This is a genomic window from Thioalkalivibrio sp. ALJ12 (assembly GCF_000378305.1).
In the GTDB taxonomy this organism is placed as follows: domain Bacteria; phylum Pseudomonadota; class Gammaproteobacteria; order Ectothiorhodospirales; family Ectothiorhodospiraceae; genus Thioalkalivibrio.
Map to the genome: position 1 here is coordinate 845,454 of NZ_KB899538.1, position 49,547 is coordinate 895,000.

The window sequence follows — 49,547 nt, forward strand, 5'->3', positions numbered from 1 at the left end:
CCGCGCCTGATCCTGCCGCTGGCGCTGTCCTACGATCACCGGGTGATCGATGGCGCGCTGGGCGCCCGTTTTGCCACCACGCTGAGCGCATTGCTGTCCGACATGCGCCGCATGCTGCTGTAACGACCGGAGCTTTGTCATGAGCCAGACCAAGACCATCGAGGTCCCGGATATCGGGGATTTCAAGGACGTCGAGATCATCGAGGTCCTGGTACAGCCGGGCAGCGAGATCGCACCGGAGGACCCGCTGATCACGCTGGAGTCCGACAAGGCGACCATCGACGTGCCCGCCCCAGAGGCCGGCACCGTGAAGAAGCTGCATGTGAAGGTCGGGGACAAGGTCTCCCAGGGCAGCAAGCTCCTCGATCTCGAGGCCAGTGGCGAGGCTGCGGGCGGAAGCGATGACGCCCCCGCATCCGGTGGCGAGAAGACCGAATCCGCCAAGGTGGAATCGGGCGCCGCGAGTGAGCCGCAGAAGGCGGCACCCAAGGCGGCCGCCGACCTGAATACCGACAGCCAGTGCCAGGTCCTGGTGCTGGGCTCCGGCCCCGGCGGCTATACCGCCGCCTTCCGCGCCGCGGACCTGGGGCTCGACGTGGTGATGGTCGAGCGCTACCCGCAGATCGGCGGGGTCTGCCTGAACGTCGGCTGTATCCCGTCCAAGGCGCTGCTGCACGCCGGCGAGGTGCTGCACGAGGCTGAGCGCTTTGCCGCGCTGGGCATCAAGTTCGGCGAGCCGGAGATCGATCTCGACGGCCTGCGGGGCTACAAGGACAAGACGGTCAAGAAGCTGACCGGCGGGCTCAAGCAGCTGTGCAAGCAGCGCAAGGTGCGCGTGGTGCAGGGTGTGGGCGAGTTTGTCGGCGCCAACAGCATCGCGGTCGAGGGCGACGGCGGCCGCGAGGTGATTGGCTTCGAGCACGCGATCATCGCGGTCGGTTCGCAGGCGATCAAGCTGCCCGGTTTCCCCTGGGACGACGAACGGGTGATGGACTCCACCGGCGCCCTCGATCTGGCCGACATCCCCGAGCGCATGCTGGTGGTCGGCGGCGGCATCATCGGCCTGGAGATGGCCTGCGTGTACGAGTCGCTGGGCGCGAAGGTCACGGTGGTCGAGCTGTCCGATACCCTGATGCCGGGCGCGGACCGCGACATCGTGCGCCCGTTCGAGAAGCGTGCGAAGAAGCGCTTCGAGAATATTTTCCTCAAGAGCAAGGTGTCCGGGGCCAAGGCCACCAAGGCCGGGATCGTCTGCCAGTTCGAGGGCGAGGCCAAGGGCCTGCCGGAAGAAGACACCTTTGACCGTGTGCTGGTCGCCGTGGGGCGCAGCCCGAACGGGGCGAAGATCAAGGCCGAGGCGGCGGGCGTGCAGGTGACCGAGCGCGGCTTTATCGAGGTCGACAGCCAGCAGCGCACCAACGTCGAGCACATCTTCGCCATCGGCGACGTCGTCGGTCAGCCGATGCTGGCGCACAAGGCCACCCACGAGGGCAAGGTCGCGGCCGAGGTGATCGCCGGGCACAAGGTGCACTTCGACGCCCGCGCGATCCCGTCGGTGGCCTACACCCATCCGGAGGTCGCCTGGATGGGCGTGACCGAGGAGCAGGCCAAGGCCGACGGCATCGAGTACACCAAGGGCGTGTTCCCCTGGGCCGCCTCCGGCCGCGCAATTGCGCTGGGTGCCGAGGACGGCATGACCAAGCTGCTGTTCGACGCCGATGGCCGGGTGATCGGTGCGGGCCTGGTGGGCCCGTCCGCCGGCGACCTGATCGGCGAGGCGATGCTGGCGCTGGAGATGGGGGCGGAGATGGAAGACATTGGTCTGACCGTGCATCCGCACCCGACCCTGAGCGAGACGGTGGCCTTCGCCGCCGAGGTCGCGCACGGTTCGATCACCGATATCCTGCCGCCCAAGAGTCGCTAGTTTCGTGTCCGTGCTGCGCCGTCTTGCTCTCCTGGTTTTCGGGGGACTGTGGCTGGCGCACGGGGTGGCTCAGGCGGGGGTCGTGCCTCACCGTGAATCGCTGGAGCGCAGCGACTGGCAGGTGATCGAACTGGACGATGCCTGCCGCATCGAGCAGGGCGTTCGCCACGGCGGTACGCTGCGCTTCGAGACCCGGCCAGGCCTGGCGCTTCGCGCCTTCTGGCTTGCCCCCTACGCAATGCCCGAGGGCGCCACCGCGCGATTGCGCACCGGGGCCCCGGAGTGGCTTGGGGCGAGTCCGAAGTCGCCCCTGGATCTCGAGTTGCGGGCCGAACGACCCGATCGTTTCCGGGTTCCGGACGCGCATGTTCAGGCGCTCCAGGCCCGCCTTCTGGTGGGGCATGACGTGCGGATCGATTTCCCCGGTGCCGAGGACGCGGTGCATTTTCGCGGCATTCGTTTTGCCCAGCGTGCCGGGGCCTTCGAGGCCTGCTACACCGGGGCCGAGGGCCCGGATGTCGGGGCGCTGGATCGCTGGTCGGTGTACTTCGCAACCGGCAGCCGCGAACTGGATTCCAGGGGGCGCGAGACCGTCGCCCGTGCGGCCGAGACCCTGCGCACCGTAGAACGCCCGCGCGTGCGCCTGGTCGGCCTGACCGACGCCGAAGGCCCGCGCGAGGTTAACGAGCGTCTGAGTCGCCAGCGCGCAGAGGCGGTGCGCGCGGCGCTGGTGGAGGCGGGTGTGCCGGGCGATGGATTGACGGTCGAGGCCGGTGGTGTCGACCCGGACGCGGACGGCGAGCGCGAGGGTTCGCGCCGGGTGGATATCTGGTGGCTGGGTGGCGCGGACGCCGCAGCCAGACCGTCTTCCGTTGCGGAAACCGCTGTTGACGCCGGCCGCGAGCTGCCCCCGGCCGAGCCGCGGGCGGCGCCGGAGTCTCCCCGGGGCGCCCCGGCCTCCGCGGGCTGGTAGTGAAGCCCGTCACAAAAACGACTATAACTCTCAAGAAGAAAGAAGGATTGGTATTCCCATGAGTTCGAAGATTTCCCGTGTCGTGCTGGCCTATTCCGGTGGCCTGGATACCTCCGTGATCCTCAAGTGGCTGGAGGATCAGTACGGCTGCGAGGTGATCACCTTCACCGCCGATCTGGGCCAGGGCGAGGAGGTCGAGCCGGCCCGCGCCAAGGCCGAGGCCCTGGGGGTCAAGCAGATCTACATCGAGGATCTGCGCGAGACCTTCGTGCGGGACTACGTGTTCCCGATGTTCCGCGCGAACACGATCTACGAGGGCGAGTACCTGCTGGGCACCTCGATTGCGCGGCCGCTGATCGCGCGCCGGATGGTGGAGATCGCCGAGGAGACCGGCGCCGACGCCATCGCCCATGGCGCGACCGGCAAGGGCAACGACCAGGTCCGCTTCGAGCTCGGGGCCTATGCGCTGAAGCCGGGCATCCAGGTGATCGCCCCCTGGCGCGAGTGGGACCTGAACTCGCGCGAACGCCTGATGGCCTACGCCGAGCAGCACAACATCCCGGTGGACTACGCCAAGAAGGGCACGAAGTCGCCGTACTCCATGGATGCCAACCTGCTGCACATCTCCTACGAGGGCGGCCCGCTGGAAGACCCGTGGACCGAGGCCGAGGAAGACATGTGGCGCTGGTCGGTCTCCCCGGAGGCGGCACCGGACGAATCCGAGACGCTGACCATCGGTTTCGAGAAGGGCGACCCGGTCTCGATCAATGGCGAGCGTATGAGCGCGGCCGAGCTGCTCGCGAAGCTCAACGAACGCGGCGGGGCCCACGGCGTCGGCCGTCTCGATATCGTCGAGAACCGCTATGTCGGCATGAAGTCGCGCGGCTGCTACGAGACCCCGGGCGGCACCATCCTGCTCAAGGCGCGCCGGGCGCTGGAGTCGATCACCCTGGATCGCGAGGCCGCGCACCTGAAGGACGAGCTGATGCCGCGCTACGCCAGCCTGATCTACAACGGATACTGGTGGAGTCCGGAGCGGCGCATGCTGCAGGCCGCGATCGATGACACCCAGGGTGTGGTCAACGGCGAGGTGCGCCTGCGTCTGTACAAGGGCAACGTGATCGTCGCCGGCCGCCGCTCCGAGGACACCCTGTTCGACGACGCGATTGCTACCTTCGAGGACGATGCCGGCGCCTATGACCAGAAGGACGCCGAGGGTTTCATTCGCCTGAACGCACTGCGCCTGCGCATCGCCGCCAGCCGCAATCGGAAGCCCACATGAGATGAGCCCGCGTGCGTGCCTCCGGCGATCGCCTGGTTTCCTGTCCTGGTTCGGCAGGGGCGGTCTCGGAGGTGTCGTTCTGCTGTGGGGGCTGGTCTTTGGCGCGCTGCTGGCAACGCCGGCCGGTGCGAAGGCCGGGGTGGCCGAGCGCGAGCTGATCCTCGCGGTGCTGGCGCACCGGGGCGAGGATGCCGCGCGCGAACAGTGGACGCCTTTCGCCGAGTACCTGGAGCAGGCGCTGGAGGCCATTCAGGTCCGCCTGGTGCCGGTCGACAATGATGCCCTGCAGGCGGGTGCGGCCGAGGGTCGCTTTGACCTGGTCCTGACCAACCCCGGCTCCTACGTGATGCTGGAGCAGCGTCACGGCATCTCCCGTATCGCGACCATGCTCCCGGCCGAGGTCGGGCGCGAGGAAGACCGTTTTGGGGCTGTGATCATCGCGCGCGAGGACCGCACGGACCTGGTCGAGCTGAGCGACCTGGTCGGGCAGCGGGTCTCCGCGGTCCACCCCGACGGCTTTGGCGGCTGGTGGATGGCCTGGCGGGAACTCGAGGCCGCCGGGCTGGATGTCGAGACCGATCTGGATCGCGTGGTATTCACGGGCTTCCCGGTTTCCCGGGGACTGGATCTGCTGCTGGCGGGCGAGGTGGATGCCGCGACCTTTCGCACCGGGATCCTCGAAGACCTGCGCGAGCAGGGCGACCCACGGGTCGAGCAAGTGCGTCTGATCGGCGAGCGGGCCGTGCCCCGCTTCCCCTACCGGACCTCGACCCGTCTGTACCCGGAGTGGCCGCTGGCGATGCGCGGCGATCTCGATGTGGATATCGCTCAGGCAGTGCTGCGCGCCCTTCTGGCGCTGGATGCCGAGCACCCGGTGAGCCAGGCGGTCGGGATTACGGGCTGGGCCGCGCCGCGTTCCTACGAGGACGTGCAGGGCCTGATGTACGACCTGGGCGTGGGGCTTTACGCCCCCGAGCCGTTCGCCGTGCTGCGATGGGCGCGCGACAACCTGGCGGCGTTACTCGCCGTCCTGGCGGCAGGTATCGCGGCGATCCTCCTGTACGTGCTGCGGGTACATGCCCGTATGCGCATCGCCGGGCACAACCTGCGCCGGGCGATGGGCGCGATCCCGAACGCGGTGATTACGCTGGATGCCCGTGGCGGGATCGTCTATATGAACCCTGCGGCCGAGCAGATGGCGGGGCTGGTCCGTCTGCAGGCACTGGGGTGCAGCCTGGATCAGGTCCTGGACCTGCGCGAGATGGGGACCGATCGGCCGCTGGGTGCAGACCGATCCCAGCCGCTCGCCAAACATCTGGGCGAGCATACCGAGGCACGCTTGGTGACGCCCAGCGGCCACGAACGGATCGTGCGCATCGACCGCACAGCGCTGGATCCGGTGGCGGGCAGTTCGGTGCGCACCCTGCTCGTGCTGGCCGATATCTCCGAGGAACGCGAGTTGGTGGACCGGCTTGTGCATGAAGCGAGCCACGATCCGCTCACCGGTCTCTTGAACCGGCGCGCATTCGAGCGCGAGATGCAGCACGCGATGGACAATGCCCGGGAATACTCGTCGGTGGCGAGCCTGCTGCTGGTGGATCTGGATTATTTCAAGGCGGTAAACGATCGCCATGGCCACCGGGTGGGCGACGAGCTTCTGCGCCGGGTGGCGACGATCCTGCGGCAGCTGACGCGATCGCGCGATGCCGTGTCCCGGATCGGGGGCGACGAGTTTGCGGTGATCGCGTACGAGACCGATGCCGAGCAGGCCCGGGTCCTGGGGCAGCGGATCTGCAGTGCGTTGGGCGACCGGCCGTTGCAGGTCGAGGCGCGGGACGTCACCATTGGGGCCTCGGTGGGTGTGGTGCAACTGGGCGAGACGCTGCCGAGTGTGGATGCGGCCTTCGTGGCCGCCGATCGCGCTTGTTACACCGCCAAGAACGAGGGACGGGGCCAGGTTGGTGTGGCCCGCAAGGCGGATATTCACCCCATTACCGGTTCCTGACGCCTAGGGAAACACAGATTAATGTACACACTCGCGTTGGCACCCCAGGTTTTCCGAGACAAGGCGTGGTGCGTAGCGGGTAGTGGTTCTACCCGCCCGTTTTTGATGAATGCGGGGCGCAACGCAGGATCGGGGCACCTGGGGTGCCAACCCCGCAACTCACTCACTGCAGGGGCTCGGCTGCCCGTTGTTATCAAAAACGGGCGCGCGTACGGCGTTGCGGCTCCCTTGTGCAGAATGACTGCACGGCAGTCACCGCGCCTTGTTCGCACGCAAAAGCGACTCGAGCGCGAGCGTGTACATTGATCCGTGTTTCCCGAGGTCGGGCGCGGCGAAAAAGGAATCGTATGTCGGTTGTTTCCCGTTTACGCATGGGGTTGGCGGCCCTGATGGTACTGACGCTTTCCGGCTGTGCGACCGTGCCCAGCGAAGATCGTCATCCGGACGACCCCTGGGAGTCGTACAACCGGGTGGTGTTCGAGATCAACGACGACTTTGACCAGGCCCTGCTGCGCCCGGCCGCAGTCCAGTATCGGCGGCTGCCGCAGCCCGTCCAGACCGGGGTAGGCAATTTTTTCTCCAACCTCAATGACTTCACGGTCCTGTTCAACAACCTGTTGCAGGGCAACCTGGACAACGCCGCCTCGGATACCGGGCGCATCATGTTCAATACGACCTTCGGTCTGCTCGGCCTGATCGATGTCGCGACTCCCATGGGCCTCGAGAAGAACAACGAGGACTTCGGTCAGACCCTGGGTGCCTGGGGCGTGGCACGTGGCCCGTACCTGCAGCTGCCGCTGCTTGGCCCCAGTACCGCGCGCGATGCCCCGGCGCGTCTGGTTGACGGCTATACAAGCCCCCTCTATCACACAAATCTGCGCACCGATCACACCGGTTGGTGGGTGGGTCTGATCGCGCTGGATGTGGTTGATATGCGCGCCGGATTGATACCGACCGAGCGTATGCTGGCGCAGATCTCCGACGATCGATACATCGCCATGCGCGAGGCCTATCTGCAGCGCCGCGACTTCCTGGTGCGCGGGGCGTCGGACGAGCGCGCAACCGAGATGCTGGATGAACTCGACGAGCTCGAGGCCCTGGAGGCGATGGAAGCCGAGGAGGACATGGATTGAACAGCCTCTGGACGATGCTGGACATCCTGCGTCTGCGCAGTGGCCCGCAGGACCTGCCGCCCGATAACGCTACGCTGATCTTCTGGCTCGGGATTGCCCTGGTCACGGGCATGGCGGTCGGCATCCCGATGTACGGCACGGGCCAGGCCCTGGTCCTGAATGTGCTCGATCTCGCCGTGCTGTATATGTTTATCGTCGTGGTGCTGCGCATGGGGGGTGTGCCTGACCGCTGGCTGCAGACCTTTACCGCAATGGCCGGCACCGGGGCCCTTCTGGGCCTGCTGATGGCCTTGTTGATGCTGATCGATGCCCCGACCGACCCGGAGGAGGTCTCCACCGGGGCCCTGCTGGCCCTGCTGACGCTGGTGGGCTGGCTGCTGCTGGTGTTCGGGCACATCCTGCAACAGGCCCTGGAGCTGGGCAGCCGCTTTGTCGGCATGCTGATTGCGCTGGGGTATGTGGTGGTCTCCAGTGTGATCACCCAGGTGGCCCTGGGAGCGCTGTAGTGAGCACGGGCCAGCTGCATATCCTCGGTATTGGCGGGACCTTTATGGGCGGGCTGGCCCAGCTTGCCCGGGCGCGCGGCTACGAGGTCACCGGATCCGACCAGAAGCTGTACCCGCCGATGAGCGAACAGCTGGAGCAGGCCGGTATCCACTACCACGAGGGGCATGACCCGGCGACCCTGCCGGAGCAAGGGCCGGTCGTGGTCGGCAACGTGATGACCCGCGGTATGCCGGTCATCGAGGCCCTGCTCGATCGCGGCCTGTCCTACACCTCCGGCCCGCAGTGGCTGGCCGAGCATGTGCTGCATGATCGCTGGGTGCTGGCGGTGGCCGGTACCCACGGCAAGACGACGACCGCCAGCCTGCTGGCCTGGATCCTGGAACATGCCGGGCTGAGCCCGGGATTCCTGATCGGGGGCGTGCCCGGAAACTTTGGCGTCAGCGCGCGGATGGGCGAGACCCCGTTCTTCGTGATCGAGGCGGACGAGTACGACTCTGCATTCTTCGACAAGCGTGCCAAGTTCGTCCACTACCGGCCGCGTACCCTGGTACTGAACAACCTCGAGTTCGACCATGCAGACATCTACCCGGACCTGGCCGCGATCGAGCGTCAGTTCCATCACCTGGTTCGTACCATCCCCGGCCAGGGCCTGATCCTGGCGCCCGCAGGTGATGCCGCGCTGGAGCGCGTGCTGGAGATGGGCTGCTGGACGCCGGTGGAGCGCATCACCACCGACCCGGACACCGGGGATACGGTGTCCCTGGTGGCGCGGCCTTTGAATGACGATGCCTCGGAGTTCGAGGTGCTGGCCAACGGGGTGGCCCAGGGGCGCGTGGCCTGGGAGATGACGGGGCAGCACAATCTTTCCAATGCCCTGGCCGCGCTCGGGGCGGCCCGCCATGCCGGGGTACCGCTGGCCGCGGGGATCGCGGCCCTGCCGGCCTTCCGCGGTGTGCGGCGGCGCCAGGAGTTGCGCGCCGAGATCGACGGGATCCGCGTAATCGACGACTTCGCCCATCACCCGACCGCGATCCGCCTGACCCTCGAGGGCCTGCGCGGCCGCGTCGCCCCCGGCGGACGCCTGATCGCGGTGCTGGAGCCGCGTTCCAACACCATGCGCATGGGGGTGCATGCCGACGCACTGGGGGCCGCCCTGGAGCGCGCGGACGCAGTGCATCTTTATCATGCCCCGGAGATCGACTGGTCCACCGAGGGTCTGCAGCGAAAGCTCGGCGGTCGGCTGTCGGTGGCGCGCGAGATCGAATCCCTGTTGCAGGGGATTCTTGCCACGGCGCGCCCCGGCGATACGCTGGTCATTATGAGCAATGGTGGTTTCGATGGCCTGCACCAGCGCCTGATCGCCGGGTTGCAGTCACGTGAACCCTCGGGGACCCCCGCATGAGTGGAAAGCCGCGTTCGATCGCCCTGGCCCTGACCGGTGCCTCCGGCGCGCCCTACGGGCTGCGCCTGCTGGAGTGCCTGGTACAGGCGGGGGTGCAGGTGCATCTGATGCTGTCGAAACCGGCACAAGTGGTGCTGGGGCTGGAGACTGATCTCGACGTACCCGGGCGTCCGGCCGAGATCGCTCGCTTTTTCGCCGAGCGTCATGGGGCTGCCGATGGACAGATCCGCTGCTATGGCCCGGAGCAGTGGACCGCACCGGTGGCCAGCGGCTCGGCGGTGCCTGAGGCGATGGTGGTCTGCCCCTGCACCACGGCGACCGTATCGGCCATCGCGACCGGGGCCTCGCGCGGGCTGATCGAACGCGCGGCGGATGTGGTGCTCAAGGAGCGGCGCAGGCTGGTGCTGGTGGTACGCGAGACGCCGTTCTCCGAGATCCACCTGGAGAACATGCTGCGCCTGGCGCGCATGGGTGCGGTGGTCATGCCGGCCAACCCGGCCTTTTATCATCGGCCGCAATCCATCGACGATCTGGTTGATTTCATGGTGGCGCGAGTACTGGACCATCTGGACATCGAACATGCCCTGGGCCCGCGCTGGGGCGAGGCGTCGTTGCCGCCGGAGGGCCCGGCATGACAACTCTGCCACTGTTCCCGCTGAATACCGTGCTGTTTCCGGAGGGGCTGCTGCCGCTGCGGATCTTCGAGACGCGCTATCTCGACATGGTGCGCCGCTGCCTGCGCGAGGATGACCGCTTCGTGATCGTCGCGATCGAGCCGGACACCGAGTCCGGTGCGCCCCGTCCGGAGGCGGAGACGGACCCGTCCGTCGGCTTCCACCCGATCGGGACCGAGGTCGCGATCGTCGACTGGGACCAGCGGCCGGACGGCCTGCTCGGGATCCTCGTCAAGGGCGAGCGTCGCCACCAGCTTCACAACCCGCGCCGCGCCGAGGACGGCCTCTGGCTGGCGGAGGTCGAGCCTTTGCAGGAGCGCCCCGATGTCAGCCTGCCGGTGGACTATGCCTCACTGGCGGATCTGCTCGAGCGGCTGCTGGACCAGCTCGGCACGCCCTGGTCACACCTGGAGCGTCGTTTTGACGATTCCTCCTGGGTGGTCGGACGGCTGACGGAGCTGCTGCCGATCGATCTCGAGATCAAGCAGCAGCTGCTGGAGGCGGACGACCCGATCGAGCGCCTGGAGCGCCTGCGAGCGGCCATGCTCGCGGCATCGAAATCCTGAAACCCTGCGGCGGGGCTGTTAAGGTTTCGGCACACACTTTCATTGGAGCCCGCCATCATGGCCGTTCAGGAACTCACGCAGGATACGTTCGAATCCACGATCACCGGCAACAACATTGTCATTCTGGACTTCTGGGCCCCCTGGTGCGGCCCGTGTCAGCAGTTCGCCCCGACCTTCGAGGCGGCCTCCGAGCAGCATTCCGACGTCGTCTTCGCCAAGGTGAACACCGACGAGGAGCAGGGGATCGCCGGGGCGTTCCAGATCCGTTCCATCCCGACGCTGATGATCTTCCGCGAGCAGATCATCGTCTTCTCCCAGCCGGGCGTGCTGTCCGCCGGGCAACTGGACGAGGTGCTGGGCAAGGTGCGCGAGCTGGACATGGACCAGGTGCGTGCCGACGTCGAACGCCAGCAGCAGGAGCAGCAGGCTGGCCAGGCCTGATTACCTTCTGACGCGAAACCTATAGTCCTAAACGAGCGCCCCCATGCTGACGGTCATGACCCAGATGGGGGCGCTCATCGTTGCGGGCGTCGTCTGGCGCCTGTTGCGCCCCGGCGGGCTGGACGCCGACACCGCCCGCCGGGTGCTCACCACCCTGGTCTACTACCTGCTGCTGCCCGCGCTGGTGCTGCAGGTGCTGTGGACCGCCCCCCTGGGACTCGACTCGCTGCGCATCGCCCTGGTGGCCGGCACGACCGTGCTGGCGATGGTGGCCGTGACCCTGCTCGCTTGCCGACTTTGCCTGGCAGAACGCGCGGCGGTCGGGGCGATGCTGCTGGCCGCGGCCTGGCCGAATGCCACCTACCTGGGGCTCCCCGTACTCGATAGTCTGTTCGGCGATGCCGGCCGGGCGGTGGCGATCCAGTACGACCTGTTCGCCTGCCTGCCCCTGGTGCTGACGCTGGGGATCCTGCTGGCCAGGCGTTACGGGGACCCGGAGGCGGTCCGGCTGTATGGCGGCGGCGGGGCCATTCGCGGGCTGGTCGCTGTCCCCTCGATCTGGGCGGCGGTCCTGGGCGTGGCGCTGAACCTGGCCGGTCTGCCGCTGGTGACCTGGCTGGATACCTGGCTCGGCTTCCTGGCTGACTCGGTCGCCCCCCTGATGCTGTTCTCGCTGGGGCTGGCGCTGGTGTTCGACCGTTTCCGCGGCCGCGATCTGCGCCCCCTGGTGATGGTGTCCGTCATCCAGTTGCTGATCGCACCGCTGTTCGCGCTCGGCCTGGTCTGGTGGGTCGGGCTGGAGGGTGTGCCCGGGATTGGTTCGGTGCTCGAGGCGGCGATGCCGGCGATGGTCCTGGGGCTCGTGTTCTGTGATCGCTTCCGGCTCGATACCGGCCTGTATGCGGCCGCGGTCACGCTGACGACGGCGCTGTCGCTGGTGACACTCCCGCTGTGGTTCGCCATCGCCGGGTATCTGATCCCTGGGGGGTGACAGTGCGCGCGGGCCGGCCCCGGCGATTGGTTACAGCGATCGGCTACAATTGGCGGGTGAAGAGACACCCCGCTCCACCCACCTCCGGTCCCGGCACTCGCTGATGGTCCTTCCCGTTGCTGCGGTCATCGGCGGTCTGGTACTGCTGACCTGGAGTGCCGACCGCTTCGTGTTCGGTGCCTCGGCGTTCGCGCGTAGCGTGGGCGTGAGTGCCCTGCTGGTCGGGTTGACCATTGTCGCCTTCGGTACCTCGGCCCCGGAGATCGTCGTGTCCGTACTGGCGACGCTGCAGGGCAACCCGGGCCTCGCGGTGGGTAATGCGATCGGCTCGAACATCGCGAATATCGGGCTGGTGCTGGCGATGGCGGCGCTGGTGGCGCCGCTCGTTATCGGGCACGGCCTGGTGCGCCGCGAGCTACCGATCCTGATGGGGGTGAGTCTGGCTGTCCTGTTTCTGCTGCTGGACGGCGAGCTGGGCCGCCTGGAGGGCGGGCTTCTGATTTCGGGGTTGCTGCTGGTGACCGCCTGGGTGATCCATATCGCGCGGCGTGCGCAGGCGCTGGATCCGGCCGAGGCGCCTGAAGAGGTGCGTGGCATGGTCGAGGCCATTCCGGCGGCCACCTCTACCGGTCGCGCCCTGGGCTGGCTGGGCCTTGGTCTGGCGCTGCTGATTGCCAGCAGCCAGCTGGTCGTCTGGGGTGCGGTGGGGATTGCGGAGCAGCTGGGCATCAGTGACCTGGTGATTGGCCTGACCATCGTGGCCATCGGGACTAGCCTGCCGGAACTGGCGACTTCCCTGGTGGCGGCCTTTCGCCGCGAGGCGGGATTGGCGATCGGCAACGTGATCGGTTCCAATCTGTTCAACCTGCTGGCCGTGCTGGCAGTCCCCGCGCTGATTGCGCCGCTGGCGATCGAGCCCGAGGTGCTGGTCCGCGACTACCCGGTGATGCTCGGCATGACCGCCACGCTGTTCGTCTTTGCCCTGGCGCGAGGCAGCCAGCTGCGGCGCTGGCAGGGGGGGCTTCTGCTCGTGGTGTTCGCGGGCTACCTTGTCCATCTCGGAATGACGGCAACCGCATGAATTTCAATCCTGATACCACTCGCAAGCTGGCCCTGGCGGTCCTGAACGATGAGGCCGAGGCCGTGCGTCGACTGGCCGACCGCGTGGACGATGCGTTCCTGGAGGCCTGTCGCCACATCCTCGAGTGCCGCGGCCGGGTCGTGGTGACCGGCATGGGCAAGTCCGGCCATATCGGCTCCAAGCTGGCGGCCACCCTGGCCTCCACCGGGACCCCGGCGTTTTTCGTCCACCCCGGCGAGGCCAGCCACGGCGATCTTGGCATGATTACCCGTGACGACGTGGTGATCGCCCTGTCCAATTCCGGCGAGACCGACGAGCTGCTGACCATCCTGCCGTTGATCCGGCGGCTGGACGTACCGCTGATCGCGCTGACCGGCAATCCCGGGTCGCGGCTGGGGCAGGATGCCACCGTGCACCTGGATGTCTCGGTCGAGCGCGAGGCTTGCCCGCTGGGCCTGGCCCCGACCTCCAGCACCACGGCCGCGCTGGCGATGAGCGATGCCCTGGCGGTCGCGGTGCTGGATGCGCGCGGCTTTACCGCCGACGATTTTGCCCGCTCGCATCCCGGCGGCCGACTGGGGCGGCGGTTGCTGGTCCATGTCGCGGACATCATGCATACCGGTGACGCGATCCCGCGCGTGGGTCCCGAGGCCCCGCTGAAGGACGCCCTGTTCGAGATTACGCGCAAGGGGCTGGGGCTGGTGATCGTCGCCGATCCCGAGGCGCATATCCTCGGCGTGTTTACCGATGGCGACCTCCGACGCACGCTGGATCGTGGCGAAAGCCTGGAGGCGCTGACCATCGGCCAGGTGATGACGCGGGGCGGACATGCCGCCCGCCCGCAGTGGCTGGCCGTGGAGGCCCTGGAGACCATGGAGAGCAAGCGGATCAATGCCCTGCCGGTGGTGGATGACGACCAGAGGCTGGTCGGGGTGCTGAACATGCACGACCTGCTGCGCGCGGGGGTGGCCTGATGGACCGTCACGACGAGGCCCTGCACAGCCGCCAGGCGGCGGTGCGTCTGCTGATCCTGGATGTCGACGGCGTGCTGACCGATGGCAGCCTGTTCATGGGGGATGCCGGCGAGCAGTACAAGGCCTTTCATTCGCGCGACGGGCACGGCATCCGTCTGGCACTGGACGGAGGGCTGGAGGTCGCGATCCTGACCGGACGCACCTCCGGGGTGGTCGAGCACCGCATGCGGGACCTCGGTGTGCAGCATCTGGTGCAGGGGCGGCGCGACAAGGGGGCCGCACTGCACGAGTTGCTGGAGCAGAGCGGCCACGCGCCCGACGAGGCCGCCTTCGTGGGCGACGACATCGTCGATCTGCCGGCGATGCGCCGTGTGGGGCTCGGCATCGCGGTGGCGGATTCCCACCCGTTGGTATTGCAGCATGCACATTGGGTTACGCAGGCCCCCGGCGGTCGCGGCGCGGTGCGCGAGGTCTGCGAGGGCCTGCTGGCGGCCCAGGGGCGGCTGGAGGCCCTGTTCGCGGAGTACGTCGACGGATGAAGTGGGTGGCCGGACCGGTGGCGCTGATCCTGTTGCCAATGGCGGCGCTGGTGGCCGGCGCTGTTGCCAGCGAGCACGAGCCGGAGGGCGAGGTGACGCTGGAGATCGAGGGCTTCACGCTGCACGCGACTGGCGAGGACGGCGAGTTGAGTCACCGCCTGCGCGGGACGCGTCTGCGCGAGTTTGGCCGCGACGGCCCGCAGCTGATCGACGACCCCGACCTGGATATCTTTGACGCTGGCGGCATCGAATGGCACTGGACTGCGCCCGAGGCGCTGCACCGACCGATGGACGAGATCCTGGACCTGATCGGCCCCACGCGGGGGGTGCAGCCCGAGCGTGACGAGCGCGTGCGCACGGTGATTGAATCCGCCGATGTGAAGGTGGCGACCGACACCATGATCGCCACCTCCGATGCCCCGTCGACGCTGGAGCAGCCTGGCCTTTTCCAGCGGGGCACGGGTCTGCGCGTCGACTCGCGAGGGGATACCATAGAGCTGTTCCATGACGTGTACACGCTCTACAGCGAGTCGGGCGAGGAGGAAGCCGCAAATGACTGAACGTGGTGGGTCGTCGCTCGCCCGGGCCGGATGGCCCGTGCTGCTGGGCAGTGCCTTGTTGCTGCTGGCCGCGCCGGTCATTGCCCAGCAGCAGCCCCTGCCGGTGGAGATTACCGCCGATCGTGCGGAGATGGACGACCGGCGGGGCGTAAGCACTTATACCGGTGATGTGGTGGTGATTCGCGGGGACATGACACTGGAGGCCGACAAGGTCTATGTGCGCAGCCGCGACCGACGCCCTTACGAGATGGAGGCCCACGGCGAGCCTGCGCGGCTGGAGTCCCCGGACCCGGAGACGGGCGAGATGCGCATCGCCACCGCGCTGCGCATCGACTACCTGCTGAACGAGGACCGGGTGATCCTGACCGACCAGGCGCATGTGGTCACGGCAGCCGAGGAAGCGCGCGGCAAGCGCATCGTCTACGACCTGGAGACGGATGTGATCGAGGCCGAGCGTGGCGAGGCCGATGACGAGCGTGTACGTATCAGGATCCAGCCCCGCGAAGACGACGAATGAACGAGCTCGACACCAGCGCGCCCGCCGCGGCCGGTGGCGAATCTGCGCCGATGGCCGGCTATCTGACCGGCCGCGAGCTGACCAAGCGCTATGGCAAGCGTACGGTGCTGGATCGTGTCGACGTCGATCTGGCACCAGGGGAGGTCGTGGGCCTGCTGGGACCGAACGGCGCAGGCAAGACCACCTGTTTCTACAGCCTGGTCGGCCTGATCCGGCCCAATCGTGGCCGCATCACGCTGGGTGACCGGGACATCACCCGGGCCCCGATTCATTCGCGGGCCCGAGCCGGGCTGGGCTACCTGCCGCAGGAGGCCTCGATCTTCCGTCGGCTGAGTGTTTGGGACAACCTGCAGGCGGTGCTGGAGCTGCGCTCGGAGCTCGACCGCCACGAGCGACGCCGCATCGGCGATGCCCTGATCGAGGAGTTCCAGCTGGAGACCGTGCGCCACAGCCCTGGGATTGCCCTGTCCGGGGGCGAGCGTCGCCGCGCCGAGATCGCGCGGGCACTGGCCGGTGACCCGCGCTTTATCTGCCTGGACGAACCGTTTGCCGGCGTGGATCCGATTTCCGTGGGTGATATCCAGGCCGTGATTGGGCATCTGGCCCAGCGCGGGATCGGTGTGCTGATTTCCGACCACAACGTGCGCGAGACCCTCGGAATCTGCGACAGGGCCTATATTCTTAGTGAGGGCCGCATCCTGAGCGCCGGGACCCCGCAGGAGCTGCTGGACGACCCCCAGGTGCGCCGCGTGTATCTCGGAGAAAACTTTCGACTGTGAACATTGATCAGTGTTTCCTTAAGATGATCTTGATGGTCACCATGGACCTCAAACCGCGATGCTGAAACCCGGGCTCAATCTGCAGCTGGGGCAGACGCTGACGATGACCCCGCAGCTGCAACAGGCGATCCGTCTGCTGCAGCTTTCCACGCTGGAGTTGCAGGCGGAGATCCAGCAGGCGCTGGAAAGCAACCCCATGCTCGAGCAGGTGGAGGACGAGGGCGAGGAGGCCCCGCCCGAGCGCCCGGAGGAAGGGGGCGAACGGGTCGACGGGGATCGCATGCAGGCCGACACGGCTGGCGATGACGTGATCCCCGAGGAGTTGAGCACCGACAGTCGCTGGGACGACATCTACGAGCCCGCCCCGAGCCCACGCGGCCTGGACGACCGCGACCCGCTGGAGAATACCTCCGACGGCGAGGACGAGGGCCTGCAGGATCACCTGCTCTGGCAGCTGCATCTGAGCCACCTGACCCCACGAGACCAACGGATCGGGGCGGCGCTGATCGACGCGATCAGCCCGGACGGCTATCTGGACAGTGAACTCGAGGCGCTGGCGGAGATGATCAGCCAGGGCGAAGACGAGCCCGTGGGGGTCGACGAGGTCGAGGCGGTGCTGCACTGGATTCAGCAGTGCGACCCGCTGGGCGTCGGTGCGCGGGACCTGCGCGAGTGCCTGGAGATCCAGCTGCGCCATTTGGCGCCGGATGCCCCGGCGCGTGACGCGGCTCGAGCCATCCTGGAAAACGGCATGGAGAGCCTGGCCAAGCGGGACTACCGAGCCCTGCAGCGCCAGTCCGGCGTGCGCGACCCGGACGAGCTGGCGCGGGCGCTGGACCTGATCCGCACCCTGAATCCGCGGCCCGGTGCCCAGATCAGCGAGTCCACTTCGGAATATGTGGTGCCGGATGTCTATGTCCGCCATGACCGCGATGGCTGGCGCGTGGACTTGAACCCGGAGATTGCGCCGCGCATTCGCATCAACGATCTCTATGCGGGCATGGTGCGGCAGGTCTCCGATGCGCGTGATAGCGCGTTTATGCGCGATCAGTTGCAGGAGGCGCGCTGGTTCCTGAAGAGCCTGCACAGCCGGAACGACACCCTGCTGCGGGTCGCCCAGGCCATCGTCGTGCGCCAGCAGGGGTTTCTCGAGCATGGTGAGGTTGCCATGCAACCGCTGATCCTGCGCGATATCGCCGAGACCCTGGAGATGCACGAATCGACCATCTCGAGGGTGACTACACAGAAATACATGCACACCCCGCGTGGGGTATTCGAGTTCAAGTACTTCTTTTCCAGTCATGTTGGCACAGCCGATGGCGGCGAATGCTCGGCGACCGCGATCCGTGCCATGATTCGGGAATTGATTGGTGGCGAGACCCCGAACAAGCCACTGAGTGATGCAAAACTGGCCCAGATCCTGTCGGATCGGGGCATTAATGTGGCCCGACGCACCGTGGCCAAGTACCGCGAGGCTATGCACATACCGTCTTCCAGCGAACGCCGGCAGATGGCGAGTATGCCCAGTGGAACCAAGCAAAAAGGAGCCTGACCATGCAGATCAACCTGACCGGCCATCACGTCGATATCACCGACGCCCTGCGCGACTACGTGAACGAAAAGTTCGCGAAGCTGGAACGCCACTTCGACAAAGTGATCGACGTGCATGTGGTGCTGACCCACGAGAAAAACCAGAACCTGAACAACAAGGCGGAGGCCAATCTCCAGGTCAGCGGCAATCACATCCACGCCGAAGCCAGTCACGAGGATATGTATGCGGCGATTGATGGCCTGATCGACAAGGTGGATCGTCAGCTGATCAAGCACAAGGAAAAGGTCAAGGACCATCACCGCGCCGAGGGTGCCCAGCGCAACCGCGAACAGGCCCTTTAACGCAATGACCATTGCCGAGCTGATCACCCGCGCCCGTATCCGGCTGGAGCCCGAGTGTTCCAGCCAGAAACGGGCGCTCGAGACCCTGGCCGAGTTGCTGGCCGTCGGCGGCGAGGAGTCCGCCGGCCCGGCCAGCGGGGCCATCTTCGAGGCCCTGTCTGCCCGCGAGAAGCTTGGCTCCACCGGTCTGGGGCATGGCGTGGCCATCCCGCATGGGCGTCTGGCCGAGCTCGATGCCCCCCGGGTCGCGGTCCTGCGGCTGGACCAGGGGGTCGACTTCGACGCCATGGATCACGAACCCGTGGACATCCTGATCGCACTGCTGGTGCCCGAGGCGGCGACCAGCGCGCACCTGGACCTGCTGGCGCAGCTGGCGCGCGGTCTCTCGCAGCCCGACAATATCGCCTCGCTGCGCCGTGCCGGCGACGCGGACGCCCTGGAACGCGAACTGACCCGGGCCTTCGGCGACGCCTGAACATGGCTCTCCCGGCAGTACTTTCTCTCTTACGACGCCCCGTGCCAGCACTGCCGGAGATTCGTGCATGAACGAGGCACTGGGAGAGGGCGGCATCGCGCGCGACATCACCGTAGAGGTCCTGATCCAGGCGATGGGCAATCGCCTGGATCTGCGCTACGTACACGGCGAGCAGGTCGCACCGGATCGCAACCTGGTCGGCGGTGACGGCGACGACCTGCCCCTCGCCGGGCACCTCAACCTGATCCGGCCTAACCGTATCCAGGTGATCGGCGATTTCGAGGCGCGCTATATCGCGCGGCTGAGCGATGATCAGCGCGAGCAACTGATCCTGGAGATGGCCCGCACCGGGACGACCGCGGTGATCTTCGCCGAGGACACCTGCCCGTTCTCGGAGATGCCGGACGTCCCCGATGAGCAGCTGCCGCTGATCTTGTGCTCCTCGACCAGCAGCCACGAGATTATCTCCCTGCTGCGCTATTTCCTGCAGCAGCGGCTGGCCCATTTCGAGGTGCGCCATGGCGTGTTCATGGAGATCCTCGGCATTGGCGTGCTGATCAGCGGGGCCTCCAGCGTGGGCAAGAGCGAGGTGGCGCTCGAGCTGATCTCGCGCGGGCACCGGCTGATCGCCGACGACGCACCGGAGTTTGCCCGCATCGCCCCGGATATCGTGCGCGGACACTGCCCGGCCCTGTTGCAGGATCTGCTCGAGGTCCGCGGGCTGGGCGTGCTGAACGTCCGCGCCATGTACGGGGATTCGGCGATCAAGGGCGGCAAGTATCTGCGGCTGATTATCGACCTGCGCGACCACGGCGAGCCCTCGCCGGTGCCGGATGACCGCCTGAATGGCCGCCGCGGGGAGATCGGCATCCTCGGGCTGCGTATCCCGCTGATCAGCCTGCCGGTCGCGCCGGGGCGCAACATCGCGGTGATGATCGAGGCGGCGGTGCGCAACCACATGTTGCACATGCAGGGCTATGTCGCCGGCGACGACCTGCGCGCACGTCAGCGCCGGCAGATGAGCGGCGAGCCCGAGGAGCCGCCGTACCACCGCGCGATCCCTGCAACCACCGTCCCCAACCCGGACCCGGAGGGCTGAATGCGACTCCTGCTGGTCAGTGGTCTGTCGGGCTCCGGCAAGACGGTCGCCCTGCATACGCTGGAGGACGCCGGCTATTTCTGTGTCGACAACCTGCCGCTGCCGCTGCTGCCCGGGCTGATCGAACAGGTCCGCAGTGGCGATTACGACGCGGACGAAGACCGGCATCTGGCGGTCGGGGTGGATGTCCGCAGCGGGCTGACGGCGCTCGAGGGCTTTGCCGACCTCCTGCGCGAGCTCCGGGGCAAGGGGATGCAGGTCGAGGTGATGTTTCTGCAGGCCTCCAGCGAGGTCCTGCTGCGCCGCTATCACCTGACGCGGCGCCGACACCCACTGGCGCGCGACGGCGTGCCACTGGTGGACGCGATCGAGCGCGAACGTGACTGGCTCGGCCATGTTGCGGCCGAGGCGGATCTGACCGTGGACACCTCCCGTCTGTCGATGCACGATCTCGCGCGCACCCTGCGCGACCGCGTCGGGCTGCTGGGCGAGGAGCGCCTGTCCCTGCTTTTTCAGTCATTCGGGTTCAAGCACGGGGCCCCGCTGGACTCCGACTTCGTGTTCGACGTGCGCTGTCTGCCCAACCCGCACTACGAGCGCGATCTGGCGCCATTGACTGGCCGCGATGCGGCTGTTTGCGAGTTTCTTGCGCGCCATGGCGAGGTCGAGGAGATGTATGACGGGATCCAGGGCTTTCTCGAACAGTGGGTCCCGCGGATCCGGCAGGATCACCGCAGCTATGTGACCGTTTCGATCGGGTGCACCGGCGGCCGTCACCGCTCGGTTTATCTTGTGGAGCGGCTGGCGGCTGCCTGGCGGGGGCGCGAACATGTTACTGTTAGCACCCGTCACCGCGAGCTATCCCTGCCCCTCGAATCGGAGTGAGTCCATGGGCGTTGGTCTGATCCTGATCACGCATCAAAACCTCGGCGACACCCTGCTGCAGACGGCCCAGAGCATGCTGGGCGACCTGCCCGAGGATTGCGAGTCCATGGCGATGTCGCAGAATGACGACCCCGACGAGGTGCTGGCGCGCGCGAGGGCGCGCCTGGGCGAGCTGGATTCCGGCTCCGGCGTGCTGATCCTGACCGACATGTTTGGCTCCACCCCATCCAATGTGGCCAGTCGCGTGGCCCGGGGCGCGAACGCCCGCGTCATTGCCGGGATCAACCTGCCGATGCTGATCCGTGTGCTGAACTACCGCCATCTGCCGCTGACGGAGCTGGTCAACAAGGCCCTGTCCGGCGGGCACGATGGCATCCTTCTTTGTGACCAGGAGTGTTCGGATGCCGCAGCGCGAAGTCCCCATCGTTAATCGTCTGGGGATGCATGCGCGTGCGGCGGCCAAGTTCGTGAGCCTGGCCAGCCAGTACGCGTCCGATGTGACCGTCTCCCGGAACGCCCAGGAGGTCAACGGCAAGAGCATCATGGGGGTGATGATGCTGGCAGCGGCGCAGGGCTCCGAGGTTACCATCACCACCGACGGCGAGGACGCCGAAGAGGCCCTCGACGCCCTCACCGAACTCGTCGCCAACCGCTTCGGCGAGGACGCCTAGCCCCTCTCCTGCCGCCATGCCTTTACGAGGCTGTGTCTAGTTCGATCTCGGGTGTTTACGGTGGCTTCGGTCCGCCGCCTGCCTGCGCTGTCTCGCCAGCGCGCCGCGCCCGTTTTTGATCAACAACGGGCTTTCTTGCTTGCCCAAGAAAGTACCCGTCGAGGCGCACCCGGATTCCGCCCGGGGACCTTGCTCCAGGGCCCTCGGGCCGGCGGCGCTGAAACTCGCTGCGCCTTCGGCTCCGCTGAGACAGTCAGCGCCCCCGTTTTTATTTTGAATCGTCCGTCCCGAGAACCCTTCCGCAAGGGGCTTCATACGGGGGGATGAAGGTCAAAACACAAGCTGTCCCTACGCCTGCAGCCAACTCCAACGCCGTAGGGTGCGGTTGAGCGCAGCGAAACGCACCGTTCCGACGGTCGGGGCAAACCCTGATGCGATTCGCTGCGCTCATCACATCCTACGATGGGGTCTGGCGCCCGCTGGCGGACGCGGCACGCCAAGGCCGAAGGCCGAGCGTGCCGAAGATGTCGGAAGACCCAGCCTCCATCCATGTGCTACGTCGCTGGGGCAGCCGTTTTTTGGACCTTCACCCCCGTTGTCGTCGCGCCGAGTGGAGAGGGTTTTCGCGGGACGATTCAAAATAGAAACGGGGGCGCTGACTGTCTCAGCGAAGCCAAAGGCGCAGCGAGTTTCAGCGCCGCCCGCGAAAAGCCTCGGAGCGAGGGAAAGCCCGGCCCGCACAGCGGGCCGGGGTCGCGGCAGTCGGGCGTGTTTCTTGGGTACTTCTTTGCACGAGCAAAGAAGCCAGTTGTTGATCTAAAACGGGCGCGGCGCGCTGGCGAGTCAGCGCAGGCAGGCGGCCGGACGAAGGCAGCGTAAACACCGAGGGTGAACTAGGCCCAGCCTCGGAAATCAGGGTTCAGCCGGCGAGGGCGTTGCGCAGGGCCGCGAGAAATGCGTCGTTCTCGTCGGAGCGGCCGACGGTGACGCGCAGGCAGTCGGCGAGTAGCGGATGCGCGCGGCCAACATCCTTGATCAGGATGCCGGCGTCGCGCAGGGCCGCGAAGCTCGCGTGCCCCTGCCCCTCGCGCACTCGAAAGAGGATGAAATTCGCCTGGCTCGGGAACACGTGCTCGACGCCGTCGATCGCCGCAAGCGCCTCGGACAGCCGGCCGCGTTCCTCGATGATGCCGCGCGCCTGGTCATCCAGCGCCTCACGGTGATCGAGGGCGAAGGTGACCGAGCGCTGGGTCAGGGTGTTGATGTTGTACGGCAGGCGCAGCCGGTCCAGCGCATCGATCCAGCCCGCGGAGGCGGCCAGATAGCCCAGCCGCGCGCCGGCCAGCCCCAGCTTCGAGACCGTGCGCATCACCATGAGCCCGTCGTGCTGGCCGACCTCCGGCAGGAAGCTGTGGGCGGCGAACGGGGCATAGGCCTCGTCGACCACCGTGACGCCGGGGTTGGCCTCGATGATCGCCTGCACGGCGGCCGGGTCGTCCAGGGTCCCGGTCGGGTTGTTCGGATAGGCCAGGAACACGACCGCCGGGTCGTGTTCGGCCAGGGCGGCGTGCATCGCGGCGAGGTCCAGGGTGAAATCGCGGTGCAGCGGGACGCCGACGAACGGTACGCCCATTGCGCGGGCCAGCACGCCGTACATCACGAAGGTCGGCTCCGGCGCCAGGATCGGGCGGCCGGAGGCGGCGACCGCCATGATCAGGATCTGGATCAGTTCGTCGGACCCGTTGCCGAACAGCAGCCCGGCCGCTTCGGGCACGCCGTGAGCGGCGCGCACATTTTTCTCCAGCTCGCGCGCCCCGGCGTCCGGATAACGGTTTAGCTGCGGGTCGCGCAGGGCCTCCAGCCAGGCGTCTTCCAGACCGCCGGGCCAGGGATGCGGGTTTTCCATCGCGTCCAGCTTGATCAGGCCGGTCGCGTCGGCCACCTGATAGGCCGACTGCGCCAGAACCTCCGGACGCATCAGGGCATCCGGGCTGCGGCTTTCGTGCGGCAGGCTCATTGCCCGCCGCGCAGTTCGGCGGAGCGGGCGTGGGCGGTCAGGCCCTCGCCGTGCGCGAGGGCGGCGGCGGTCTTGCCGAGCTTCGCCGCGCCCTCGGCCGAGCAGTGGATGATGCTCGAGCGCTTCTGGAAGTCGTACACCCCCAGCGGCGAGGAGAAGCGCGCGGTGCGCGAGGTCGGCAGCACGTGGTTGGGCCCGGCGCAGTAGTCGCCCAGGGCCTCGGAGGTGTAGCGGCCCATGAAGATCGCGCCGGCGTGGCGCAGGCCGGCGTCCAGCATCGCCTGCGGGTCGGCCACCGACAGCTCCAGGTGTTCCGGCGCGATGCGGTTGGCGACGGCAACGGCCTCGGCGGAGTCGCGTACCTTCACCAGCGCACCGCGCTTTTCGAGGCTGGTGCGGATGATCTCGGCACGCGGCATCTCCGCCAGCAGGCGATCCATGGCCTTGGCCACGCGATCGAGGAAGGCATCGTCCCAGGACAGCAGGATGGACTGGGCCTGCTCGTCATGCTCGGCCTGCGAGAACAGGTCGGCCGCGATCCAGTCCGGGTCCGTCTCTCCGTCGCAGACCACCAGGATCTCCGAGGGGCCGGCGATCATGTCGATGCCGACCGTCCCGAACACCTCGCGCTTGGCCGCAGCGACAAAGATGTTGCCGGGGCCGACGATCTTGTCTACCGCCGGGATGGTATCGGTGCCATAGGCCAGGGCCGCCACGGCCTGGGCGCCGCCCACGGTGAACACGCGGTCCACCCCGGCCACGGCGGCCGCGGCCAGCACCAGATCGTTCAGTTCGCCGCCCGGGGCGGGCACGACCATTACCAGCAGTTCCACGCCCGCGACCTTGGCCGGCACGGCGTTCATCAGTACGGAGGACGGGTAGGCGGCCTTGCCGCCGGGGACGTACAGGCCGACCGAGTCGAGCGCGGTCACGCGCTGGCCGAGTACCGTGCCGTCGGCATCGGTGAAGTCCCAGTCCTGCATCTTCTGGTGTTCGGCGTACTGGCGGATACGCGCGGTGGCGGTCTCCAGCGCCTGGCGCTGCTCCGCCGGGATCGATTCCAGCGCGGCCTGCAGGCGCTCCCGTGGGATCTCCAGGTCGGCGACCGCGCTGCGATCGAGGCGATCGAACTTGGCGGTGTAGCGCAGCACGGCCGCGTCGCCCTCGGTGCGTACCGCGGCGAGGATCTCGTCCACCGCATCGCGTACGCCGGTGTCGGCGACGGACTCCCAGGACAGCAGGTGCTCCAGGGCCTGATCGAAGTCGGGCTGCTGGGTATCGAGTCGGGCAATGGAGGGCATGGTCGGGATCCTCTGGACGTTTTCCCTAGGCCGGTACGGCGGTCTTGCGGCGCGCGCGCACGGCGTCCGCCAGCAGTTTCAGACTGGTCTCGGTCTCGTCCCAGCCCATGCAGGCATCGGTGATGCTCTGGCCGTAGGTCAGCGACTTGCCGGGCAGGATGTCCTGGCGGCCACCGACCAGATGGCTCTCCAGCATCGCGCCCATGATGCGGCGATCCCCGCCAGCGATCTGTTCGGCCAGCGAGCGGGCCACGTCCACCTGACGCTTCGGGTCCTTGCGGCTGTTGGCATGGCTGCAGTCGACCATTACCAGCTCAGGCAGCTCCGCCATGCGCAGCTCCTTGCAGGCCTGTTCGATGCTCTCGGCATCGTAGTTCGGTTGCTTGCCGCCGCGCAGGATGATGTGGCAGTCGTCGTTGCCGGTGGTGGAGAAGATCGCCGAGCGCCCGGCCTTCGTCACCGACAGGAAGTGGTGCGGTCGCGAGGCGGAGCGGATCGCGTCGATCGCGACCCGCAGGCTGCCATCGGTGGAGTTCTTGAAGCCCACCGGGCAGGACAGGCCGGAGGCCAGCTCGCGGTGCACCTGGCTCTCGGTGGTGCGCGCGCCGATGGCCCCCCAGGCGACCAGGTCCGCGATGTACTGCGGGCTGATCAGGTCGAGGTATTCGGTGGCGGCCGGCATGCCTTTGATCGCCAGATCACGCAGCAGCCCGCGCGCGACGCGCAGACCCTTGTTGATGTGGAAGCTGCCGTCCAGGTCCGGGTCGTTGATCAGGCCCTTCCAGCCGACCGTGGTGCGCGGCTTCTCGAAGTACACCCGCATCACGATGTGCAGGGCGTCGGACAGGTCCTCGCGCAGGCCCTTCAGGCGTTCGGCGTACTCCAGCGCGGCGTCCACGTCGTGAATCGAGCAGGGCCCGACGATCACCTGCATGCGGTCGTCCTCGCCATGCAGGATGCGGTGGCAGGCCTGGCGTGCCGCGAACACGGTCTCGGAGGCCGCGTCGGTGATGGGCAGTTCGTCGCGCAGGGTGTCCGGGGCGGACACCTCCTGGATATCGCGGATTCTCAGGTCGTCGGTATCGGCGGTCATGATGCTCTCGTTACGTCGTCGCGGGCGTGACGGCCTCGCGCAGGCCCTCGATCAGATTTTGAATAGTTCTATGTCGCATCTTCATGGCTGCCTGGTTCACGATCAACCGGGAACTGATGGGGGTAATCAGTTCCAGCGGCTCCAGGCCATTGGCCTTGAGCGTGTTGCCGGTGTCGACCAGGTCCACGATGTAGTCGGCCAGATCGACCAGCGGCGCCAGTTCCATCGAGCCGTAGAGCTTGATGATCTCGACCTGGCGGCCCTGCTGGGCGAAGTAGTTCTGCGTGATGTTCACGAACTTGGTGGCGATGCGCAGGCGCTGCTGCGGGTCCGGCTGCTGGCCCGGGCGTCCGGCCAGCATCAGCCGGCATGCGGCGATGCGCAGATCCAGCGGTTCATAGAGTCCAGCCGCGCCGTGCTCCATCAGTACGTCCTTGCCGGCCACACCGATTGCTGCCGCGCCATGCTGCACATAGGTGGGGACGTCGGTCGCCCGCACCACCACGATCTTCACGTCCTCGCGGTTGGTGTCGAGGATCAGCTTGCGCGTCTTGTCCGGGTCCTCCAGGAGTTCGATCCCGGCGCTGGCCAGCAGCGGCAGGGTGTCCTTGAGGATGCGTCCCTTGGACAGGGCGATGGTCAGGGCGTTGGGATCCATCATGTCGGGTGTCGGTCTGTCTCGCGTTTGTGAGGGAAACACTGATTAATGTACACGCTCGCGCTCGAGTCGCTTTTGCGTGCGAACAAGGCGCGGTGACCGCCGTGCAGTCATTCTGCACCAGGGAACCGCAACGCCGTTCCCGCGCAAAAGCGGCCGAGCCCCCGCATTAAATGGCTTGTGGGGTTGGTACCCCAGGTTCCCCGATCCTGCGTTGCGCCCCGAATCAATCAGAAACGGGCGGGTAGAACCACTACCCGCTGCACGACGCGCCTTGTCTCGGAAAACCTGGGGTACCAACGCGAGTGTGTACATTGATCAGTGTTTCCCTAGGCGTCAGGCCGGCTCGCGGCGGATGCCCGCGCCGATCTGGCTCAGTTTTTCCTCGATGCATTCGTAGCCGCGGTCGATGTGGTAGATGCGATCGACCGCGGTTTCGCCCTCGGCCACCAGGCCGGCGATGATCAGGCTGGCCGAGGCGCGCAGGTCGGTCGCCATCACCGGCGCGCCCACCAGTCGCTCGACGCCCTTGACGATCGCCGTATTGCCCTCGATGGTGATGTCCGCGCCCATGCGCTGCAGTTCCAGCGCATGCATGAAGCGGTTCTCGAAGACCGTCTCCACGACCGACCCGGTGCCCTCGGCGACGGTGTTCAGCACCATCATTTGGGCCTGCATGTCGGTTGGAAAGGCCGGGAAGGGCGCGGTCCGCAGATTGACCGCCTTCGGGCGACGTCCTTCCATGTCCAGTTCGATCCAGTCCGGGCCGGTCTCGATGCGCGCCCCGGCCTCGACCAGCTTGGCCAGCACCGCATCCAGTAGCTCCGGGCGGGTATTGCGGCAGCGTACGCGCCCGCGGGTCACCGCCGCCGCGACCAGGAAGGTGCCGGTCTCGATGCGGTCCGGCATTACGTCGTATTCGCAGGCCTGCAGGTTTTCGACACCCTGCACGCGGATGGTGTCGGTCCCAGCGCCCTGGATCTTCGCACCCATCGCCGTCAGGCAGTCCGCCAGGTCGACCACTTCCGGCTCGCGCGCGGCGTTCTCGATCAGCGTCTCGCCCTCGGCCAGGGTGGCGGCCATCAGCAGGTTCTCGGTGCCGGTGACCGTGACCTGATCGAACACGACGCGAGCACCCTTCAGGCGCTTGGCGCGGGCGTGGATGTAGCCCCCCTCGACGTCGATCTCCGCACCCAGCGCCTCCAGCCCCCGCAGGTGCAGGTTGACCGGGCGCGAACCGATCGCGCAGCCACCCGGCAGCGAGACCTCGGCCTCGCCGAAGCGGGCGAGGAGGGGCCCCAGCACCAGGATGGAGGCGCGCATGGTCTTGACCAGGTCATACGGGGCCACGCACTGGGTCAGGGTGGTCGGATCGACCTCGATGCGCATGCGCTCGTTGACCGTCAGGCTTACGCCCATGCGGCCGAGCAGCTCCATGGTGGTCGTTACGTCCTGCAGGTGCGGGACGTTGCCAATGGTCATCGGCCCGTCCGCCAGCAAGGTGGCGGACAGGATCGGGAGCACCGCGTTCTTGGCCCCGGAGATCCAGACCTGCCCCTCCAGGCGGCGGCCTCCGGTGATGATCAGCTTGTCCATGGAAAGCCCGGGTCGGTCGCAGGGTCCAGCATGGCCCAGCGAAACACGCCATGATAACGAATCTGCCCGCTGCGCGCGCGTTTCCGGTCGCGGGGCGGGCGTCAGGCCGCGTTGGTCTGCGCCGCGGGAACCGAGTCGGCGATCACCGATTGCAGATCGTAGAGTTCAACGAGGGGTGCCAGGCCCTGCGGGATGGAGTGGAAACCCAGTTCGCCACCCTGTTCGTGCACACGGCGCCAGAGGGTGACCAGCAGCGCCACGCCCGCCGAGTCGATGCGGGTCACCTCGCCGAGATCCACCCGCGCGCGAGCGGGCAGCCCGGGGAGCAGGGCGCGAATGCGGGACTCGAGGCCCGGAACCGTGGCCAGCGTCAGCGTGCCGGAGAGGGCGAGCCCCTCCGGTGTTGCGTGCAGGCGGGCGTCAGCCATCGCCGTTGTCGACCTCGTCGGCGATGCCTTCCATCGCGTCATCGACGAGCTCGCGGTCGCCGTCCTCGAGGCGTTCGATCAGCGCGTCGAGGCCATTGCGGTTGATTTCCTCGTTGAAGCGGTTGCGGAAGTTGCCGACAAAGCTGAGGCCTTCGGCCTCGACGTCGAACACTTTCCACTCCCCGTTTACCGGCCGCAGGCGGTAGTTGACCTGCAAGTTCGATTGCCCCGAGCCCATGACGATCTCGGTTGCAACGACGGCCATGCGGTCATCCTGGCGCGAGCGGCGCTCGATTACGCGGATATCCTTGTCCAGGTGGTCCGCCAGCTGCACGCCGTAGGCTTGCAGCAGGGTGTTCTTGAAGGCCTTGGTAAAGCGTTCGCGCTGTTCGCTGGAGGCGTCGCGCCAGTGTCGCGCCAGCACCAGCCGGGACATGCCTTCGACATCCACGCCGGGCAGGATCTTGTCTTCGATCACGCCGATCACGAAATCCGGATCTTCCTGGGCACGGTCCTCGTTCGACCGAAGTTTCTCGTAGACCTCTTCGATGGACTGTTTGATGATCTCGGTGGGGTTCTCCGCCTGCGCGGCACCCGGGAGGGCCAGCAGCAGGAGCAGCCAGAGCGGCGCCGGCAGCGCCAGAAATCGCAATGTCTTCATCGTGTCGTCCCCGGTTCGGGTTTAGTCGCTACCCATATTGGTCATGAAACGGCCAATCAGGTTCTCCAGGACCAGTGCGGATTGGGTGAACATCACCTCATCACCGTCCTGCAAGGTGTCGTAGTCGCCGCCAGGCTCCAGGGCGATGTACTGCTCGCCCAGGAGTCCCGCGGTATGGATCGCGGCCTGCGTGTCCATGGGCAGGTAGTCATGCTCGGCGCGGATCGCCAGCGTGACCTCGGCGCGGAACTGCTCCGGATCATAGCGAATATCCGCGACGCGCCCGATGCGCACGCCCGAGACCGTGACCGGCGCGCGCGTCTTGAGCCCGCCGATGTTGTCGAAGTAGGCCGTCACCGTGTAGGTGTCCCGGTCGTGGTAGTCGGTCACGTTGCTCACCTGAATCGCCAGGTAGAACAGTGCCGCCACACCCAGCAGCACAAACACGCCGACCGCCAGTTCGAAGAAACGTACCTTCATTGTTGCCACCTGCCTAGGAAAACACTGGTTGGTCAGCCCGTGCCGAACATCAGCCCGGTCAGGATGAAATCGAGGCCCAGCACCGCCAGCGAGGAGACCACCACCGTCTGGGTCGTCGCGCGCGAGATGCCCTCGGAGGTCGGCATCGCGTTGAAGCCCTGGAATACCGCGATCCAGGTCACCACGAAGCCGAACACAATGCTCTTGATCACGCCGGAGAGCACATCCTCGTTCCAGTCGGTCACCGACTGCATCTGCGAGAAGTACGCGCCGCTGTCCACGCCCAGCATGCCCACGCCGACGATGTAACCGCCCATCACGCCCACTGCGCTGAAGATCGCGGCCAGCAGCGGCATGGAGAGGAATCCGGCCACGAAGCGCGGGGCGAAGATGCGGCGATAGGGGTTCACCGCCATCATCTCCATCGCCGAGAGCTGCTCGGTGGTCTTCATCAGGCCCAGCTCGGCCGTCAGTGCCGAGCCCGCGCGACCGGCGAATAGCAGTGCGGTCACCACCGGGCCCAGTTCGCGCACCAGCGACAGGGCGACCACGCCGCCCAGGGCCTCTGCGGCACCGAAGTTCACCAGGGTGATGTATCCCTGGTAGCCCAGCACCATGCCGACGAACAGTCCGGAGACGATGATGATCAGCAGCGAGCGCACGCCCACCGAATAGATCTGCACCACTGTCAGCCCGAACCGCCGGATCACGATATCGAGGCTGGCGAGCACCTGGAGCAGAAAGAGGAACGCGCGGCCGAAGACCACAAGGGCATTCAGCGAGCTGCGACCCAGCGAGGCAATTCCGTCAATCATCGCGCCGCTCCCGTACCCCGAGCAGATCCTCGCGGTAGCTGTCGCCGGGATAATGAAACGGAACTGGGCCATCGGGGCGGCCTTCGAGGAACTGTGCGCTCCAGTCGGAGGCGCGGGCACGCAGGTCGTCGGGTGCCCCGGCATCCACTGCCCGGCCATCGGCAATCAGCACCACGTGATCGGAGATGGTCATGGCCTCGGTAACGTCGTGCGAGACCAGTACGCTGGTCAGCCCCAGGCTCTGGTTGGTGCGCCTGATCAGGGTCACGATCTGGCCCATGGTGATCGGGTCCAGGCCGGTAAAGGGTTCGTCGTACATGATCAGGTCCGGGTCCAGCGCGATCGCGCGCGCCAGCGCCACGCGCCGCGCCATGCCGCCGGACAGCGAGGCAGGGTCCAGGTCGCGCGCGGAACGCAGACCCACCGCCTCGAGCTTGAGCAGCACCAGGGTGCGCAGCACGTCCTCGGGGAGGTCGGTGTGCTCGCGCAGAGGGAAGGCGACATTCTCGAACACCGAGAGATCGGTCAACAGGGCCCCGCTCTGGAACAGCATGCCCATGCGTTTGCGCAGGGCGTACAGGCGTCGGGTCGAGAGTCGTGCGACCTCCTGGCCGTCGACCCAGATGCGGCCTTCGTCCGGGCGCAGCTGGCCGCCGATCAGGCGCAGCAGGGTCGTCTTGCCGCTGCCACTCGGGCCCATGACCGTGGTCACCTGCCCGCGCGGGATGCGCATGGACAGGTCCTCGAAGATCACCTTGCGCCCGCGCCGGAAGCGCAGGTTCTCGATGACGATATGCGGACTGTCTTCGGCGACCGGCTCAGCCACGGGCACCTCTTGCCGTACGGCCTATGGGACTCGGGAGTCTGGCGCGGGACCGATGCCCGGTCAAACCGGTTTGGGGGTAGTTCATCCCACCCCCAGCAACTGGGCGATGGTGCGAAACTCGGAAAGTCGATCCGGTCTCGCTCTCAGGAACACGGGTGTTGGAGCCTGGCCGCCGGCCGCGGTCAGGGCCTCCACCAAGGCGCGCCACCCCATCGGGTCCAGGTCCGCCTCCGGTTCGATCTGCCACAGGCCAGCGCCGTCTCGGCCCGGATACCACAGGGCCTCGCGGGTGCCCGGCAGTGTGTGTGCCTCGGCAGGTCCGGTCAGCACGGCGGTTTTCACGTGGCCGGCCTCGAGTGCCGCCTCCACGGCGGCGGCATCCTCGGCACCCATGACACCGAGGGCCACACCCTGCAGCGTCTCACCCAGGTCGTTCTCGATTCGGGCCAGGGCGGCCGCACCCGCCTCCGGCGGAAGACCCCCGGGCCACTCCAGTGTCAGCTGCAGCTTGGCGGGGACCGCCTCGGCCCAGGGCCCGAACGGGCCTTCACCCGGTGCCGCCCAGGCAGTGGCGGGCAGCAACAGACGGCTGTGATAGTGGGTGTAGTACTCCAGCTGCCAGTCGGTCGGGAGGTCGTCCGGGAAAAAGGTCTCCCACCAGGGCTCACCGGGGCCCGCGACCCCGGCAGCCTGCAGCTCCAGCGCTTGTTGATCCTTCGACATCCGCGTGTCCTTCGTTCAACCGTAGTCTGACGGGCTTGCTTGTATCCCCAACGCGCGCGCGGCACAGTTGATGCCATGCGCTTCGACCTCTTTCATGAGCTCTCGGTCCCGGAGTTTCTGCAGACCTCCGAGACCGAGGTGATCGACCGGACCCTGGCCCTGTGGGAGCAGGCCGACCGTCTTGGCTACGGCACGGCCTGGCTGGTGGAACACCACCTGATGCCGGAATTCTCCCACAGCACCGCGCCGGATCTGGTACTGGCCGCGGCCAGCCAGCGCACCGAACGCCTGCGTCTGGGCCTCGGCGTGGTCCCGCTGCCCTACCACCACCCGCTGCGGGTCGCACAGCGGGTCGGCATGCTCGACCAGCTCTCCGGCGGGCGTCTGGACCTGGGCATCGGGCGCGGTTTCTCGCCGCGCGAATATGCCACATTCGGCGCCGAGATGAGCGAGTCCCGCGCGCGGGTCGATGCCGGTCTGGATGCGCTACGCCAGGCCTTCGCCACCGGTCGGATCACCCAGGACGGCCCGTTCCATCACCTGGACGACGTGCCCGTGATGCCGCGCCCGGTGCAGGACCCGCACCCGCCGATCTGGACCGCCGCGGTCAGCCCGGAGTCCTTCACCTGGGCCGCCGAGCAGGGCATTGGCGCGCTGGCGGGTCCGTTCAAGCCCTGGCAGATGATCCGTGAGGACATCCGCCTGTACCACGAAGCCTGGGACACGACGCGCACCGACATCGCCCACCCGCCGCGCGTCGGGATGACCCTCGGGGTGCTGTGCCTGCCCGACGGCAAGCGCGCCCGCCGCGAGGCCAAGCCCGCCTTCGAGTGGTTCTATCGCCACATGTTCCAGCAGACCCTGCCGGTGCTGGAGCGCCTGATCGAGGGCTACGACTACTACCGTTCGCTGGGCCGTTTCCGCCATCTGGTCAAGGCCGGGATCAACCTGAAGATCCTCGACATGCTGGGCATGACGCTGGTCGGCACGCCCGCCGAGTGTCGCGAGCGCATCGAGGGGCTGCGCGAGGCGGGGGTCGACCAGGTCCTGCTGGCCTTCGGGGCCGGGGCCGTGCCCCACGAACTCGCGCTGGAGTCCATGGACTGCTTTGCCGAGGAGGTCATGCCGGCCTTTGCCGAACGCGCCCCGGGCGCCACCGGCACGGCTGGATAGCCGTCCATGCGGGTCGCCGTGACCGGCGCCGCCGGGCGCCTGGGCCAGGTGCTTGTTCCGGCCCTGGCCGCCTCCGAAGGTATCCGGTCTGTTACCGCGATCGACCGCCGCCCGGTTGTGGCGAACGCGCATACGACCCCTTTACAAGCCGATCTCGCGGATCTCGGCGCGGAACACCTGGCCGGGCATGACAGCCTGATACACCTCGCCTTCCAGTTGATGGGTGGGCAGGGCGGGCGCCGGCGCCGCGACCGCGACTGGGTGCGTGCGCAGAATGTCGAGCTGAGCCGCCACGTCTTTCAGGCAGCCGCCGCGGCCGGTGTGCGCCAGATCGTCTTCCTCTCCAGCGCCGCGGTCTACGGGCCGTGGCCGAATTCGCCGCGCCCGCTGACCGAGTGCAGCCCGGCGCGGCCGCGCTTCCCGTACGCCGAGGACAAGGTCGCCACCGAGCAGGCCCTGCTGGCGGTCGGCGTGCAGTACCCCGATCTGACCACCTGCATCCTCCGGCCCCCGGCAATCGTCGGGCCGCATGCCCACCCGCTGCTGCGCCAGGTTGCGCGCAGTCGCGTGTATCCGGGTGGCGCCGAGGTGCCGGTGCAGATCCTGTGGGAGGACGACGCCGCGGACGCCGTGGTACGAGCGGTCACGCGCCAGGCGGAGGGCATCTTCAACCTCGGGGCCGAGCCCGTCTGGTCCATGCGCCGGATGGCGCTACACCGGCGCCGCTGGGGCATTCCGGTGCCCCCGGGCCTGATCCGGGCGATTCACCCGTTGGCCTGGCGATTCACCCGCCATGCCGGCGATCCCGGATGGGTCCAGGGCCTCGACGGCGCCCTCCAGATGGACTGCTCGCGCGCCCGCGAGCACCTCGGCTGGGTAGCCCAGGTCTCCACCCCCGAGTGCCTGGAGCGCCTGCGCCGCTAGCGCCGTCGTTTTCAGGCTGGGCCTGGTTCGGCCTCGGATGTTTACGGTGGCTTCGTCCGGCCGCCTGCCTGCGCTGTTTCGCCAGCGCGCCTCGAGTTACTTCTTTGCTCGTGCAAAGAAGTAACCAAGAAACACGCCCGGGATTCGCCCGGGGACCTTGCTCCGGACGCGCCAGGCCGGCGGCGCTGAAACTCGCTGCGCTGTCGCTTCGCTCAGACAGTCAGCGCCTTCTCCCGGCCTGTCACGCCCTCCACAAGGGGCTCATATCGGGAGGGTAGGTCAAAACAGGCGGTATTCGAGCACCCGCGACAAGCCCGAACTGTAGGGTGCGTTGAGCGCAGCGAAACGCACCGTTCCGGCGTCGGGGCAACCCTGATGCGATTCGCTGCGCTCATCCGCATCCTACATGGGGTCTGGCGCCCGCTCGCGGGCGCGGCACGCCAGGGCCGAAGGCCGCGCGTGCCCAGGATGTCGGGACACCTCGCCTCCATCCACTGGCGCGAACGTCAGAACCGCCGTTGTCTTGACCTTATCCCCCCGTATGAAGCCCCTTGCGGAAGGGTCCTCGGGACGGAAAAGAGGCGCTGACTGTCTGAGCGAAGCCAAAGGCGTAGCGAGTTTCAGCGCCGCCGGCCCGAGGGCCCTGGAGCAAGGTCCCCGGGCGGAATCCGGGTGCCCTTCTTTGGGTACTTTCTTGGGCAAGCAAGAAAGTACCTCGCGGCGCGCTCGCGAGTGAGCGCAGGCAGGCGGCCGGACGAAGCCACCGTAAACATCCGAGGTCGAACCAGACCCAGACACCAACCGGCAAGGCGGAGGCAGAAGGCCGCGGGGCCACGTATGGGAGGCGCAGCGATGCGCTGGACTAGCGCAGGAGCATCAGGATGCCGGCGAGGATCAGCACGCCGGCGAAGCCGCGTCGGAGGACACCCACCGGCAGATAGTGCGCCAGCCAGACACCCGCGCGTACGCTGATGGCCGTGCCGATCACCACGCCGAGGATGGCGGGGAGATAGAGATAGCCCAGCGCCCACTCCGGCGCCTGGTAGGACGGATCGGTCCACTGCGGCAGGGCGAACACCAGGCTCGCGCCGATGGAGATCGGCACGCCGAGGGCCGCGGCCGAGCCGATCGCCCGGCGTAGTTCCAGTCCCTGGCTGACCAGGAACGGCGTGGTCAGCGTGCCGCCGCCGATGCCGATCAGCGCGGAGACGGCCCCGATCACGGTGCCGCCGCCCAGCCAGACGCTGCGCCTCGGCACGGGCGCTTTCGGCGGCTGAACGTTGAGCAGCATCCAGATTCCGATCGCGACCTCGAAGGCGCCGAAGATGCGCCCCAGGTGGTCGGAGTCGATGCGCGTGGCCAGCCAGGCCCCGAGCAGGGCCCCGACGATGATGCCGGGCAGCAGCCGGCGTACGGCCGCGCCGTCCACGCCGCCCCGGCGATGGTGGGCGCGGGCCGACAGGATCGCGGTCGGGATGATGGCGCCCAGCGAGGAGCCGACCGCGAGCTGCACCAGGCTGGCCGAGTCGAAGGCCAGCAGGCTGAAGATCGCGACGAACACCGGCACCAGGATCAGCCCGCCGCCGATGCCGAACATCCCGGCCGGGATGCCGGCGACCAGGCCCAGAAGCACAAATAGCAGCCCCAGCGCCAGCGGTGACTGGGTCAGCGTATCGATCATTCGTGCGTAGCGCCGGGTGGTGGGTCAGGGAACAGTAGGCCGGCAAGCCGCTGGGGTGCCGGCCCACTGTTCAGGGGGGAGGGAGCGCGCTCAGAGCGCCTTGAAGCACTTGCGGGCGGCCTCGATGGTAGCGTCGAGGTCCGCCTCCGAGTGGGCGTTGGACATGAAGCCGGCCTCGAAGGCGCTGGGGGCCAGGTAGATGCCCTCGCCCAGCATTGCGTGGAAGAAGCGGCCGAAGGCGGCGGTGTCGCAGGCGGTGGCGCCGGCGAAGTCGGTGACCTTCTGGTCCGAGAAGAACAGGCCGAACATGCCCGGCACCTGGTTGGTGGTCAGGGCGACTCCGGCCTCGCGCGCGGCGTCCTCGAAGCCCGCGACTACCTTCTTCGTGCGCTGCTCCAGCTCGTCATGGAAGCCCGGGCGGGACAGGATCTCCAGGGTCTTGAGCCCGGCGGTCATCGCGATCGGGTTTCCGGACAGGGTGCCGGCCTGATAGACCGGGCCCAGCGGCGAGAGGTGTTCCATGATCGCGCGCTTGCCGCCGAAGGCCCCCACTGGCATGCCGCCGCCGATAATCTTGCCCAGCGTGGTCAGGTCCGGGGTGACGCCGAGATAGCCCTGGGCGCAGTTCTTCGAGACGCGGAAGCCGGTCATCACCTCGTCGAAGATCAGTACCGCGCCGTGCTGGTCGCAGACCTCGCGCAGGGTCTCGAGAAAGCCCGGTTCCGGCGGGATGCAGTTCATGTTGCCCGCAATCGGCTCGACGATGATGCAGGCGACCTCGTCGCCTTTCTCGGCGAAGAAGGCGCGCACGCCGTCCGGATCGTTGTAGGTGAGGGTGCTGGTCAGTGCGGCCAGTTCCTTAGGCACGCCGGGGGAGCTCGGCTGGCCGAGGGTCAGGGCGCCGGAGCCGGCCTTTACCAGCAGGGAGTCGCCGTGGCCGTGGTAGTTGCCCTCGAACTTCACGATGCGGTCGCGCCCGGTGTAGCCGCGCGCCAGCCGGATCGCGCTCATCGTGGCCTCGGAGCCCGAGTTGGTCATGCGCACCAGGTCCATCGACGGCACCAGTTCGCAGACCTTCGCGGCCATGTCGTTCTCCAGCCGTGTCGGGCAGCCGAAGGACAGGCCGTTGTTGCAGGCCTCGCGCACCGCCTCGATCACCTCGGGGTGGGCGTGGCCGGCGACCATCGGGCCCCAGGAGCCGATGTAGTCGATGTAGCGCTGGCCGTCGGCGTCCCACATGTAGGCGCCATTGGCGCGGTCCATGAAGATCGGGGTGCCGCCCACGCCCTTGAACGCGCGGACCGGGGAGTTCACGCCCCCGGGGATGTGCTGCTTGGCGGCCTCGAACAGACGCTCGGTTTCCTGCATGACGGTGTCCCTGTAGTTCAATGGAATCGGTAGGCCCGGCAACCATAGCGGCGGCCGCCGGGCGGTGCAAAGTGGTCAGCCGAACAGTGTGCTGATGCGTCGGGCGGCGGCCTCCGGGTCGGGCGCGGCGCTGATGCCCTGGATCACGGCGACTAGGTCTGCCCCGGCCGCGACCACCTCGGCCGCGTTGTCTGGGGTGATGCCACCAATGCCGCAGATCGGCAGGTCCAGGGCTGTGCGCGCCTGGCGGATCAGCTCCGGCCGGGCAAAGGCGGCCTCCGGTTTGGTCGGGGAGGCGAACATGGTGCCGAAGGCGACATAGCTGGCGCCAGCCCGGGCGGCGGCTTCGGCGCGCGCCAGTTCGTTGTAACAGGAGACCCCGATGACCGCGTCCGGCCCCAGGAGCGCGCGGGCTGCGGCCGGGTCCGGGTCGTCGCGACCCAGATGCACGCCATCGGCCTGGATGCGCGCGGCCAGCTCGGTGTCGTCGTTGATGATGCAGCGCGCACCGTGCGTGTGGGCAAGGGCGACCAGCTCGCGGGCGATCGCCTCGCGCGCGTCGCCCGCGAGTTGCTTGTCGCGGAACTGGATCAGGCTGGCGCCGCCGCGCAGCGCGGCTGTGGCATGGGCGAGGTGGGTCGCGCGCGGGTCCGCGCCCTCCGGTACCGTAGGGGTAATGAAGTAAAGCCCACGAAGGGTCGGCTTTGGCTCAGTCGTCATGCGGGCACAGGCGGTTGGGGATGTGCTGGCCGTGGCCGGGGGCATAGCCGCGGGCGATGGCATCGTTCATGAAGGCCTGGGCCTCGATCACGGCCGGTTCGATGTCACGGCCACGGGCGAGGAAGGCGGCGATCGCCGCGGCCAGGGTGCAGCCGGAGCCGTGGAAGCCGGCCGGGTGGCGCGGCAACTCGAACGGGCGCATGTGGTCGTCCTCGCGGTAGAGGCGATTGATGATCGGGTCCTGCTCGGCGCCCTCGTGCCCGCCAGTGACCAGCACGTTGCGCGCGCCCAGTTGGCGCAGCTGGTGGCCCCACTGTGTGGGGTCCTCGCTGCGGGCCAGGCGGGCGGCCTCGGGTCCGTTCGGGGTGATCAGCGTGGCCCGCGGCAGCAGGGCCTCGCGCGTGGCGTCGACGACCGCCTCGGTCGCCAGCGCCCCGCCGCCGCCGGCGACCATCACCGGGTCCAGTACCACCGGGATGTGCGGGTGTGCGTTCAGCAGTGCGGAGACGATGGTGACATTTTCCACCGAGCCCAGCATGCCGATCTTGATCGCCGCGACCTCGAGATCGGCCAGGGTGACCTCGATCTGGGCGCGCAGCTGCTCCGGCGGCAGCACGGTGAAATCCACCACGTTGCGGGTGTCCTGCACGGTGATCGCGGTCACCGCCGTGGCCCCGTGTACGCCGAGGCGGGTGAAGGTGGTCAGGTCGGCCTGCAGACCCGCGCCGCCACCGGGGTCGGAGCCGGCAATGGTCAGCGCGATCGGGGGATGATTCATGAATGGGGGCTCCCGTGCTAAGGTTGCGCGCGCCCCGGCACCCCCGGGGCGTTCCTGTTCCGAATCCCGGGAGTGTACGCAGCATGAGCCACGAGTTCGAAGTCGAGACTATCCGTCCCCTGGTCGCCGCCGCCAAGGCCGGCGGTACGCTGAATGCGGAGGTCGACCAGGCCCTGGCCGCGCTGGAGCAGGAGATCAACCGGATCGCCGCCGAGCTGCAGGTGGAGCACGTGGGTCCCGGGGTGGGCATGGCGGACATGAATGCCGAGCATGTCTATCGCCTGGTGATCCGCCAGCACGAGATCGACGTGACGCGGCACGAATGGAGCCTGTGGGTCTGTGATGCGCTCGATAACTGCGACTTCCGCGCGACCTGGCCGGTCACTGGCGCCGGGCGTCTGCGCCGCAAGCAGGTGACGGCCGTGGTGCCGGAGCTCGTGACCGGCTACCGCGATGCGGTTGTGGCCGCCGGCAAGGGGGATACTCCGGCCGGTCAGCGGCTGGAGCAGATGGCCGGTCTGTTCAGCTGACCGAGCCTTCCGGCTCGCGCAGCGAGATCACTGGCCAGCCCCGTTCGCGGGCATGCGCGGCCAGAGTCGGGTCGGGGTCCACGGCCACCGGGCGGCCGACCTGCTCCAGTAGCGGGATGTCGTTGCGCGAGTCACTGTAGAAGCTGGCCTGCGTGATGGTGCCCTCGGGGTCCGGGTGATCCGCGAGGTGCTGACGCAGGCGCTCGATCTTGCCTTCCTGGAAGCAGGGTACGCCCGTCAGCTCACCGGTGAACTCCCGGTCCTCGCGTTCTTCCGCCAGGGTGGCGATCAGGTGATCCACGCCGAGGATGTCGGCGATTGGCTGGGTCACGAACTGGTTGGTCGCGGTGATGATCACCAGCTCGTCACCGGCCTCCCGGTGCCGGGCCAGCAGACGCTTGGCGCCGGGGGCGATCATCGGGCGGATCAGCGTCTCGATGAACTGCTCCCGCCATTGTTCCAGCTGTGCGCGCGGGTGCTCGGCCAGCGGGCTGAACGCGAAGCGGCAGAACTCGTGGATGTCGAGGGTCCCCGCGACATACTCCTGATAGAAGCGGTCATTGGTCTCGGCGTGACAGGTCGGGTGCACGGCACCCACCTCGGCCAGGAACTGGTTCCAGGCGTGATCGCTGTCGCCGGCGAGCAGGGTATTGTCGAGGTCGAACAGGGCCAGGTTCATGGATCGCTCCGCGGATTAGGGGTCGCGCTGGGAAGACGGCGGGAGTTTACCGGGGCATGACTTCGCACGCAGCTTTGCCCGTCCTGCCACGGGGGATGCGTGGGAAACGGTGATGGATGTACACGCTCGCGCTCAAGTCGCTTTTGCTTGCGAACAAGGCGCGGCGACTGCCGTGCAGTCATTCTGCACAAGGGAGCCGCAACGCCGTGCGCATGCAAAAGCGGCCGAGCCCCGGCATTCAATCGCTTGCGGGGTTGGTACCTCAGGTTCCCCGATCCTGCGTTGCGCCGCTTGTGGGTAGAACCACTACCCGCTGCACGGCGCGCCTTGTCTCGGAAAACCTGGGGTACCAACGCGAGTGTGTACATTCATCAGCGTTTCCCAAGGTCTTTGCCGCGGGGCCTCGGGCTGTGGAACAATGCAATCAGTGAAGAAAGCGTCTGGTTGATGCAAGTGATTGATTGTGAGGGGTATAGAGCCAACGTAGGCATCATCCTGTGCAATCGGGAGCGCCAGCTGTTCTGGGGCAAACGCGTGGGCCAGGACGCCTGGCAGTTTCCCCAGGGCGGTATCCGCGCGGAAGAGACGCCGGAGCAGGCGATGTACCGCGAGTTGCGCGAGGAGACGGGCCTGCTGCCCGAGCATGTCGATGTGCTCGGCAATACCCAGCACTGGCTGCGCTACCGCCTGCCGGAGCGCATGGTGCGACGTCACCGTCGTCCGGTCTGCATCGGCCAGAAACAGCGCTGGTTCCTGTTACGGATGATGGGCAACGAGAGCGACGTGATCCTGGATGCGATGGGTACCCCCGAATTCGACGACTGGCGCTGGATCGATTACTGGCGCCCGGCACGCGAGGTCGTGCATTTCAAGCGCCAGGTCTATCGCCGTGCGCTGTGCGAGCTGGTGCCGCTGATGTTCCCGGAACTGGAAGCCCGGCGCCCGCGCAATGCCCACGGACGTGACGCCAGCGATCAGGCCCCGTCACAGGTCTCCCCGGTGTCGCCACGTTGACGAACCCGAATCCCCCCTCGATGCTGGAGGTCCTGCGCCGCGTGGTGCAGGAGGTGAATGGCGCTGCCGATTTCTTCGAAGCGCTGCATATCATTGTGACCCGCGTGAAGGCCGCGCTGGATATCGACGTCTGCTCGATCTACCTGAAGTCGCCGCAGTCGGGCCGCCTGGTGCTGATGGCATCGGAGGGTCTGCGCGAGGAATCCATCGGACATGTCGAGATGGACCCCTCCGAGGGCCTGGTGGGCCTGGTCGCCTCGCGCGCCGAGCCGGTCAACCTGGACAGTGCCCAGGATCACCCGCGCTTTCGCTATTTCCCGGAGACCGGCGAGGAGCACTTCCTGGCCTTTCTCGGGGTGCCGATCATCCACCAGCGCAGCCTGCTGGGGGTGTTGGTCGTGCAGCAGCACCAGGCGCGCAAGTTCGATGACGAGCACGTCTCCTTTCTGATTACCCTGGCCGCGCAGTTGGCCGGTGCGATTGCCTACGCGGAATTCAACGACGAGATCTCCTCCGAGACCCCGCTGATTGGGCACGTCAATGTCGAGGCGACCGGGATCGCCGGGTCTCCCGGGGTTGCGATTGGCCGGGCCGTGGTCGCCTATCGGCTGGCGGATCTCGACTCCATCCCGGACCGCGAGGGGGTCGGGGTCGACGAGGAACTCGAACGCCTTGCCAAGGCGGTGGCCGAGACGCGCACCGAAATCGAGGATCTCAAGCAGCGCATGGGCGAGGCCCTTGGCGCGGACGAGCAGGTGCTGTTCGACGCCTATCTGATGCTGCTGGGCTCGGACTCGCTGGTGCAAAAGACGGAGGCGCGCATTCGCAACGGCCAGTGGGCCCCCGCCGCCCTGCGTGACACCGTGCGTGAGAGCGTTCGCGTGTTTAACGACATGGAGGACCCGTACCTGCGCGAGCGCGCGTCCGATGTGCGAGACCTGGGTCGGCGGGTGCTGTCGCACCTGTTGCCGGCCGAGCGCAGCCAGGAGGAATTCCCGGATGGCGGCATCCTGGTGGGTGATGACCTGACCGCATCCCACCTGGCCGAGGTGCCGATCGAGCGGCTGGGAGCGATGGTCTCGGCCAAGGGCACGGGCTCCTCGCACATCGCGATCCTGGCGCGGGCGCTCAACATCCCGGCGGTGATGGGGGTTTCTGAGCTGCCGGTGGGCCGACTGGAGAACCGCGAGATCCTGGTCGACGGCTATCGTGGCCGGTTGTTCGTGAACCCCAATGCGGAGTTGCGCACCGAGTTTGAGCGTCTGGTGCGCGAGGAACGCGAGCTGGCCGAGGACCTGCGGGCCCTGGCCAAGGACCCGGCGGCCACCCGTGACGGTGTGGCGGTCCCGGTGCTGGCGAACTCCGGGTTGCTGGCCGATATCAAGCCGTCGCTGGAGTCCGGGGCCGAAGGCGTGGGGCTTTATCGCACCGAGGTCCCGTTCATGATTCGCGACCGCTTCCCCGGGGAGGAGGAGCAGGTCCAGCTCTACGAACAGGTGCTGGCATCATTCGATCCGATGCCGGTCACGCTGCGCACGCTGGATATCGGCGGCGACAAGGCGCTGCCGTATTTTCCGGTCAAGGAGGACAATCCGTTCCTGGGGTGGCGTGGCATCCGTATCTCGCTGGACCACCCGGAGATCTTCCTGACCCAACTGCGCGCGATGCTCAAGGCGAGCTGTGCGCACGACAACCTGCAGATCCTGTTCCCGATGATCTCGGCGCTGGACGAGCTGAAGGGGGCGATGACCCTGCTCAACCGCGCCCGCGAGGAGTTGCTGGACGAGGGGTTCATGATCCCGATGCCCAAGGTCGGGGTGATGGTCGAGGTCCCGGCCGCGGTCTATCTGTCGGAGACGCTGGCGCGGCGCGTGGACTTCCTGTCGGTGGGGACCAATGACCTTGTGCAGTACCTGCTGGCGGTGGATCGCAACAACGCGCGAGTGGCCAGCCTCTATGACACCCTGCACCCGGCCTGCATCAGCGCGCTGGAAACCATCACCGACGGGGCCCACCGGGCGGGCAAGCCGGTTAGTGTCTGTGGCGAGATGGCGGCCGATCCGGCCGCGGTGATCCTGCTGCTGGGCATGGGAATCGACAGCCTCAGCGTTAGTGTTTCCGCAATCCCACGGGTGAAATGGGTGATCCGCAGCTTCTCCACGGATCGCGCCGAGGCGCTGCTGGCCCAGTGCCGCATGCTGGAGAACGCGGAGCAGATCCGCTCGCTGCTGAACAATGCCCTGGTGCAGGCCGGGCTCGGCGGGCTGGTGCGCGCGGGGAAGAACTGATTCGGTTGCGTCAGGCGGCCTCGCGCCGGCGTTTCCACCAGCCGATCAGTGCGGCCAGCACAAAGATCGCCAGGACGACCCCGATTGCGATCAATGCATCCTCGATGGAGCGGTTGATCACCAGCACCACCACTCCGACCAGGATCGGCACCGGGAATTCGTTGAACCAGCGAAACCAGGTGTGTTCGCGACGGTTCAGATCATCCCGGAAGTCGCGCACGATCCAGCCGCACCAGATGTGGTAAATCACCAGCAGCGCCACCAGCGTCAGCTTGAAGTGCATCCAGGGCTCGTTCAGATACCCCGGGATCAGGGCCAGCATGGCCCCGCCAAACGCGATGGTCAGCACCCCGCCGGGGGTCATGATCCCGTAGAACAGCTTGCGCTCCATGATCTTGAAGCGCTCGTGACCCAGGGCGTCGTCGGTCATCGCGTGATAGACGAACAGCCGCGGCAGATAGAACAGCCCGGCGAACCAGGTGACCATGAAGATCACATGCAGGCTGACCAGCCAGTTGTAGGCTTCCATGCTTCAGGTCTCCCAGGGTGCCGGTGGTGGTTGGCTCAGGACAGCCAGCGTTGCAGGTGGCGTTCGATCTGTTCGAAGTCCGGGTCGCCCAGTTTCTGGTAGACGATGCGGCCGCCGGGCGAGATCACGAAGGTGGTCGGGGTCAGGCGCACGCCTCCGAAGGCCTGCGACATGCCGTCCTCAGCGTCGTGGATCACCTTGTACGGCATCTCGCGGTCCTCGCGCATCGACTCCACCCGGTTGATCGGGTCATAGGAGACGGCGACCGCCAGCAGCTCGAAGCCCTTCTCGGCATAGGTCTCGTGCAGGTGAATCAGCTTCGGGATCTCGCGCACGCAGGATGGGCAGTTGGTGGCCCAGAAGGAGATCATCACCGGGCGCCCCTCGTAATCCGACAGCGAGACCTCCTCGCCATCGAGGGTGGTGGCGGTAAAGTCGGGCGCCGGGCGCATGCCGTCATCGGTCAGCCAGATCGCCAGGGCAACCCCGATCAGGGCCAGGATGAAGATGCCGCCAATGATGGCCTTGCGGTCGATACGAAAGCTGCTCATGGATACAGAGGTTCCCGTTGGGTTCGAATGATTCGCCGGTTTCGACTGGCCTGAGTGGGCCTTCGTTCCGTGCCATGTGGTAACCCGGTATCATGCCGCAGCATGACAGCAACAACCAATAGCAAACCTATCCGCATCGGGGTTGTCGGTGCGACCGGGTACACCGGCGTGGAGTTGCTGCGCCTGCTGGCCCGGCACCCTTCGGCGGAACTGGCGGTGGTGACCTCGCGCGGCGAGGCGGGGACGGCGGTCGCCGATTTGTTCCCCAGTCTGCGCGGGGCGGTGGACGCGGTCTTTCGCGAGCCGGATCCGGATGTGCTGGGCGAGTGCGATGTGGTGTTCTTTGCCACGCCGCATGGTGTGGCGCATGCGATGGCCGGTGCGTTGCTGGAGCGCGGGGTACGGGTCATCGATCTCTCGGCCGACTTTCGTATACGCGACCCGGAGCTGTGGGCGCGGTGGTATGGGCAGGCGCACGGGGCCCCGGAATACCTGGGCGAGGCCGTTTACGGCCTGCCGGAGATTCACCGTGACCGGATCCGGCCGGCGCGGCTGATTGCCGTCCCCGGCTGCTACCCGACGGCCGTGACGCTCGGTGTCCTGCCGCTGCTGGAACAGGGTCTGATCGACCCGGCCGACGTGATTGCGGACGCCAAGAGCGGGGTCAGCGGTGCGGGGCGCAAGGCGCAGATCGGCGGTCTGTTCGCCGAGGTGCAAGAGAACTTCCGCGCCTACGCGGCCGGCGGTCACCGGCACTGGCCGGAGATTCATCAGACCCTGAGTGGTGTGGCCGGCGGCGAGGTCGGGCTGATCTTCCAGCCGCACCTGGTGCCGATGACGCGCGGCATCCATGCAACCCTCTATCTGCGGCCGCGACAGTCCGAGACCGACTGGCAGGCCTGCTTCGAGCAACGCTACGCCGATGAGCCGTTCGTCGACGTCCTGCCGCCGGGATCGCATCCCGAAACGGCCAGCGTGCGGGGCACCAACCGCTGCCGGATCGCGGTGGCACGGCCGCCGCACTCGGATCGACTGGTGGTGCTGTCGGTGATCGACAACCTGGTCAAGGGGGCGGCCGGGCAGGCCGTACAGAACATGAACCTCATGTTCGATTGCCCGGAGGACGAGGGGTTGCGCGAGTTGGCGGTCTTCCCGTAGCTCGGTTGCCTTATGTCCAAGCTCCCGACGCCGGTGCCGCGACGCCGCCCCCGGATCCCGCCACCACGGCCGGTGCGACAGCGTCGGCGGCGCTGGGGGTTGGGCGTGTTGTTACTGGCGCCTTTTCTGCTGGTGGCCGGGATTGGCGGTTGGTTGTGGACGCACTGGCCGGACGAGGGCGTGATTGACCCCCAGGTACGCATTGATGCCCTGACGGACGAACTGCAGCGCGAGGTCGAGGCGCGTCAGCAGGCAGAGGCCGAGCAGCAGCGTGCGCTGCGGCGGCTGTCGCTGCTGGAGACCGAGGTCGATGCCTATCGCGACGATGTCGAGCGTCAGGAGACCGAGCTCGCACGGTTGCGCGATGAAGTGGCGTTCTACGAGCGACTGGCGGAAAACAATGATGACTCGAGTCTGGGCTTGCGCGACCTGGCGTTGCAGGAGACAGGCCAGTCCGGGGTCTGGGACGTCGTGTTTCAGATCTACCGACCGGGCCTGAACCGGTCGCTGGATGTGCGTTGGTCGGTAGAGATTACCGGGCGTTTCGAGGGGGACGATGAAGATACAACCCTCGATCACGATGACCTGGGCGTGGAGCAGGAACGTACAATCGAGGGTTTCCGGTTGCTGCGAAACGCGCGCGTACGCGTTGTATTGCCGGAGGATTTCACCCCGGAAGCTGTAGCCGTTAGGGTGGAGCCCGATGAAGACGATGGCCCCGACGCAGTCATGAAGCGCGGAGAGTGGGGCCGCATGGCGGGAGAAGGGGCATGATCGGACGCAAGAAGGGGCGCGGCAGCAAGCGGACGCGCCGGGTCGACACCATGATTGGGGAGAACGCCGTGGTGCGCGGCGAGCTGGAGTTTAGCGGGGGCTTGTATGTCGAGGGGCGCGTGGTCGGCAGCATTCGTGCGCTGAGTGATCCCTCCGCCGTTCTGATGGTCGCTCCCCAGGGGGTCGTCGAGGGGCAGGTGATGGTGCCGCACCTGGTCGTGAACGGCGAAGTGCGCGGCGACATGCATATGAGCGAGTACGTCGAACTCGGTGCGACCGCGCGGCTGCACGGGCATCTGTACTACAAGAGTCTGCAGATCACCGAGGGTGCGAGTATCGACGGCCAGCTCGAGCGAATGGAAGAGCCGCTGCAGGGCGAACTCGAGGAGCTGCCCGTGGAGCAGGGTGAGCCGCAGACTGCGGTCTCCTGACGGTGGCCGGTGCGACCCGCGTTTCGCCAAAGGTGGCCCAGCATCATTCGTGGGGTATTCTTGACGCTGACGGTCAGTATTCCGTAGCGTGAATGAAAATGATTCTTACAGGAGGCACCCAATGTCCGAAGCCATGACGTCCAATACCGAGGCAGACATGGACATGGAGATCCCGAGCCCGCTGATCTTCAGTGACGCCGCCGCGAACAAGGTGAAGGGGCTGATCGAGGAGGAGAACAACGACAACCTCAAGCTGAGGGTGTTCGTCAGTGGTGGTGGTTGCTCCGGCTTCCAGTACGGTTTTACCTTTGACGAGACGGTGGGCGACGGCGATACCGTGGTCGAGAACGGAGGGGTGACCCTGCTGATCGATCCGATGAGCTTTCAGTATCTCGCGGGTGCCGAGATCGACTACACCGAGGGTCTGGAAGGCGCGCAGTTCGTGATTCGCAATCCGAACGCCACGACCACCTGCGGTTGCGGGTCCAGCTTCTCGGTCTGACGTCCAGGGCTGTTATCGCATTGTCAGGGCCCGGCCGTTTCGGTCGGGCCTTTTTTGTGCGTATTTCTATGTGGATTCCGGTGCGCGTCCGGGGATCCGGCAGCCGAGGATGCGTGGTCCACGGGCACCCGTGACTTCCGGCAGGTTGCCGGCCTCGTGTTGCAGATGGCGATACGCCAGCCAGGCAAAGGCGGCCCCCTCCACCTGCTGAGGCGGGATTCCGTGGTGTTCGGAGGTCTCGACCGTGCTGCCGGCCAGCTGGCTTTGCAGTCGTTCCATCAGGTAGCCATTGTGGGCGCCGCCGCCGCAGACGATGACGCGATCGGGTGCGGTTGTGCGCAGGGATTCGAGCGTCAGCCGCACCCCCTCCACCGTAAGTTCGACCAGGGTGGCCTGAACGTCCTCGGTGTTCAGGCGGTCGAGCCGTTCGCCGCCAACCTGGCGGAGCCAGTGGGGCGAGAAATGCTCGGGCCCCGTGCTCTTTGGGGCAGGGCGCTGAAAGTACGGGTCCGCGAGGAGCTGTTCCAGTAGTGGCCGGTCGATGTGTCCCGTGCGCGCCCAGGCGCCGTCGGCATCATAAGGCTGACCCAGGTGCCGTCGGGTCCACCCGTCCATCAGGGTGTTGGCGGGTCCACTGTCGCATCCGCGTACCGGCTGGCCCGGCTCCAGCCAGGTCAGATTGGCGATCCCTCCGAGGTTCAGGATCGCGCGTGTCTCGGAGGGGTGGCCCAGCCAGGCGGCATGGAACGCGCAGGCCAGCGGAGCCCCCTCGCCGCCCGCCGCGAGGTCGCGTTGGCGAAAGTGCGCGATCACGTCGATGCCCGTGGCTTCGGCGATCCGGAATGGGTCGCCAATCTGCCAGGTGAATGCGGGGTCGGCGCCGGGTGCATGGTGGACCGTTTGTCCGTGCGAACCGATGGCCAGGATGTCCTGGGCCTTCAGGCCGGTGGATCCCAGTAGTTGCTGGACCGCGCGGGACAGGAACAGCCCGACCCGGGCGTCCAGTGTGCCCAGGTGCTCGAAGCGCAGTGCTTCGGCGGTCGCGGCGGCAGCGAGGTCCTCCTCCAGTGCATCCGGGTATGGCAGGTGGCAATGACCCGCGGTACGCAGCGAGCCGTCTCCTTCAATCTCGACCAGGACGGCGTCCACGCCGTCTCGGCTGGTGCCGGACATCAATCCAATCAACCGCTGAGTCATTCGCGTGCGTCCCTTGTCGGTGGCGTAGCCATCTCGCTTCGTTGCGGGGCGCAAGGTATCCTTGCGCCCTTTGCGCGCGCCCTCCGGGCGCTCGTTATTCACGAACGCACGCATTCTAGAGCGGAACGGTATCGGTCGCAGGCCCGGCTTCCCGGTGCCCGGTTCGCCAAAGGCGAGAGAGATGATGGAACTGGACGATCAGCTGGAGGTGTTTCGCCGCGGGGCGGACGAGATCCTGCTGGAAGAGGATTTGCGCGAACGCCTGAAAGAGGGGCGGCCGTTGCGGATCAAGGCGGGTTTTGATCCCACGGCCCCCGATCTGCATCTCGGGCACACGGTGCTCATCAACAAGCTGCGGCAGCTGCAGGACCTTGGGCACCACATCATTTTCCTGATTGGCGACTTCACCGGACGGATCGGCGATCCGTCGGGCAAGAATGCCACTCGTCCGCCGCTCTCCTCCGAGGATATCGAACGCAACGCCGCGACCTATCGGGATCAGGTCTTTCGTATCCTGGATCCGGAGCGCACCGAGGTGGCCTTCAACTCGGCCTGGATGGAGTCGCTGGGCGCGGCGGGCATGGTGCAGCTGGCCTCCCGCCACACAGTGGCTCGGATGCTCGAGCGCGATGATTTTCACAAGCGCTACCGCGATCATCAGCCGATTGCCATCCACGAGTTTCTGTACCCCCTGATCCAGGGCTATGACTCGGTCGCGCTCAAGGCCGACGTTGAGCTTGGCGGGACCGATCAGAAGTTCAACCTCCTGGTCGGGCGCGAGCTGCAGAAGCAGGAGGGCATGCCACCCCAGGTCATCCTGACCATGCCCATCCTTGAGGGTCTGGATGGCGTGCAGAAGATGAGCAAGTCGCTGGGTAACTACATCGCGGTGCAGGATGCCCCGGACGACATGTTCGGCAAGCTGATGTCGATCTCCGACGAGCTCATGTGGCGTTACTACGAATTGCTCAGTCTGCGCCCCATGGACGAGGTGCGCGCCGCACGCCGCGCCGCCGAGGCGGGTGAGCGCAACCCGCGCGACATCAAGTTCGAGCTCGGCCGCGAGCTGGTGGACCGGTTCCACGGGCCGGGCAAGGGCGAGCAGGCCCAGGCCGCCTTCGTGGCGAGATTCCAGAAGCACGCACTGCCCGATGAGCTCCCCGAGGTCACCGTTGTTGTCCCCGCCGAAGGACTGTTGCTGCCGAATGCCCTCAAATCCGCCGGTCTGGTGGCATCGACATCTGAAGGTCGCAGCATGATTCGCCAGGGCGCCGTGCGCCT

General features: G+C 67.1%; 54 protein-coding genes (2 of these 54 cut by a window edge). 35 read left to right on the forward strand and 19 right to left on the reverse strand.

The window, feature by feature from the left end; all coding sequences use genetic code 11:
* From aceF to F467_RS0104135, 25 genes are all read left to right on the forward strand, one after another.
* Nucleotides 1–123 carry the final stretch of a dihydrolipoyllysine-residue acetyltransferase gene (gene aceF / locus F467_RS0104015; protein WP_081601186.1) on the forward strand. 1,320 nt of this gene lie to the left of the window's left edge, so 123 of the gene's 1,443 nt are visible here — the last part of the coding sequence; its start codon lies off the left edge, out of view; the stop codon is at nt 121–123.
* 16 nt (nt 124–139) lie between these two features.
* Nucleotides 140–1,924, forward strand: a complete 1,785-nt coding sequence (gene lpdA, locus F467_RS0104020; RefSeq protein ID WP_018137623.1) for a dihydrolipoyl dehydrogenase — start codon at nt 140–142, stop codon at nt 1,922–1,924.
* A 4-nt stretch (nt 1,925–1,928) separates the two neighbouring features.
* Complete coding sequence (locus F467_RS0104025; RefSeq protein WP_018137622.1) at nt 1,929–2,897, forward strand: OmpA family protein; 969 nt, start codon at nt 1,929–1,931, stop codon at nt 2,895–2,897.
* 58 nt (nt 2,898–2,955) lie between these two features.
* Nucleotides 2,956–4,179 (forward strand): argininosuccinate synthase, encoded by a 1,224-nt coding sequence (locus F467_RS0104030; RefSeq protein WP_018137621.1) that lies wholly within the window; start codon nt 2,956–2,958, stop codon nt 4,177–4,179.
* Between the two features lies 1 nt (nt 4,180).
* Nucleotides 4,181–6,184: a diguanylate cyclase gene (locus F467_RS0104035; protein WP_018137620.1), complete on the forward strand. Its 2,004-nt coding sequence runs from the start codon at nt 4,181–4,183 to the stop codon at nt 6,182–6,184.
* Between the two features lie 347 nt (nt 6,185–6,531).
* Nucleotides 6,532–7,317 (forward strand): VacJ family lipoprotein, encoded by a 786-nt coding sequence (locus F467_RS0104040; RefSeq protein ID WP_038038428.1) that lies wholly within the window; start codon nt 6,532–6,534, stop codon nt 7,315–7,317.
* Nucleotides 7,314–7,823, forward strand: a complete 510-nt coding sequence (locus tag F467_RS0104045) for a hypothetical protein (RefSeq protein WP_018137769.1) — start codon at nt 7,314–7,316, stop codon at nt 7,821–7,823. Before F467_RS0104040 ends, F467_RS0104045 begins: the two co-directional genes overlap by 4 nt.
* On the forward strand, nt 7,823–9,226 hold the full coding sequence (gene mpl / locus F467_RS0104050; protein WP_018137770.1) for a UDP-N-acetylmuramate:L-alanyl-gamma-D-glutamyl-meso-diaminopimelate ligase: 1,404 nt from the start codon (nt 7,823–7,825) through the stop codon (nt 9,224–9,226). The genes F467_RS0104045 and mpl overlap by 1 nt, the downstream gene beginning before the upstream one ends.
* Nucleotides 9,223–9,861 (forward strand): flavin prenyltransferase UbiX, encoded by a 639-nt coding sequence (locus F467_RS0104055; RefSeq protein ID WP_012981773.1) that lies wholly within the window; start codon nt 9,223–9,225, stop codon nt 9,859–9,861. Before mpl ends, F467_RS0104055 begins: the two co-directional genes overlap by 4 nt.
* Nucleotides 9,858–10,466 carry an LON peptidase substrate-binding domain-containing protein gene (locus F467_RS0104060; protein ID WP_012981774.1) on the forward strand — a complete coding sequence of 203 codons (609 nt, stop codon included), beginning with the start codon at nt 9,858–9,860 and terminating at the stop codon, nt 10,464–10,466. Before F467_RS0104055 ends, F467_RS0104060 begins: the two co-directional genes overlap by 4 nt.
* Nucleotides 10,467–10,523: 57 nt before the next feature.
* Entirely contained in the window at nt 10,524–10,907 is a 384-nt protein-coding gene (gene trxA, locus F467_RS0104065; protein WP_012981775.1) for a thioredoxin, read from the forward strand.
* A gap of 43 nt (nt 10,908–10,950) precedes the next feature.
* Nucleotides 10,951–11,898, forward strand: coding sequence for an AEC family transporter (locus F467_RS0104070; protein WP_012981776.1), 948 nt, complete (start codon nt 10,951–10,953; stop codon nt 11,896–11,898).
* A 103-nt stretch (nt 11,899–12,001) separates the two neighbouring features.
* The gene (locus F467_RS0104075) at nt 12,002–12,979 is read left to right on the forward strand and encodes a calcium/sodium antiporter (protein ID WP_018137771.1); all 978 of its coding nucleotides are present in this window, start codon (nt 12,002–12,004) and stop codon (nt 12,977–12,979) included.
* On the forward strand, nt 12,976–13,953 hold the full coding sequence (locus F467_RS0104080) for a KpsF/GutQ family sugar-phosphate isomerase (RefSeq protein ID WP_012981778.1): 978 nt from the start codon (nt 12,976–12,978) through the stop codon (nt 13,951–13,953). The genes F467_RS0104075 and F467_RS0104080 overlap by 4 nt, the downstream gene beginning before the upstream one ends.
* On the forward strand, nt 13,953–14,492 hold the full coding sequence (kdsC, locus tag F467_RS0104085; protein WP_012981779.1) for a 3-deoxy-manno-octulosonate-8-phosphatase KdsC: 540 nt from the start codon (nt 13,953–13,955) through the stop codon (nt 14,490–14,492). Before F467_RS0104080 ends, kdsC begins: the two co-directional genes overlap by 1 nt.
* Nucleotides 14,489–15,052, forward strand: coding sequence for an LPS export ABC transporter periplasmic protein LptC (lptC, locus tag F467_RS0104090; RefSeq protein ID WP_018137772.1), 564 nt, complete (start codon nt 14,489–14,491; stop codon nt 15,050–15,052). The genes kdsC and lptC overlap by 4 nt, the downstream gene beginning before the upstream one ends.
* On the forward strand, nt 15,045–15,569 hold the full coding sequence (gene lptA, locus F467_RS0104095) for a lipopolysaccharide transport periplasmic protein LptA (protein ID WP_038048885.1): 525 nt from the start codon (nt 15,045–15,047) through the stop codon (nt 15,567–15,569). The genes lptC and lptA overlap by 8 nt, the downstream gene beginning before the upstream one ends.
* A gap of 50 nt (nt 15,570–15,619) precedes the next feature.
* On the forward strand, nt 15,620–16,348 hold the full coding sequence (gene lptB, locus F467_RS0104100; RefSeq protein ID WP_012981782.1) for an LPS export ABC transporter ATP-binding protein: 729 nt from the start codon (nt 15,620–15,622) through the stop codon (nt 16,346–16,348).
* A gap of 58 nt (nt 16,349–16,406) precedes the next feature.
* The gene (locus F467_RS0104105; protein WP_012981783.1) at nt 16,407–17,900 is read left to right on the forward strand and encodes an RNA polymerase factor sigma-54; all 1,494 of its coding nucleotides are present in this window, start codon (nt 16,407–16,409) and stop codon (nt 17,898–17,900) included.
* Nucleotides 17,901–17,902: 2 nt separating this feature from the next.
* Complete coding sequence (hpf, locus tag F467_RS0104110; RefSeq protein WP_012981784.1) at nt 17,903–18,241, forward strand: ribosome hibernation-promoting factor, HPF/YfiA family; 339 nt, start codon at nt 17,903–17,905, stop codon at nt 18,239–18,241.
* 4 nt (nt 18,242–18,245) lie between these two features.
* A complete protein-coding gene (locus tag F467_RS0104115; RefSeq protein ID WP_012981785.1) occupies nt 18,246–18,716 on the forward strand; it encodes a PTS sugar transporter subunit IIA in 471 nt (156 codons plus the stop codon).
* 67 nt (nt 18,717–18,783) lie between these two features.
* Entirely contained in the window at nt 18,784–19,815 is a 1,032-nt protein-coding gene (hprK, locus tag F467_RS0104120; RefSeq protein ID WP_018137775.1) for an HPr(Ser) kinase/phosphatase, read from the forward strand.
* On the forward strand, nt 19,816–20,700 hold the full coding sequence (gene rapZ / locus F467_RS0104125; protein ID WP_018137776.1) for an RNase adapter RapZ: 885 nt from the start codon (nt 19,816–19,818) through the stop codon (nt 20,698–20,700). It begins immediately after the preceding gene.
* Nucleotides 20,701–20,704: 4 nt separating this feature from the next.
* Nucleotides 20,705–21,130 carry a PTS sugar transporter subunit IIA gene (locus tag F467_RS0104130; RefSeq protein WP_018137777.1) on the forward strand — a complete coding sequence of 142 codons (426 nt, stop codon included), beginning with the start codon at nt 20,705–20,707 and terminating at the stop codon, nt 21,128–21,130.
* Entirely contained in the window at nt 21,102–21,371 is a 270-nt protein-coding gene (locus F467_RS0104135) for an HPr family phosphocarrier protein (RefSeq protein ID WP_012981789.1), read from the forward strand. The genes F467_RS0104130 and F467_RS0104135 overlap by 29 nt, the downstream gene beginning before the upstream one ends.
* Before the next feature lie 919 nt (nt 21,372–22,290).
* Here F467_RS0104135 and hisC read toward each other — a convergent pair.
* From hisC to F467_RS0104190, 11 genes are all read right to left on the reverse strand, one after another.
* On the reverse strand, nt 22,291–23,388 hold the full coding sequence (hisC, locus tag F467_RS0104140; RefSeq protein WP_018137778.1) for a histidinol-phosphate transaminase: 1,098 nt from the start codon (nt 23,386–23,388) through the stop codon (nt 22,291–22,293).
* Complete coding sequence (gene hisD / locus F467_RS0104145; RefSeq protein WP_018137779.1) at nt 23,385–24,689, reverse strand: histidinol dehydrogenase; 1,305 nt, start codon at nt 24,687–24,689, stop codon at nt 23,385–23,387. Before hisD ends, hisC begins: the two co-directional genes overlap by 4 nt.
* Nucleotides 24,690–24,714: 25 nt before the next feature.
* A complete protein-coding gene (locus F467_RS0104150) occupies nt 24,715–25,782 on the reverse strand; it encodes a 3-deoxy-7-phosphoheptulonate synthase (protein WP_018137780.1) in 1,068 nt (355 codons plus the stop codon).
* 10 nt (nt 25,783–25,792) lie between these two features.
* Entirely contained in the window at nt 25,793–26,443 is a 651-nt protein-coding gene (hisG, locus tag F467_RS0104155) for an ATP phosphoribosyltransferase (RefSeq protein WP_012981793.1), read from the reverse strand.
* A 333-nt stretch (nt 26,444–26,776) separates the two neighbouring features.
* The gene (murA, locus tag F467_RS0104160) at nt 26,777–28,036 is read right to left on the reverse strand and encodes a UDP-N-acetylglucosamine 1-carboxyvinyltransferase (RefSeq protein ID WP_018137781.1); all 1,260 of its coding nucleotides are present in this window, start codon (nt 28,034–28,036) and stop codon (nt 26,777–26,779) included.
* A 101-nt stretch (nt 28,037–28,137) separates the two neighbouring features.
* Nucleotides 28,138–28,464 carry a lipid asymmetry maintenance protein MlaB gene (locus F467_RS0104165; protein WP_018137782.1) on the reverse strand — a complete coding sequence of 109 codons (327 nt, stop codon included), beginning with the start codon at nt 28,462–28,464 and terminating at the stop codon, nt 28,138–28,140.
* Complete coding sequence (locus F467_RS0104170; protein ID WP_018137783.1) at nt 28,457–29,125, reverse strand: phospholipid-binding protein MlaC; 669 nt, start codon at nt 29,123–29,125, stop codon at nt 28,457–28,459. The genes F467_RS0104165 and F467_RS0104170 overlap by 8 nt, the downstream gene beginning before the upstream one ends.
* 21 nt (nt 29,126–29,146) lie before the next feature.
* On the reverse strand, nt 29,147–29,605 hold the full coding sequence (gene mlaD / locus F467_RS0104175; RefSeq protein ID WP_018137784.1) for an outer membrane lipid asymmetry maintenance protein MlaD: 459 nt from the start codon (nt 29,603–29,605) through the stop codon (nt 29,147–29,149).
* Nucleotides 29,606–29,637: 32 nt separating this feature from the next.
* A complete protein-coding gene (mlaE, locus tag F467_RS0104180) occupies nt 29,638–30,420 on the reverse strand; it encodes a lipid asymmetry maintenance ABC transporter permease subunit MlaE (RefSeq protein WP_018137785.1) in 783 nt (260 codons plus the stop codon).
* Nucleotides 30,413–31,246 carry an ABC transporter ATP-binding protein gene (locus F467_RS0104185; RefSeq protein WP_018137786.1) on the reverse strand — a complete coding sequence of 278 codons (834 nt, stop codon included), beginning with the start codon at nt 31,244–31,246 and terminating at the stop codon, nt 30,413–30,415. Before F467_RS0104185 ends, mlaE begins: the two co-directional genes overlap by 8 nt.
* 81 nt (nt 31,247–31,327) lie before the next feature.
* Nucleotides 31,328–31,969, reverse strand: coding sequence for a hypothetical protein (locus tag F467_RS0104190; protein ID WP_018137787.1), 642 nt, complete (start codon nt 31,967–31,969; stop codon nt 31,328–31,330).
* Nucleotides 31,970–32,044: 75 nt separating this feature from the next.
* Here F467_RS0104190 and F467_RS0104195 point away from each other — a divergent pair, with 75 nt between their 5' ends.
* On the forward strand, nt 32,045–33,142 hold the full coding sequence (locus tag F467_RS0104195) for an LLM class flavin-dependent oxidoreductase (protein ID WP_018137788.1): 1,098 nt from the start codon (nt 32,045–32,047) through the stop codon (nt 33,140–33,142).
* A gap of 6 nt (nt 33,143–33,148) precedes the next feature.
* On the forward strand, nt 33,149–34,066 hold the full coding sequence (locus F467_RS0104200; RefSeq protein WP_018137789.1) for an NAD-dependent epimerase/dehydratase family protein: 918 nt from the start codon (nt 33,149–33,151) through the stop codon (nt 34,064–34,066).
* An 862-nt stretch (nt 34,067–34,928) separates the two neighbouring features.
* Here the strand turns inward: F467_RS0104200 and F467_RS0104205 are convergent.
* The 4 genes from F467_RS0104205 to thiD form a co-directional block, all read right to left on the reverse strand.
* Nucleotides 34,929–35,747 (reverse strand): sulfite exporter TauE/SafE family protein, encoded by an 819-nt coding sequence (locus F467_RS0104205; protein ID WP_018137844.1) that lies wholly within the window; start codon nt 35,745–35,747, stop codon nt 34,929–34,931.
* 90 nt (nt 35,748–35,837) lie between these two features.
* A complete protein-coding gene (hemL, locus tag F467_RS0104210) occupies nt 35,838–37,115 on the reverse strand; it encodes a glutamate-1-semialdehyde 2,1-aminomutase (protein WP_018137843.1) in 1,278 nt (425 codons plus the stop codon).
* 75 nt (nt 37,116–37,190) lie between these two features.
* Nucleotides 37,191–37,835, reverse strand: coding sequence for a thiamine phosphate synthase (gene thiE, locus F467_RS0104215; RefSeq protein WP_018137842.1), 645 nt, complete (start codon nt 37,833–37,835; stop codon nt 37,191–37,193).
* Complete coding sequence (gene thiD / locus F467_RS0104220) at nt 37,825–38,613, reverse strand: bifunctional hydroxymethylpyrimidine kinase/phosphomethylpyrimidine kinase (RefSeq protein ID WP_018137841.1); 789 nt, start codon at nt 38,611–38,613, stop codon at nt 37,825–37,827. The genes thiE and thiD overlap by 11 nt, the downstream gene beginning before the upstream one ends.
* An 83-nt stretch (nt 38,614–38,696) precedes the next feature.
* On the opposite strand from thiD, the gene F467_RS0104225 reads away from it, so the two are divergent.
* Nucleotides 38,697–39,143 (forward strand): hypothetical protein, encoded by a 447-nt coding sequence (locus F467_RS0104225; RefSeq protein WP_018137840.1) that lies wholly within the window; start codon nt 38,697–38,699, stop codon nt 39,141–39,143.
* On the opposite strand, the gene F467_RS0104230 is transcribed toward F467_RS0104225, so the two are convergent.
* Nucleotides 39,136–39,822, reverse strand: coding sequence for an HAD family phosphatase (locus F467_RS0104230; RefSeq protein ID WP_018137839.1), 687 nt, complete (start codon nt 39,820–39,822; stop codon nt 39,136–39,138). The genes F467_RS0104225 and F467_RS0104230 overlap by 8 nt on opposite strands.
* A 447-nt stretch (nt 39,823–40,269) precedes the next feature.
* On the opposite strand from F467_RS0104230, the gene F467_RS0104235 reads away from it, so the two are divergent.
* Both F467_RS0104235 and ptsP read left to right on the forward strand, forming a co-directional pair.
* Nucleotides 40,270–40,836 (forward strand): RNA pyrophosphohydrolase, encoded by a 567-nt coding sequence (locus tag F467_RS0104235; RefSeq protein WP_018137838.1) that lies wholly within the window; start codon nt 40,270–40,272, stop codon nt 40,834–40,836.
* Nucleotides 40,837–40,856: 20 nt separating this feature from the next.
* Entirely contained in the window at nt 40,857–43,124 is a 2,268-nt protein-coding gene (gene ptsP, locus F467_RS0104240) for a phosphoenolpyruvate--protein phosphotransferase (RefSeq protein ID WP_018137837.1), read from the forward strand.
* A gap of 10 nt (nt 43,125–43,134) precedes the next feature.
* Here ptsP and F467_RS0104245 read toward each other — a convergent pair whose 3' ends face one another.
* Nucleotides 43,135–43,653: a CopD family protein gene (locus F467_RS0104245; protein WP_018137836.1), complete on the reverse strand. Its 519-nt coding sequence runs from the start codon at nt 43,651–43,653 to the stop codon at nt 43,135–43,137.
* Nucleotides 43,654–43,688: 35 nt separating this feature from the next.
* On the reverse strand, nt 43,689–44,204 hold the full coding sequence (locus F467_RS0104250; RefSeq protein WP_018137835.1) for a peroxiredoxin: 516 nt from the start codon (nt 44,202–44,204) through the stop codon (nt 43,689–43,691).
* A gap of 102 nt (nt 44,205–44,306) precedes the next feature.
* Between F467_RS0104250 and argC the strand changes: the two genes are divergently transcribed.
* From argC to erpA, 4 genes are all read left to right on the forward strand, one after another.
* Nucleotides 44,307–45,362 (forward strand): N-acetyl-gamma-glutamyl-phosphate reductase, encoded by a 1,056-nt coding sequence (gene argC / locus F467_RS0104255; RefSeq protein WP_038049480.1) that lies wholly within the window; start codon nt 44,307–44,309, stop codon nt 45,360–45,362.
* Nucleotides 45,363–45,467: 105 nt separating this feature from the next.
* Nucleotides 45,468–46,136, forward strand: a complete 669-nt coding sequence (locus F467_RS0104260) for a DUF6776 family protein (protein WP_018137833.1) — start codon at nt 45,468–45,470, stop codon at nt 46,134–46,136.
* Entirely contained in the window at nt 46,133–46,567 is a 435-nt protein-coding gene (locus F467_RS0104265; RefSeq protein WP_018137832.1) for a polymer-forming cytoskeletal protein, read from the forward strand. The genes F467_RS0104260 and F467_RS0104265 overlap by 4 nt, the downstream gene beginning before the upstream one ends.
* Nucleotides 46,568–46,688: 121 nt before the next feature.
* A complete protein-coding gene (gene erpA / locus F467_RS0104270) occupies nt 46,689–47,069 on the forward strand; it encodes an iron-sulfur cluster insertion protein ErpA (RefSeq protein ID WP_018137831.1) in 381 nt (126 codons plus the stop codon).
* Between the two features lie 66 nt (nt 47,070–47,135).
* Here erpA and F467_RS0104275 read toward each other — a convergent pair whose 3' ends face one another.
* Nucleotides 47,136–48,266 carry an anhydro-N-acetylmuramic acid kinase gene (locus tag F467_RS0104275; protein ID WP_026182174.1) on the reverse strand — a complete coding sequence of 377 codons (1,131 nt, stop codon included), beginning with the start codon at nt 48,264–48,266 and terminating at the stop codon, nt 47,136–47,138.
* Nucleotides 48,267–48,447: 181 nt separating this feature from the next.
* Between F467_RS0104275 and tyrS the strand changes: the two genes are divergently transcribed.
* On the forward strand, nt 48,448–49,547 hold the 5' portion of the coding sequence (gene tyrS, locus F467_RS0104280; RefSeq protein WP_018137829.1) for a tyrosine--tRNA ligase. It continues 109 nt past the right edge of the window; the window shows 1,100 of its 1,209 coding nt (coding positions 1–1,100); its start codon is at nt 48,448–48,450; its stop codon lies off the right edge, out of view.

What these genes read in the sequence shown, in the direction of transcription:
- lpdA (WP_018137623.1), top strand. Translation starts at nt 140, where the DNA reads ATGAGCCAGACCAAGACCATCGAGGTCCCGGATATCGGGGATTTCAAG.
- F467_RS0104030 (WP_018137621.1), top strand. Translation starts at nt 2,956, where the DNA reads ATGAGTTCGAAGATTTCCCGTGTCGTGCTGGCCTATTCCGGTGGCCTG.
- F467_RS0104035 (WP_018137620.1), top strand. Translation starts at nt 4,181, where the DNA reads ATGAGCCCGCGTGCGTGCCTCCGGCGATCGCCTGGTTTCCTGTCCTGG.
- F467_RS0104040 (WP_038038428.1), top strand. Translation starts at nt 6,532, where the DNA reads ATGTCGGTTGTTTCCCGTTTACGCATGGGGTTGGCGGCCCTGATGGTA.
- F467_RS0104055 (WP_012981773.1), top strand. Translation starts at nt 9,223, where the DNA reads ATGAGTGGAAAGCCGCGTTCGATCGCCCTGGCCCTGACCGGTGCCTCC.
- F467_RS0104060 (WP_012981774.1), top strand. Translation starts at nt 9,858, where the DNA reads ATGACAACTCTGCCACTGTTCCCGCTGAATACCGTGCTGTTTCCGGAG.
- trxA (WP_012981775.1), top strand. Translation starts at nt 10,524, where the DNA reads ATGGCCGTTCAGGAACTCACGCAGGATACGTTCGAATCCACGATCACC.
- F467_RS0104070 (WP_012981776.1), top strand. Translation starts at nt 10,951, where the DNA reads ATGCTGACGGTCATGACCCAGATGGGGGCGCTCATCGTTGCGGGCGTC.
- F467_RS0104075 (WP_018137771.1), top strand. Translation starts at nt 12,002, where the DNA reads ATGGTCCTTCCCGTTGCTGCGGTCATCGGCGGTCTGGTACTGCTGACC.
- F467_RS0104080 (WP_012981778.1), top strand. Translation starts at nt 12,976, where the DNA reads ATGAATTTCAATCCTGATACCACTCGCAAGCTGGCCCTGGCGGTCCTG.
- kdsC (WP_012981779.1), top strand. Translation starts at nt 13,953, where the DNA reads ATGGACCGTCACGACGAGGCCCTGCACAGCCGCCAGGCGGCGGTGCGT.
- lptC (WP_018137772.1), top strand. Translation starts at nt 14,489, where the DNA reads ATGAAGTGGGTGGCCGGACCGGTGGCGCTGATCCTGTTGCCAATGGCG.
- lptA (WP_038048885.1), top strand. Translation starts at nt 15,045, where the DNA reads ATGACTGAACGTGGTGGGTCGTCGCTCGCCCGGGCCGGATGGCCCGTG.
- lptB (WP_012981782.1), top strand. Translation starts at nt 15,620, where the DNA reads ATGGCCGGCTATCTGACCGGCCGCGAGCTGACCAAGCGCTATGGCAAG.
- F467_RS0104105 (WP_012981783.1), top strand. Translation starts at nt 16,407, where the DNA reads ATGCTGAAACCCGGGCTCAATCTGCAGCTGGGGCAGACGCTGACGATG.
- hpf (WP_012981784.1), top strand. Translation starts at nt 17,903, where the DNA reads ATGCAGATCAACCTGACCGGCCATCACGTCGATATCACCGACGCCCTG.
- F467_RS0104115 (WP_012981785.1), top strand. Translation starts at nt 18,246, where the DNA reads ATGACCATTGCCGAGCTGATCACCCGCGCCCGTATCCGGCTGGAGCCC.
- hprK (WP_018137775.1), top strand. Translation starts at nt 18,784, where the DNA reads ATGAACGAGGCACTGGGAGAGGGCGGCATCGCGCGCGACATCACCGTA.
- rapZ (WP_018137776.1), top strand. Translation starts at nt 19,816, where the DNA reads ATGCGACTCCTGCTGGTCAGTGGTCTGTCGGGCTCCGGCAAGACGGTC.
- F467_RS0104130 (WP_018137777.1), top strand. Translation starts at nt 20,705, where the DNA reads ATGGGCGTTGGTCTGATCCTGATCACGCATCAAAACCTCGGCGACACC.
- F467_RS0104135 (WP_012981789.1), top strand. Translation starts at nt 21,102, where the DNA reads ATGCCGCAGCGCGAAGTCCCCATCGTTAATCGTCTGGGGATGCATGCG.
- hisC (WP_018137778.1), bottom strand. Translation starts at nt 23,388, where the DNA reads ATGAGCCTGCCGCACGAAAGCCGCAGCCCGGATGCCCTGATGCGTCCG.
- hisD (WP_018137779.1), bottom strand. Translation starts at nt 24,689, where the DNA reads ATGCCCTCCATTGCCCGACTCGATACCCAGCAGCCCGACTTCGATCAG.
- F467_RS0104150 (WP_018137780.1), bottom strand. Translation starts at nt 25,782, where the DNA reads ATGACCGCCGATACCGACGACCTGAGAATCCGCGATATCCAGGAGGTG.
- hisG (WP_012981793.1), bottom strand. Translation starts at nt 26,443, where the DNA reads ATGATGGATCCCAACGCCCTGACCATCGCCCTGTCCAAGGGACGCATC.
- murA (WP_018137781.1), bottom strand. Translation starts at nt 28,036, where the DNA reads ATGGACAAGCTGATCATCACCGGAGGCCGCCGCCTGGAGGGGCAGGTC.
- F467_RS0104165 (WP_018137782.1), bottom strand. Translation starts at nt 28,464, where the DNA reads ATGGCTGACGCCCGCCTGCACGCAACACCGGAGGGGCTCGCCCTCTCC.
- F467_RS0104170 (WP_018137783.1), bottom strand. Translation starts at nt 29,125, where the DNA reads ATGAAGACATTGCGATTTCTGGCGCTGCCGGCGCCGCTCTGGCTGCTC.
- mlaD (WP_018137784.1), bottom strand. Translation starts at nt 29,605, where the DNA reads ATGAAGGTACGTTTCTTCGAACTGGCGGTCGGCGTGTTTGTGCTGCTG.
- mlaE (WP_018137785.1), bottom strand. Translation starts at nt 30,420, where the DNA reads ATGATTGACGGAATTGCCTCGCTGGGTCGCAGCTCGCTGAATGCCCTT.
- F467_RS0104190 (WP_018137787.1), bottom strand. Translation starts at nt 31,969, where the DNA reads ATGTCGAAGGATCAACAAGCGCTGGAGCTGCAGGCTGCCGGGGTCGCG.
- F467_RS0104195 (WP_018137788.1), top strand. Translation starts at nt 32,045, where the DNA reads ATGCGCTTCGACCTCTTTCATGAGCTCTCGGTCCCGGAGTTTCTGCAG.
- F467_RS0104200 (WP_018137789.1), top strand. Translation starts at nt 33,149, where the DNA reads ATGCGGGTCGCCGTGACCGGCGCCGCCGGGCGCCTGGGCCAGGTGCTT.
- F467_RS0104205 (WP_018137844.1), bottom strand. Translation starts at nt 35,747, where the DNA reads ATGATCGATACGCTGACCCAGTCACCGCTGGCGCTGGGGCTGCTATTT.
- hemL (WP_018137843.1), bottom strand. Translation starts at nt 37,115, where the DNA reads ATGCAGGAAACCGAGCGTCTGTTCGAGGCCGCCAAGCAGCACATCCCC.
- thiE (WP_018137842.1), bottom strand. Translation starts at nt 37,835, where the DNA reads ATGACGACTGAGCCAAAGCCGACCCTTCGTGGGCTTTACTTCATTACC.
- thiD (WP_018137841.1), bottom strand. Translation starts at nt 38,613, where the DNA reads ATGAATCATCCCCCGATCGCGCTGACCATTGCCGGCTCCGACCCCGGT.
- F467_RS0104225 (WP_018137840.1), top strand. Translation starts at nt 38,697, where the DNA reads ATGAGCCACGAGTTCGAAGTCGAGACTATCCGTCCCCTGGTCGCCGCC.
- F467_RS0104230 (WP_018137839.1), bottom strand. Translation starts at nt 39,822, where the DNA reads ATGAACCTGGCCCTGTTCGACCTCGACAATACCCTGCTCGCCGGCGAC.
- F467_RS0104235 (WP_018137838.1), top strand. Translation starts at nt 40,270, where the DNA reads ATGCAAGTGATTGATTGTGAGGGGTATAGAGCCAACGTAGGCATCATC.
- ptsP (WP_018137837.1), top strand. Translation starts at nt 40,857, where the DNA reads ATGCTGGAGGTCCTGCGCCGCGTGGTGCAGGAGGTGAATGGCGCTGCC.
- F467_RS0104245 (WP_018137836.1), bottom strand. Translation starts at nt 43,653, where the DNA reads ATGGAAGCCTACAACTGGCTGGTCAGCCTGCATGTGATCTTCATGGTC.
- F467_RS0104250 (WP_018137835.1), bottom strand. Translation starts at nt 44,204, where the DNA reads ATGAGCAGCTTTCGTATCGACCGCAAGGCCATCATTGGCGGCATCTTC.
- argC (WP_038049480.1), top strand. Translation starts at nt 44,307, where the DNA reads ATGACAGCAACAACCAATAGCAAACCTATCCGCATCGGGGTTGTCGGT.
- F467_RS0104265 (WP_018137832.1), top strand. Translation starts at nt 46,133, where the DNA reads ATGATCGGACGCAAGAAGGGGCGCGGCAGCAAGCGGACGCGCCGGGTC.
- erpA (WP_018137831.1), top strand. Translation starts at nt 46,689, where the DNA reads ATGTCCGAAGCCATGACGTCCAATACCGAGGCAGACATGGACATGGAG.
- F467_RS0104275 (WP_026182174.1), bottom strand. Translation starts at nt 48,266, where the DNA reads ATGACTCAGCGGTTGATTGGATTGATGTCCGGCACCAGCCGAGACGGC.